Annotated in this window: 49 protein-coding genes (2 of these 49 only partly in view); 21 read left to right on the forward strand and 28 right to left on the reverse strand. The window is 59.3% G+C overall.

Annotated elements, in window-relative coordinates; all coding sequences use genetic code 11:
* A protein-coding gene (locus FY550_RS12680; RefSeq protein ID WP_149054566.1) for a type I phosphomannose isomerase catalytic subunit crosses the window boundary here: on the forward strand, positions 1–376 show its final stretch. It extends 689 nt beyond the left edge of the window; the window shows 376 of its 1,065 coding nt (coding positions 690–1,065); the start codon falls outside the window, past its left edge; it ends in the stop codon at positions 374–376.
* A 47-nt stretch (positions 377–423) separates the two neighbouring features.
* Here FY550_RS12680 and FY550_RS12685 read toward each other — a convergent pair whose 3' ends face one another.
* Entirely contained in the window at positions 424–1,194 is a 771-nt protein-coding gene (locus FY550_RS12685; protein ID WP_149054567.1) for an EAL domain-containing protein, read from the reverse strand.
* 159 nt (positions 1,195–1,353) lie between these two features.
* Between FY550_RS12685 and FY550_RS12690 the strand changes: the two genes are divergently transcribed.
* The 4 genes from FY550_RS12690 to FY550_RS12705 all read left to right on the forward strand — a co-directional run bounded on the left by FY550_RS12690 (position 1,354) and on the right by FY550_RS12705 (position 5,387).
* Positions 1,354–2,313, forward strand: a complete 960-nt coding sequence (locus FY550_RS12690) for a D-2-hydroxyacid dehydrogenase family protein (RefSeq protein ID WP_070978571.1) — start codon at positions 1,354–1,356, stop codon at positions 2,311–2,313.
* A gap of 68 nt (positions 2,314–2,381) precedes the next feature.
* Entirely contained in the window at positions 2,382–3,344 is a 963-nt protein-coding gene (gene argC, locus FY550_RS12695; RefSeq protein WP_070978835.1) for an N-acetyl-gamma-glutamyl-phosphate reductase, read from the forward strand.
* A 131-nt stretch (positions 3,345–3,475) separates the two neighbouring features.
* A complete protein-coding gene (gene zwf / locus FY550_RS12700; protein ID WP_070978567.1) occupies positions 3,476–5,065 on the forward strand; it encodes a glucose-6-phosphate dehydrogenase in 1,590 nt (529 codons plus the stop codon).
* Positions 5,066–5,096: 31 nt separating this feature from the next.
* A complete protein-coding gene (locus FY550_RS12705) occupies positions 5,097–5,387 on the forward strand; it encodes a chorismate mutase (protein WP_233350328.1) in 291 nt (96 codons plus the stop codon).
* A gap of 115 nt (positions 5,388–5,502) precedes the next feature.
* On the opposite strand, the gene FY550_RS12710 is transcribed toward FY550_RS12705, so the two are convergent.
* The 11 genes from FY550_RS12710 to FY550_RS12760 all read right to left on the reverse strand — a co-directional run bounded on the left by FY550_RS12710 (position 5,503) and on the right by FY550_RS12760 (position 16,659).
* Positions 5,503–6,393: an NAD-dependent epimerase/dehydratase family protein gene (locus FY550_RS12710; RefSeq protein ID WP_070978559.1), complete on the reverse strand. Its 891-nt coding sequence runs from the start codon at positions 6,391–6,393 to the stop codon at positions 5,503–5,505.
* A gap of 83 nt (positions 6,394–6,476) precedes the next feature.
* Entirely contained in the window at positions 6,477–7,424 is a 948-nt protein-coding gene (locus FY550_RS12715; protein WP_149054568.1) for a cyclodeaminase, read from the reverse strand.
* A gap of 27 nt (positions 7,425–7,451) precedes the next feature.
* The gene (gene eutB / locus FY550_RS12720; protein ID WP_070978556.1) at positions 7,452–8,435 is read right to left on the reverse strand and encodes a hydroxyectoine utilization dehydratase EutB; all 984 of its coding nucleotides are present in this window, start codon (positions 8,433–8,435) and stop codon (positions 7,452–7,454) included.
* 127 nt (positions 8,436–8,562) lie between these two features.
* Positions 8,563–10,029 (reverse strand): NAD-dependent succinate-semialdehyde dehydrogenase, encoded by a 1,467-nt coding sequence (locus FY550_RS12725; RefSeq protein WP_070978554.1) that lies wholly within the window; start codon positions 10,027–10,029, stop codon positions 8,563–8,565.
* 271 nt (positions 10,030–10,300) lie between these two features.
* Positions 10,301–11,266, reverse strand: a complete 966-nt coding sequence (locus tag FY550_RS12730; protein WP_233350209.1) for an ABC transporter substrate-binding protein — start codon at positions 11,264–11,266, stop codon at positions 10,301–10,303.
* 66 nt (positions 11,267–11,332) lie between these two features.
* Positions 11,333–12,013, reverse strand: coding sequence for an ABC transporter permease (locus tag FY550_RS12735; RefSeq protein ID WP_070978552.1), 681 nt, complete (start codon positions 12,011–12,013; stop codon positions 11,333–11,335).
* Entirely contained in the window at positions 12,010–12,648 is a 639-nt protein-coding gene (locus tag FY550_RS12740; protein WP_070978548.1) for an ABC transporter permease, read from the reverse strand. The genes FY550_RS12735 and FY550_RS12740 overlap by 4 nt, the downstream gene beginning before the upstream one ends.
* Entirely contained in the window at positions 12,645–13,799 is a 1,155-nt protein-coding gene (locus tag FY550_RS12745) for an ATP-binding cassette domain-containing protein (RefSeq protein ID WP_199287810.1), read from the reverse strand. Before FY550_RS12745 ends, FY550_RS12740 begins: the two co-directional genes overlap by 4 nt.
* 145 nt (positions 13,800–13,944) lie before the next feature.
* Positions 13,945–14,487, reverse strand: coding sequence for a cupin domain-containing protein (locus FY550_RS12750; protein ID WP_084388108.1), 543 nt, complete (start codon positions 14,485–14,487; stop codon positions 13,945–13,947).
* 69 nt (positions 14,488–14,556) lie between these two features.
* Positions 14,557–15,273, reverse strand: coding sequence for a gamma-glutamylcyclotransferase (locus FY550_RS12755; RefSeq protein WP_084388107.1), 717 nt, complete (start codon positions 15,271–15,273; stop codon positions 14,557–14,559).
* 78 nt (positions 15,274–15,351) lie between these two features.
* Positions 15,352–16,659 carry a solute carrier family 23 protein gene (locus FY550_RS12760; protein WP_149054569.1) on the reverse strand — a complete coding sequence of 436 codons (1,308 nt, stop codon included), beginning with the start codon at positions 16,657–16,659 and terminating at the stop codon, positions 15,352–15,354.
* Between the two features lie 160 nt (positions 16,660–16,819).
* Between FY550_RS12760 and FY550_RS12765 the strand changes: the two genes are divergently transcribed.
* Entirely contained in the window at positions 16,820–18,004 is a 1,185-nt protein-coding gene (locus tag FY550_RS12765) for an NAD(P)/FAD-dependent oxidoreductase (protein ID WP_149054570.1), read from the forward strand.
* 46 nt (positions 18,005–18,050) lie between these two features.
* On the opposite strand, the gene FY550_RS12770 is transcribed toward FY550_RS12765, so the two are convergent.
* From FY550_RS12770 to pilM, 13 genes are all read right to left on the reverse strand, one after another.
* Positions 18,051–18,803 (reverse strand): PEP-CTERM/exosortase system-associated acyltransferase, encoded by a 753-nt coding sequence (locus FY550_RS12770; protein WP_149054571.1) that lies wholly within the window; start codon positions 18,801–18,803, stop codon positions 18,051–18,053.
* Positions 18,804–18,829: 26 nt separating this feature from the next.
* A complete protein-coding gene (locus FY550_RS12775; RefSeq protein WP_149054572.1) occupies positions 18,830–21,679 on the reverse strand; it encodes a bifunctional diguanylate cyclase/phosphodiesterase in 2,850 nt (949 codons plus the stop codon).
* Positions 21,680–21,693: 14 nt separating this feature from the next.
* Positions 21,694–22,890, reverse strand: coding sequence for a hypothetical protein (locus FY550_RS12780; protein ID WP_233350210.1), 1,197 nt, complete (start codon positions 22,888–22,890; stop codon positions 21,694–21,696).
* Positions 22,883–23,320, reverse strand: coding sequence for a type 2 periplasmic-binding domain-containing protein (locus FY550_RS12785; protein ID WP_199287811.1), 438 nt, complete (start codon positions 23,318–23,320; stop codon positions 22,883–22,885). Before FY550_RS12785 ends, FY550_RS12780 begins: the two co-directional genes overlap by 8 nt.
* 338 nt (positions 23,321–23,658) lie before the next feature.
* A complete protein-coding gene (locus FY550_RS12790; protein ID WP_070978541.1) occupies positions 23,659–25,077 on the reverse strand; it encodes an FAD-dependent oxidoreductase in 1,419 nt (472 codons plus the stop codon).
* 33 nt (positions 25,078–25,110) lie between these two features.
* Positions 25,111–29,565, reverse strand: coding sequence for a glutamate synthase large subunit (gltB, locus tag FY550_RS12795; protein WP_070978538.1), 4,455 nt, complete (start codon positions 29,563–29,565; stop codon positions 25,111–25,113).
* A gap of 509 nt (positions 29,566–30,074) precedes the next feature.
* The gene (gene aroB, locus FY550_RS12800) at positions 30,075–31,157 is read right to left on the reverse strand and encodes a 3-dehydroquinate synthase (RefSeq protein WP_070978531.1); all 1,083 of its coding nucleotides are present in this window, start codon (positions 31,155–31,157) and stop codon (positions 30,075–30,077) included.
* 33 nt (positions 31,158–31,190) lie between these two features.
* Positions 31,191–31,733: a shikimate kinase AroK gene (gene aroK / locus FY550_RS12805; RefSeq protein WP_070978528.1), complete on the reverse strand. Its 543-nt coding sequence runs from the start codon at positions 31,731–31,733 to the stop codon at positions 31,191–31,193.
* Positions 31,733–33,838 carry a type IV pilus secretin family protein gene (gene pilQ / locus FY550_RS12810; RefSeq protein WP_149054573.1) on the reverse strand — a complete coding sequence of 702 codons (2,106 nt, stop codon included), beginning with the start codon at positions 33,836–33,838 and terminating at the stop codon, positions 31,733–31,735. Before pilQ ends, aroK begins: the two co-directional genes overlap by 1 nt.
* A 20-nt stretch (positions 33,839–33,858) precedes the next feature.
* Positions 33,859–34,404, reverse strand: a complete 546-nt coding sequence (locus FY550_RS12815; RefSeq protein ID WP_070978524.1) for a pilus assembly protein PilP — start codon at positions 34,402–34,404, stop codon at positions 33,859–33,861.
* Positions 34,401–35,075 (reverse strand): type IV pilus inner membrane component PilO, encoded by a 675-nt coding sequence (locus FY550_RS12820; protein WP_149054574.1) that lies wholly within the window; start codon positions 35,073–35,075, stop codon positions 34,401–34,403. Before FY550_RS12820 ends, FY550_RS12815 begins: the two co-directional genes overlap by 4 nt.
* The gene (locus FY550_RS12825) at positions 35,072–35,674 is read right to left on the reverse strand and encodes a PilN domain-containing protein (RefSeq protein ID WP_139148697.1); all 603 of its coding nucleotides are present in this window, start codon (positions 35,672–35,674) and stop codon (positions 35,072–35,074) included. The genes FY550_RS12820 and FY550_RS12825 overlap by 4 nt, the downstream gene beginning before the upstream one ends.
* 17 nt (positions 35,675–35,691) lie before the next feature.
* A complete protein-coding gene (pilM, locus tag FY550_RS12830; RefSeq protein WP_070978522.1) occupies positions 35,692–36,732 on the reverse strand; it encodes a type IV pilus assembly protein PilM in 1,041 nt (346 codons plus the stop codon).
* Between the two features lie 232 nt (positions 36,733–36,964).
* Here pilM and FY550_RS12835 point away from each other — a divergent pair, with 232 nt between their 5' ends.
* Positions 36,965–39,493: a penicillin-binding protein 1A gene (locus tag FY550_RS12835; RefSeq protein ID WP_070978520.1), complete on the forward strand. Its 2,529-nt coding sequence runs from the start codon at positions 36,965–36,967 to the stop codon at positions 39,491–39,493.
* A gap of 83 nt (positions 39,494–39,576) precedes the next feature.
* A complete protein-coding gene (locus FY550_RS12840) occupies positions 39,577–40,383 on the forward strand; it encodes a DUF481 domain-containing protein (protein WP_084388104.1) in 807 nt (268 codons plus the stop codon).
* Between the two features lie 58 nt (positions 40,384–40,441).
* On the opposite strand, the gene FY550_RS12845 is transcribed toward FY550_RS12840, so the two are convergent.
* Both FY550_RS12845 and FY550_RS12850 read right to left on the reverse strand, forming a co-directional pair.
* Positions 40,442–41,860, reverse strand: a complete 1,419-nt coding sequence (locus FY550_RS12845; RefSeq protein ID WP_070978518.1) for a heavy metal sensor histidine kinase — start codon at positions 41,858–41,860, stop codon at positions 40,442–40,444.
* Positions 41,845–42,528, reverse strand: a complete 684-nt coding sequence (locus tag FY550_RS12850) for a heavy metal response regulator transcription factor (RefSeq protein ID WP_070978815.1) — start codon at positions 42,526–42,528, stop codon at positions 41,845–41,847. The genes FY550_RS12845 and FY550_RS12850 overlap by 16 nt, the downstream gene beginning before the upstream one ends.
* 144 nt (positions 42,529–42,672) lie before the next feature.
* Here FY550_RS12850 and FY550_RS12855 point away from each other — a divergent pair, with 144 nt between their 5' ends.
* The 4 genes from FY550_RS12855 (at position 42,673) to FY550_RS12870 (ending at position 45,661) form a co-directional block, all read left to right on the forward strand.
* Positions 42,673–43,296, forward strand: coding sequence for a hypothetical protein (locus tag FY550_RS12855; protein ID WP_149054575.1), 624 nt, complete (start codon positions 42,673–42,675; stop codon positions 43,294–43,296).
* A gap of 56 nt (positions 43,297–43,352) precedes the next feature.
* Positions 43,353–44,003: a cytochrome b/b6 domain-containing protein gene (locus FY550_RS12860; protein ID WP_139148696.1), complete on the forward strand. Its 651-nt coding sequence runs from the start codon at positions 43,353–43,355 to the stop codon at positions 44,001–44,003.
* On the forward strand, positions 43,990–44,763 hold the full coding sequence (locus FY550_RS12865; protein WP_149054576.1) for a molybdopterin-dependent oxidoreductase: 774 nt from the start codon (positions 43,990–43,992) through the stop codon (positions 44,761–44,763). Before FY550_RS12860 ends, FY550_RS12865 begins: the two co-directional genes overlap by 14 nt.
* A gap of 502 nt (positions 44,764–45,265) precedes the next feature.
* Positions 45,266–45,661 carry a hypothetical protein gene (locus tag FY550_RS12870; RefSeq protein ID WP_070978512.1) on the forward strand — a complete coding sequence of 132 codons (396 nt, stop codon included), beginning with the start codon at positions 45,266–45,268 and terminating at the stop codon, positions 45,659–45,661.
* A 69-nt stretch (positions 45,662–45,730) separates the two neighbouring features.
* Here the strand turns inward: FY550_RS12870 and FY550_RS12875 are convergent, their stop codons facing one another.
* The gene (locus FY550_RS12875) at positions 45,731–47,011 is read right to left on the reverse strand and encodes a malic enzyme-like NAD(P)-binding protein (RefSeq protein WP_070978510.1); all 1,281 of its coding nucleotides are present in this window, start codon (positions 47,009–47,011) and stop codon (positions 45,731–45,733) included.
* Positions 47,012–47,358: 347 nt separating this feature from the next.
* Here FY550_RS12875 and FY550_RS12880 point away from each other — a divergent pair, with 347 nt between their 5' ends.
* From FY550_RS12880 to ubiB, 9 genes are all read left to right on the forward strand, one after another.
* Positions 47,359–49,614, forward strand: coding sequence for a primosomal protein N' (locus FY550_RS12880; protein WP_233350211.1), 2,256 nt, complete (start codon positions 47,359–47,361; stop codon positions 49,612–49,614).
* Between the two features lie 162 nt (positions 49,615–49,776).
* A complete protein-coding gene (gene argS, locus FY550_RS12885; protein ID WP_149054577.1) occupies positions 49,777–51,462 on the forward strand; it encodes an arginine--tRNA ligase in 1,686 nt (561 codons plus the stop codon).
* Positions 51,463–52,203: an SPOR domain-containing protein gene (locus tag FY550_RS12890; RefSeq protein WP_070978508.1), complete on the forward strand. Its 741-nt coding sequence runs from the start codon at positions 51,463–51,465 to the stop codon at positions 52,201–52,203.
* A 192-nt stretch (positions 52,204–52,395) separates the two neighbouring features.
* Positions 52,396–52,917 (forward strand): ATP-dependent protease subunit HslV, encoded by a 522-nt coding sequence (gene hslV, locus FY550_RS12895; RefSeq protein ID WP_070978505.1) that lies wholly within the window; start codon positions 52,396–52,398, stop codon positions 52,915–52,917.
* A 2-nt stretch (positions 52,918–52,919) separates the two neighbouring features.
* Entirely contained in the window at positions 52,920–54,299 is a 1,380-nt protein-coding gene (gene hslU / locus FY550_RS12900; protein ID WP_070978502.1) for an ATP-dependent protease ATPase subunit HslU, read from the forward strand.
* A gap of 132 nt (positions 54,300–54,431) precedes the next feature.
* Positions 54,432–54,827 (forward strand): gamma-butyrobetaine hydroxylase-like domain-containing protein, encoded by a 396-nt coding sequence (locus FY550_RS12905; protein ID WP_070978500.1) that lies wholly within the window; start codon positions 54,432–54,434, stop codon positions 54,825–54,827.
* A 116-nt stretch (positions 54,828–54,943) separates the two neighbouring features.
* Positions 54,944–55,690, forward strand: a complete 747-nt coding sequence (gene ubiE, locus FY550_RS12910) for a bifunctional demethylmenaquinone methyltransferase/2-methoxy-6-polyprenyl-1,4-benzoquinol methylase UbiE (protein ID WP_070978498.1) — start codon at positions 54,944–54,946, stop codon at positions 55,688–55,690.
* A 166-nt stretch (positions 55,691–55,856) separates the two neighbouring features.
* Positions 55,857–56,495, forward strand: coding sequence for a ubiquinone biosynthesis accessory factor UbiJ (locus FY550_RS12915; RefSeq protein ID WP_149054578.1), 639 nt, complete (start codon positions 55,857–55,859; stop codon positions 56,493–56,495).
* Positions 56,496–56,497: 2 nt separating this feature from the next.
* A protein-coding gene (gene ubiB, locus FY550_RS12920; RefSeq protein ID WP_070978808.1) for a ubiquinone biosynthesis regulatory protein kinase UbiB crosses the window boundary here: on the forward strand, positions 56,498–57,671 show its 5' portion. 452 nt of this gene lie beyond the right edge of the window; the window shows 1,174 of its 1,626 coding nt (coding positions 1–1,174); the start codon lies at positions 56,498–56,500; its stop codon lies beyond the right edge, outside the window.

The raw sequence follows: 57,671 nt of genomic DNA on the forward strand, positions 1-57,671 counted from the left end.
GCAGAGTCAACCGCACCCGGGGCTGGTCATTCATGACGGTGAGCATATCGAGCGCCGGTTCTGCTGCGCCGGTCCATGGTTCGCCATGGAGCGTATCGTATTCACCCGGGGTTATCGCCGTTCATTCGATCGGGCAGTGCTGCTCAGCAACCCGGATGCGCCGATCACCGTGCGCTGGGCCAACGGAGAGACGCAATTGCCACGCGCCGAAAGCCTGCTGCTCCCGGCAGCCCTCGGGGAGATCGAACTGGTCGGCAAGGGCGATGTCCTGATGCATTATGAACCCGACCTGGAACACGACGTTGTCGCGCCACTCATGGCTGCCGGTTACAGCCAGCATGAGATCGAACAGTTGGGTGATATCGGGGTCCGCTGATACCGGCAAAGCGACTGATGTCTCTGGGGCCATGCGCTACCGTCGAGTCAGCCTGCCAATAGCGTAAAGCGCTCGGCAGGGCACTCGGCGAGCGCATTCAGTGCCGGCCGGGCAAAGAAATACCCCTGTTGGCGCGTGACGCCATGATCACGCAACCAGCGCGCCTCCTCGACCACTTCAATGCCCTCGGCGATCAGGCCGATACCCAGTTCACCGGCCAGTGCAATGGTGTTGCGCACCAGCGCCTGGCGCCGCGAATCACGATGGATGCCACGAATCAGCTGAAGATCGAGTTTGAGGGTGTCCGGCGTCAATTCGACCAGCAGATCGAGATTGGCATGACCGCTGCCAAAATCATCCAGCGACGTATGAAAGCCCATCTCCCGATAGGCCTCGACGATATGGCGGAGATGACCGCGATCACGAATACGTTCCGTCTCGGTGATCTCGAAGTTGAGCCGATCAACATGCCAGTTCAGTCGGTTGGCGGTGTCCAGAGTATTCCGGATACAGGCCGTCGGCTCATAAACCGCATTGGGCAGGAAGTTGATCGACAGGTTGACCGACATTCCAAGATCGCTGGCAAGCTCGATGGCACGTACCCGGCAGGCCTGATCGAAGCGGTAGAGCAGTCGATCATCCACCCGGGACAGAATGCTCAATGCCGACTCCCCACGGGGGCCACGCACCAGTGCCTCGTGCGTGACAATACGTTTTTCCTGCACATCCACGATGGGTTGAAAAGCCATGGTAAAGGCAAAGGGTAATTCGGTATCACATCGCTTACAGTGACCGGCGACCCGGGCACAATTGGCCATTGCGTCCACTCCAGTACAGATCCCTTGATCCGGTATGGACCAATATACCGGCACAGCGCCGGCGTCTATCTTCGAATTAACGGCTAACTGCCCTCAAACGTTAGGTCAAACAGCCCTGCCCTCACCGTTCGTGCGTCTTCCATGACAAGGAGAAAAGTCATGTCCCTGCGCTGCGCCATTCTCGATGACTATCAGCGAACTGCCCGCTCCCGGGCCAACTGGCAGGCGCTCGAAGATCGCATCGATATCACGGTTTTCAGCGATCATCTGGCACAGGACAGCGCCGTCATCGCGCGACTGAGGCCCTTCGACATTCTGGTTATCATGCGTGAGCGGACCCCCCTCACTGCCGAGCGGCTGGCAGGACTGCCGAATCTACGGCTGATCGTGACTTCAGGGATGCGCAATGCCGGGATCGATCTCGTGGCCGCTCGCCAACTCGGCATCACGGTCTGTGGCACCGGGGGCGACAGTCGCCCGCCGACCGAGCTGAGCTGGGCCCTGATCCTCGGCCTGGCACGCCATCTGACCACCGAACACACCGCCATGCGCACCAACGGGCCCTGGCAACAAACGGTCGGCATGACCCTCGCCGGACGTACCCTCGGACTGGTAGGGCTGGGCAATATCGGCGCTCGCATGGCGCGCATCGCACAGGCCTTCGAGATGCCTGTCATGGCCTGGAGCGAACATCTCACCCGGGAGCGCTGCCATGAATTCAATGTCACGCTCGCTTCATCGCTGAGTGAACTGCTCGAACGCAGCGATATCGTCTCGCTCCATCTCAAACTGAGTGATCGCACCCGCGGTCTGCTCGGTTCCGACGAGATCGCCCGAATGAAACCTTCGGCGTTGCTGATCAACACTTCGCGCGCCGCAATCGTCGATCAGCAGGCGATGATTCGAGCACTGGAGCACGGCACCATTGCCGGCGCCGGGCTGGATGTGTTCGAGCAGGAGCCACTGCCTGACGATCATATCCTGCGGAGGCTATCCAATGTTCTGACCACCCCTCATCTTGGCTATGTCGCTGATACCAACTACACCACCTACTTTCGTGAAGCGGTCGAGGATATAGAAGCCTTTCTGGCCGGTACGCCGATTCGCGAACTCGCCTGATGCCATGGCATCCATCGGGCGATGGCGTCACAATGAGTCCGATGAGTTTTATCGCAAGCGAGGCAAGCATGGCATTTCAGGTCTATGTGGATGGACAGGAAGGCACCACCGGTCTCAGGCTGATCGACTATCTGACCGGTCGCGATGATATCGAACTGCTGCGCATCGACAGTGAGCGCCGTCGCGACCGCGACGAACGAGCCCGCTTGCTCAACAATGCCGATATCGCCTTTCTCTGTCTGCCGGATGATGCCTCGCGCGAGGCCGCAAGCCTGGTCGAGAACCCCGACACCTGCATCATTGATGCCAGTACCGCCTTTCGCACGGACCCGGAGTGGGTCTATGGTCTGCCGGAGCTGGTTCCCGAGCAGCGCGAACGTCTTCGCACCGGCAAGCGCATTGCCAATGTCGGCTGCCACGCCAGCGCCTTTATCATGCTGGTGCGTCCGCTGGTCGACGCCGGCATACTGCCACCGGATTATCCGCTTTCGGCCTTTTCACTGACCGGCTACAGCGGTGGTGGCAAGCGCATGATCGCCGAATACGAATCAGGCGGCAGCAGCGAGCAGCTCGCCGCACCTCGCCCCTATGCCCTGAATCTGGCACACAAGCATCTGCCGGAGATGCGGCTTCACGGGGGCCTGACGCGCGATCCGGTCTTCAACCCGGTGGTCGGCCCTTTCCTGAAAGGACTCGCTGTCACCATCCCGCTGCATGTCGCCGAGTTGGCCCCAGGCACGAATGCCACCACGCTCCACGCCATCTACCGCGACCGTTACGGCGACGAACCGTTCATGCGTGTCATGGCGCTGGATGACGATGAGCACAACCTCGATCGCGGCTTCTTCGACGTCCAGGGGTGTAACGATACCAATCGGGCTGATCTGTTTGTCTTCGGCGGTGCCGAACGGCTCAATCTCACCCTGCGCATGGATAACCTTGGCAAGGGCGCTGCTGGCGCTGCCGTGCAGAACATGAACATCCATCTCGGCCTTGACGAGACGACCGGCCTGACCCGCACCACGACCTGACCATCCGGCCATTGCCGCCCTGCGTCCCCGCCGGGCGGCACCGATTTCCTCGTCATCTGCGCAAAGTGCATTACGCTGTGGTCAGAAGCGGTGAAAACACCGATATTCATTGCGACCACAAGGCGAGCGTCATGGCACAGGATGAAACCCGGGATTACGCATCCGCTCCGGCGGCCGACAACACCACCATGTTTTTGTTCGGCGCCAGCGGCGATCTGGCCAAGCGGCTGCTGATTCCCTCCCTGTACAACCTCGATCGGGAAGGATTGCTCGACCCGAACATGGAAATCGTCGGCGTTGATATCAGCGAAGGCGACGATGACAGTTTTCGTGACAGTCTGACCGACTTTATTGCCGAAAAGGCGGCCGACAAACATGCCGAGGGCGGCGGCAATGGACTGGACGAGACGCATTGGCGCGAGTTCTCGCAACGGTTGCACTACATGCAGGGTGATTTCACCGAGGACGAGACCTTCCAGCGGATCGAGGAGTACATCGGACAGCGTGAGGGCAAGAACGCGCTGTTCTATCTGGCCACGGCCCCCCGCTTCTTTGCTGAAATCGCGGAAAATCTGGGGCAGGCCGGATTGCTGAAGGAGAGCAGTGATAGCTATCGGCGGGTCGTGGTCGAGAAGCCCTTCGGTCGTGATCTGGAATCGGCTCGCGAGCTCAATGCCCGTCTGCTCTCCGTGATGCAGGAAGAGCAGATCTATCGTATTGATCATTTTCTGGGCAAGGAGACCGTCCAGAACATCTTGGTGGCTCGCTTCGCCAACGTGCTGTTCGAACCCTTCTGGAACAATCACTATATCGATCATATCCAGATCACGGCCGCCGAGACAGTCGGTGTCGAACAGCGGGCTGCCTTCTATGACAAGAACGGCGCCCTGCGCGACATGGTGCCCAATCATCTCTTCCAACTGCTGGCCATGGTCGCCATCGAGCCCCCGGCCTCCTTCAGTGCCGACGCCCTGCGCAGCGAAAAGGCCAAGGTGCTGGGCGCTATCCGACCGTGGTCAAAGGAGGATGCCCGGGACAATTCGGTACGCGGTCAATACCGGGCCGGCAATATCAAGGGTGAATCGGTTCCCGGCTACCGTGAAGAGCCCGGTGTGGACGAGAACAGCAATACCGAAACCTATGCCGGCATGAAAGTCATGGTCGACAACTGGCGCTGGGTCGGTGTGCCCTTCTATCTGCGTACCGGCAAGCGCATGAGCGCCCGTGATACCGAAATCACCATCTGCTTCAAGCCGGCGCCTTACGCCCAGTTCCGCAACACTGACAATACCAATGTCGATCAGCTCGGCTCCAATTACCTGGTGATCCAGATCCAGCCCAACGAAGGGCTCTGGTTCGACTTCCAGGCCAAGCGCCCCGGGCCGACACTGGATATGGATACCATCAAGATGGGCTTCGCCTACAAGGACTTCTACGACCTGCCGGCGACAACCGGCTATGAAACGCTGGTCTATGACTGTCTGACCGGCGACCAGATGCTGTTTCAGCGGGTCGACACCATCGAGAACGGCTGGCGTGCCGTACAGCCTTTCCTGGATGCCTGGGAAGAGGATGACAGCGTTGACGGCTACGCAGCCGGCGAGGATGGCCCCGAAAGTGCCCACGAGATGCTCCGGCGCGACGGCCGTGAATGGCACAAGGTTGGTGAAGTCACCGGCCCCGGCAAGGCGCCGATCCCCGGTGGACAGCGACGCAAGTGAATTTCTCGCCAGGAGAGCCGAATTGAGCGAAGTGCACCACTGCCAGTCTCTGGAAGAGGTACGCCAGCATATCAACCGTATCGACCATGAGATCGTCGCCCTGATCGCCGAGCGCGGCCAGTATGTCGATCAGGCAGCCGGCTTCAAGCGCGATGAGCAGGAAGTAAAAGCGCCTCAGCGCGTTGAGCATGTCATCGCAAGGGTGCGCACCATAGCTGGAGAACAGCAGGCTGACCCCGAAGTGGTTGAGAAGGTTTATCGAGCCATGATCTCGGCCTTCATTGAGGCCGAGATGCGTACCCACCAGGGCCACAACGACTGATTGCTTTCGTGATCAGGCAGAAAAACAGGGAGGGCGCGCCCTCCCTGTTTCGTCAACCCGAAAACCGGACACGTCAGCGGCCCTTCTGCAGAACCGCTTCTGCCGTGTACCAGGGTTATTGATCCAGCTCGTCCCGCCAGGAATGCTGTGGCACAAAACCAACCAGACGGCGCGCCTTCCCATTGCTGTAAAAGGTCTCGAACTCACCCATCTGGCGCTTGAGCGGCACCTCCGGGTAGAAACGCTCGATCACCTCGGCACTGGTCAGACCTACCGATAGATCGTCATTGGCCACGTTGAACACCTGATAGCCCAGTCCGTCCGTTTTCAGACAGCAATCGACCATCCGGCCCAGGTCGCGGGCATCGATATAGGCAAAAATGTTACGGCGGCGCAGGGCAGGATCATCCATGAACGCCGGAAACTTCTCGCGATACTCATGGGGTTCGATCACGTTGTTGATGCGCAGACCGTAGATATCGATACCCGAACGCGCCTGAAAGGAACGCGCGGTGACCTCGTTGACCACCTTGCTCATGGCGTAGCTGTCCTGCGGAACAGTGGGGTGGTCTTCATCCACCGGCAGATATTCCGGTTTTTTCTCACCGTCGGCAAAGCAGATCCCGTAGGTGGTTTCGCTGGAGGCGAAAATGACCTTGGGAATACCCAGTTTGGTAGCGGCATCCAGTACGTTGTAGGTGCTCAGTGTATTGATGCGCCAGGTCTCATTGTCCGGCCGGTGCAAAATGGCCGGTATGGCCGCGAAATGGACGATGGCATCGTAATGTGGCACGCCAGTGCCCGGTGTCAGCTCATCAAGGCTGGCGTAGGCCCGGCAGGCGTTGAAGACCTGACCTGCGTCGGTCAGATCGGTGGTCAGGTGCGCGATACCGGGCGTGTCGGACATCGCCCAGTCCAGATTGGTGACCCGGTGGCCCTGATCGCGAAGATAAGCGGTCGCATGACGGCCGGCCTTGCCGCTCCCACCCGTAAACAGAATGCGCATGAGGTGTCCCGATTGATGAAACGATCATGACACTCTAGCAAGGAACGAACTGACCCGCCGCCAGCACCAGGCCTCTCTGCGCCCTATGCCACCAGCTTTTTCAGTGCAAACCCGGCAATGGCGGTGTCCTGCACCCCGGTACCGGTCAGGTCGCAAACGGTGATCTGGTCAGATGAGGTACGCGGTCCCTGACCGGAGGCAATCACCCGGCCCAGCTCAAGCACCTCGAAAGGCGGGACATGGCCGGCGTATGCCTTGAGTTCGCCATTGTGCTCGCTCTGGGCGCGCGTATCGGCCACAAAGGTATCGGCCCGTTCCATCACTGAAGTATCCAGTTCGCGCTTCTCGGGGCTGTCAGACCCCATGGCGGTGACATGCACGCCTTTGGGCAGATGGGCGCCATCCAGTATCGGCCGTTTCGCCGGCGTCGTGGTCACGATGATATCGGCGTCACGGCAGGCTGCAGCGATATCGTCATGCACATTGACGCTCAGACCGTAGTCACGGCGCATGCGCTCGGCATAACCTTCTGCCTTGTCACGATCCCGAGCCCAGACATCAAGCGTGTCGATATCGCGCACCAGTTTGAGCGCTGCAATCTGCAACTCGGCCTGAACACCGGCCCCCAGTACAGTGGCACGACGACTGTCGCTTCTGGCGAGATGTTTCGCTGCAATGGCCCCCGCCAGTGCGGTACGCACATCGGTCAGATACCCCTCGTCGAACAGTACCGCCTCAACCAGCCCGGTCTTCGCCGAGAAAACGATCATCAACCCGTTGAGGCTGGGCAATCCAAGCTTCGGGTTATCGAAAAAACCGGGACTGACCTTGATGGCGAAACTGTCGTTACCACGAATATGAGCCGTTTTGACGTCGACTTCGCCGTTGGACTCCTCGATCGGCATCGACAGGATGGGCGGCTGAACCACGCTGCCCTCTCCGAGCGCCCGAAAACCGGCCTCGACCGCCGACAGCGCCTCGTGATCGAGCTGCACCACCGCGCTGATCTGTTCGCGATTGTAGAGTTCCACACTGCCTCCCTGCTGTTCGATAAACTGTCAGTCAGCGGCCATGTCGCGGGCACGCATGAAAGTATCGGCATCGATACCATTGCCGGAAACAATCAGCGCCACCCGCTGGCCGCGGATATCGAGACGATGCTCTTCCAGAGCAGCCACGCCGATTGCGGCCGCTCCCTCTACCAGCATCTTCTCCTGTTCGAAAAAGTGCACCATGGCCCGCGCGATAGCGGGCTCGGACACCTGGAAATGACGATCCATGACCTCGCGCACCAGTGCGAAGGTCACGCGATTCTCCAGACCAATGCCGCCTCCCAGCGAATCTGCCAGACTCTCCTGCTCTTCGACGGCCACCGGATGGCCGACCGCCAGGCTCTCGATCATTGCTGCCCCGGCCATCATGCTGATGCCATTGACCTGTACTGCCGGATTGATGCCCTTGACCGCACGGCCAATGCCCCCCAGCAGCCCCCCGCCGGAAAGACCGATCAGCACCTGATCCAGCTCGGGCAGATCCTCCATCAGCTCCAGGCCGATGGTACCCTGCCCGGCGGTAATCAGTGGGTCGTCGAACGGCTCGATCAGCGCCATGCCCTCCTCGTCCACCAGCCGGCGCGCCTCGACAAAAGCGTCGTCCTGTGAACGGCCGATGACTCGCGCTTCGGCCCCCAGCGCCTCGATCGCTGCCACCTTGTTGCGCGGTACCAGCTCGGAAACGCAGATAATCGCCCGTGCGCCCAACCGGGCAGCCGCCCAGGCCACAGCCCGACCATGATTGCCGGTCGAAGCGGTGGTGACGCCACGCTCAAGCTGAGCCGAGTCGAGTGCCGCAATGCAGTTGAGTGCACCACGCAGCTTGAAGGCACCAGTAGGCTGCAGCGTCTCGAGCTTGAGATAAACCTCGGCTTCGAAACGCGCCGACAGCGCATGAGAGCGAATCAATGGTGTTCTCGCTGCCTGCCCGGCGATTCGGGCACGAGCAAGATAGATATCGTGAAGGGTCACGGGCAGATTGCGGGACATGAGACTCCCTGAAGGCCTCGGGCAATGGCCGGTAAATATCGGATCAGAGGCTCACCGCAACCCCCCCTCATGGGGCTGCGGCAAGCATGCTTCATACCGGAAGAGGGTGCTGCGAGCGACAGGTCTCTCAGCTGCCACTGTAGCTTGGCATGTTCCCCAGGCAGTAGTACTTGGTATCAAGGTACTCCTCAAGGCCGGCATGCCCTCCTTCGCGGCCCAGGCCGGACTGCTTGACGCCACCAAAGGGGATCGGAGCGCCGGTCATCTTCATGGTATTGACGCTGACCATGCCGTAATCGAGTCCGCGCATCATCTTCCAGATTCGACGCACGTCGTTGCTGTAGACATAGGCCGCCAGGCCATATTCGGTATCATTGGCCGCGCGGATCACTTCATCATCGTCATCAAAAAGGCAAACGCCAGCCACCGGTGCAAAATTCTCCTCACGGAAGATACGCATGCTGGAGGTGACATCGGCCATCAGGGTCGGCATGAAGAAGTTCGCGCCGGGTGCCATGGACTGATCGCCGGCAATCAGTCGTCCCCCTTTCTCCAGCGCATCCTCGACCAGCTCGTTGGCCGTATCCACGGCACGCTTGTGAATCAGCGGGCCGATGTCGACCTCCATCATGCCGCTGCCCACCTTGAGCGCTTTCATATGGACCGCAAAGCGTTCGAGGAAACGATCATAAATGCGTCGATGAACGAAAATCCGGTTGGCAGCCAGGCAATCCTGTCCGGCAGTCTGAAACTTGGCGGCTACCGCATGGGCAGCTGCCTCGTCGATATCAACATCATCGCAGACAATGAAAGGCGCATTACCACCAAGCTCCAGCGAAGTCCGCTTGACGCTGGAAGCACTCTGGCGCAGCAATAGCTTGCCGACACGTGTCGACCCGGTCAGCGAGATCGAACGCACTCGAGTGTCGTTACAGAGAATCTCGGAGACGGTAGCGGGCTCGCCGGTGACCACATTGAAAATGCCGGCCGGAATGCCGGCCCGTTCAGCCAGCTCGGCCAGTGCCAGTGCCGTGAAAGGTGTCTCATTGGCCGGCTTGACGACGACCGGGCAACCGGCGGCCAGCGCAGCCCCCGCCTTGCGGGTAATCATCGCCAGCGGAAAGTTCCACGGCGTGAACATCACCGAAACGCCGACCGGCTCCTTGATCGTGCCCAGAGCCGCGTTGGGTATGTGGCTCGGGATGGTGGTGCCATAGGCGCGGCGCGCCTCCTCGGCAAACCACTGGATGAAGCTGGCGCCATAGTCGACCTCGCCCCGGGCGTCCCCCAGTGGCTTGCCCTGCTCAAGCGTCATCAGTTGCGCGAGATCTTCCTTGTGCTCATGTAACAGGCGGTACCATTCGTGCAGGCAATGCGCGCGCTCATTGACCGTCATCGAGCGCCAGCCGGCAAACGCTTCCTCCGCAGCCGTCACGGCATCGGTAATCTGCTCCGGTTCCAGCAGGGTACAGTGTCCGATCACCTCACCATTGGCGGGATCGAGTACCGGTTCATCGCTGCCCTGGCTGCCGGCAGTCCATTTGCCGCCTACATAGGCCAGTTGACGAAAAAGACGTGGATCGTTGAGCTGCATGATGGCTCTCCCGAATGCAGGTGTCCTGATAGCCGGAATGGTCTGCTGACAGGGTGGTGCATTGGCGCCGCAATTTCTTTTCGAACCTGGCAGCTCATGAATGCCATTTTTTTCCTGCAGCGTGGTGCACCCTGGCGTTTTTTTGGCACATGAGCGTGCAGGCCGGCCCATGGGTTGCAGGGCATGCCGGCCACCGTTCCTCTGATATGAAAACGGCGCTGTCCAGGCAGGACAGCGCCGTAAGGTAACCTCGATATCAGCCCATCAGAGGCTACTGATCATTGGCAGCTGCGTTGAAGTGATCATCAAACCACTGCTGCGCCACGCTGGCCGGATCCGCCTTGTCGACCTCGACCTGACGATTCATGGCCTGCAACTCTTCGGTTGTCAGCTTCGCAGAGACAGCATTGAGCGCATCACGCACAGTTGGATTGAGCGCATCACGCCGCGCGATCGGGACGATATTCTGGGCCGGCACCAGATTCTGATCATCCTCCAGAATGACCCAGTGATTCTGCACGATGGCACCCTGTGAGGAGAACATCCGTGCCACATCGATATCCCCGTCAGCGAGCGCGCCTCGTGTCAGCGGCCCACCGGCATCGAGCGAGCGAAAGTTGCCGAAGGTTACGTTGTAGACACGCTTGAGCCCGGGAACACCCGCATCACGGGTACGGGTTTCGGGGGGGCCTCCCAGGGTCAGCTCGCCCGCCACCGGAGCCAGATCGCCGATCGTCTGCAGGTTGTATTTCGAGGCCGTCTCACTGGTTACCACCAGCACGTCACGGTCCTGGGCCGGAGAGTACTTCAATGCCGTCAGTGACTCCGGCAGCACCTTGTCGAGTGCCGAACCGACTTCCTCGCTGCTTTTGGCATCACTGTACTCGCCTTTCTGATCGAGATAGGCCAGTACTGCGCCGGTATATTCCGGCAGCACATCAACTTCGCCATTCTGCAACGCCGGGAACACCACCTCGCGCGACCCCAGGTTGAGCCGGGTATTGACGTTTACACCGCGCTCACGCAGGACATCAGCATAAATATTGGCCAGCACCAGTTGCTCGGAAAAGTTGGTCGAGCCGATGGTTACGGTCTTATCACCACCGCTCTCTTTTGACTCGGAAGTCTGCTGCGAATCGTCATCGCCTCCCGAGCACCCTGCCAGTATCGACAGCATCAGTGTACCGATACCCAGTGCCAGAGAGTGTCGACCCTTTGCCATATGCCCTGTTCGCATTCTGCTTATCCCTTGCTCGTTATTCGGATCACAACCGTTTCGGGCCATTTTCATCGCCGAGATCGCTCAATGGTGACGTAAACCCCGAGCCGTGACCAGCCGCTGCAGACCGGCAAAGGCAAGCTCGGTGGCGATCGCCAGTATAGCCACCAGCACGGCACCCACCAGCACCTGCACCAGATCACGCACCGCCAGGCCATCAATCAGATAGCGGCCCAGACCGCCAAGTCCGACATAGGCCGCCAGAGTCGCCGTGGACATGACCTGGACTGCCGAGGTTCGCACACCCGCCATGATCAGTGGCATGGCAATCGGCAACTCGACCCGCCATAGCTGCTGCCAGTTCGTCATACCCACCGCCGTGGCCGCCTGTCGCACAGCCGGATCAACGTTGCGCATACCGACCAGGCTATTGGTCACCATGGGGGGAATCGCCAGTGCGACCAGCGCCACGATCACCGGGATTACACCGTAGCCGACCAGCAGAAAAACAAAGATGATGACCCCGAATGAAGGCACCGCTCGGCCGATATTGGCCAGGTTGATGGCCAGTAGCCCACCACGCCCACTGTGCCCCAACCCGATACCGATGGGCAGGGCAATGAGGGCGCCGGCCAGCGTCGAGACCAGCATGTAAAAGACATGTTCGAGAATGCGCTCGACAATGCCGTTACTGCCCTGCCAGTGCGCGGGATCACTCAGCCAGCCGATCAGCCCCTGCAGCAGTCCCACGAAAGAGTCGTTCATGTCGACCTCCCGCGCTGCCAGGGCGTCAGGCACCAGAGCAGACCGACCAGGGCAAGATCGACACACACTGCCAGCGCGACCGACAGCACGAAACCAACCACCAGCGGGGTCGTGAAGCTCAGCGTAAAGCCGGTGATAAAGAGCTGACCCAGCCCGCCCTGACCGATCAGGGCAGTGACCGTCACCAGACCAATGACCGTCACCGCCGCAATGCGGATACCGGCCACGATCACGGGCAGTGCGATCGGCAACTCCACCTGCAACAGTCGTCTTGCACGTGAATACCCCAGGGCCCGGGCCGCTTCACGCACGATCGGCGAAACGCCACGCAACCCTTCGACAATATTGCGAAACAGAATCAGCAGGGTATAGAGCGTCAGTCCGATCAACGACGTGGCCATCGACAGTCCGGTCAACGGCATCAGCAGGATGAACAGTGCCAGCGACGGGATCGAGAACATGACACCAGTGACGGCCAGCGAAGGCGTATAAAAACGCGGCCAGCGAATGGCCATCAGAGCCAGCGGGAAGGCAATCAGCAGGCCGAACAACAGCGAGAGCCCCAGCAGCTGCACATGCTGCGCCAGTGCCGCCAGGATATCGCCGGTATGTGAAGCGATCCAGTCCCAGTTCATGACAGCCGTCTCGTCAGCTGCACCTGGCTGATCACACCAAGGTAACGGCCTTCATCATCGACCACCGGCATGACATCACCCGGCGCACTGATCAGGGCATTGAGTGCACTGCGCAGATTGGTTCGCTCATGCAACTGATGACGCCAGAGCGTCAGTTCGAGCCGCTCGATGCGACTGGCCCCGTCCGCCTGCCGGAGTCGCTCCCAGTCAAGCCAGCCGATGGGACGGCGCTCGCCGTCGAGCACAACCACCCCACTGCTACCTGCCTGCTGTAAACGCGTTCGCGCCTCGGTCACGGTCATACTGCCGGCAACATGCACCCCGGGATCGATTTCATCGGCCTCCAGATACTGCAGGGCCAGACGTCGCAACTCACGATCGGCACCGATAAAATCGACCACGAAGTCATCGGCTGGCGCCGCCAGCAGCCGGCCAGGTGTATCAAACTGAGCGATGTATCCCCCCTGCTGAAAGATGGCGATCCGATCGCCAAGTTTCATGGCCTCATCGATATCGTGGGTCACCAGTACGATGGTCTTGCCCATGCGGGCCTGCAGACGCAACAACTCATCCTGTAGATGGGTCCGCACAATGGGATCGACTGCAGCAAAGGGTTCGTCCATCAGCAAAATGGGCGGATCAGCCGCCAACGCCCGAGCCAGCCCCACACGCTGCTGTTGCCCACCGGAGAGCTGATGGGGATAGCGTTTCATCAGGCTGGCATCGAGACCGACCAGCTCCACCAGCTCCTCTACCCGGGCCGTAATACGTGTCTTTGGCCATTTCAATAGCCGCGGGACGGTCGCGATGTTGTCGGCGATGGTATGGTGCGGAAAGAGTCCCGAGTGTTGCATCACATAGCCGATATGTCGGCGCAGCTGGGTGGCATCGCTCTCCATGACATCCTGATCGCCAATGCGGATGCATCCACTGGTGAGCGTTTCGAGCCGATTGATCATGCGCAGGGTGGTGGTCTTGCCACAACCTGAAGGGCCTACCAGTACAGTCAGTTCGCCGGCGGGGAGTGTCAGGTTCAGTGCCTCGACGGCAACGGTACCATCCGGGTAATGCTTGGCGACCGAATCAAAGACAATGGCGTGGCTGTCCTGCGCGGCATGGTGATTACGCTGGCGAGCGTCGGCAGTCGTCAACGAACAATCCTCTACGGGTCAGGTGAGACGCAGCCGGCTCGTAACCGACTGCCGCTTCGCAGTTCAGGACCGGTAGCCTGACCGGCCTGATTCCACAAGCCTGGCGGAAGCCGGGCGCGGAAACAATCCTCATCGCACCTGCTGTTCAGTGCCAGTAATGTACCAGCCCATCATCGGGCCCCATCAGGGGATCACTCAGGGGCCGTCCAACACGATCGATACGCTGCCGAGCCGCTGTAATATCAGCCTCACCACTGCGACACAGGTCCCAGTCCTGCTGGCCGGGCGGATAACCTGCAGTCAGGGTAAAATCGTCACTCGCTTCAAGCCGACAATGCCCCACTCCGGCCGGCAGCACCACGACTTCACCGGCGCTGACGGTCACTCGCTCGCCGGACTCACCACCCAGCATCAGCATGGCCGACCCCTGGAAGATACCCAGCACCTCATGAGAGAGACTGTGGTAGTGATGAAAGGCGAACACCCCACCCCGCCACTGAGCCGGCCAGTCATTGGCGTTGAACAGCGCTTCCAGCTGCAGCGCCAGTGCCTCGCCGGCATCGGGAGACCACGCCGGCCGATAAAGCAGTACCGGCAGCCGATTGTTGGGCGTACGACCGTCATCGTCGAATGTCAGGATGGCAGGTGACTGTTCCTGCCAGGGCGTCGCATCACTCCTGGCCGCCATGACATGCTCCCCTTGTTTTGCTTGCGCTGCTTCAGAGCATAGCAGGCGAGTGCGAAGCAACCCGGGCTGCTAACGACCGGTATCGCCCCGCAGGGCATGCACGGCGTACTGGATACTCTCGAGATAGTCATCCTCGATGCCAAGATCCCGCAGATGGGCCACGGTATTGTCGAGATACTCCTGGCAGCTGCCCAGCACTCCCTTGCCGGTGCTCAGACGGTGGACGATATCGTGATCCTCGAGCCCCTCGATATAACGGTCATGCTCGGCGTTGGCGACAAAGGCAATACCGGGGAAGCTTCTCTCGGCACTGGTCAGGGTCACCCAACGCGGCTCGTAGGCGCCGGTCAGCATTTCACGACGCCAGACCAGCAGTAGTTCGGACTCCAGATCGCGCTCGGCTACCCGCAAAGCGACTCCCTCACTGACACCGCCAGGCACCAGCGACAGCATCAGGCCGGGGGCTTCGGGCGAGCCGCGCCCTTGCTCCATGCTCAGACAGAAGTCGCGATGGTACCCCTCCAGACGCACGGTATGACGCTCAGCCACCTCGATACAGGGATTCCATACCAGCGAGCCGTAAGCAAACAGGTGAATCCCATCAATGTGCTCACTGCCCGGCGGCCGATCACTCAGCAGTGTCGCGATGGATGAGCGAAACTCATCATTGGTCAGCAGCGGCACCTCGGGATGCGAGTCTTCGAAATGCGAGCGGATAAGATCCTGCTCGAGCGCTGCTCGGGTCATGGCCACGGACTGATTGGCCCGAGAGAAATCCTCACTCATATTGACGAATATCCTGTTGCGAAGCGCGATCGCGCACCCGACCGGCACAGGACCCCTCAAAGGGCAGAGCCTGGCCTCCTAGGTACCAGTGGACGACAATTGACGGCCACGTCGCAACAGGGCATGCAGAATGAGTGCAGCAAACGTGGCGGTTCCGATGCCATCCAGCGTGAAGTCACCCAGATCGAGCGAAAAGTTGCCAGCACCCAGCACCAGGGTGACAGCAACCACGATCAGATTGGTGTTATCGCTCAGATCGACATCGTTCTGCACCCAGATACGTGCGCCGGCTGCGGCAATCAGGCCGAACACGACAATCGAGGTACCGCCAAGCACCGGACCGGGAATGGTCTGAATCAGAGCGCCGAACTTGGGCGAAAAGCCCAGTATCAGGGCCATGACCGCCGCAATCACGAAAATCAGCGTGGAGAAGACACGAGTCACTGCCATCACGCCGATATTTTCGGCATAGGTCGTGACCCCGGTACCACCGACGCTACCCGACACAATGGTCGCAATACCGTCTCCCAGAAAGGCGCGTCCGATCCAGGGATCCAGATGGCGGCCACTCATGGCACTGACCGCCTTGACGTGGCCCAGGTTCTCGGCCACCAGAATGACAGCCACCGGGGCAATCAACACTATCGCATGTGGGCTGAATTCGGGCGCTGTAAAGGCCGGCACCCCAATCCAGGCGGCCTGCGCCACCCCGGAGAAGTCGATCGGCGCCCCGAGTCCAAGGCCGTTGGCCAGCAGCATATAGATCAGATAAGCCGCCAATAGTCCGATCAGGATCAGCAGGCGTTGCAGCAGGCCACGTGTCAGCACGGCCGCGCCACCGATGCAGAGCACAGTCAGCAGCGCCATCCAGCTGTCAAACCCCGATTGCGACACACTCTTGACCGCTACCGGTGCCAGGTTGAGCCCGATCATGGTCACGATGGCCCCGGTCACGACCGGTGGCATCAATGCCTCGATCCAGCGTGTTCCCACGACCATGACCACCACTCCGATCAGCGCATAGACCACGCCGCAGGCAATGATACCGCCCAGCGCCAGTGCAATATCGGCATTGATACCCGAACCGCCATAGCCGGTAGCAGCAATCACGACACCAATGAAGGCAAAGCTCGATCCCAGATAGCTGGGAATGCGACCACCGGTAATGACGAAGAACAACAGCGTGCCGACCCCGGACATGAAGATGGCCAGATTGGCGTCGAATCCCATCAGCAGAGGCGCCAGCACTGTCGACCCGAACATGGCCACCACATGCTGTGCCCCCATGGCCAGCATCTGCCCGGCAGGCAGTCGTTCATCCGGGGCGATGACTTCTCCCGGCGCATTGTTCTTTTTCTGCCACCGGGGGAACCAGGACTCGGCCATGTCACTCTCCATACAACGCTGCTTTCGGGTCGCGCGCATTCTACGCCCATCGCACCCGAGTGTTCACGCACCCGGCTCTGTCAGCTCATCATTTTCTTCTACCCTGAGACCATCAATCTTCAATCTGCAGCTGAAATCTGCATCAGACAGGGAGGCATCAATGCGTCATGATTACGATTATCTGATCGTGGGGGCCGGCATGGTCTCGGCCAATGCCACGCGAAGCATCCGGGAACGGGACTCGCAGGGAAGTATCGGTATCGTCGGTAGTGAGCCGAATGGACCAGTCACTCGCCCTGCCCTTTCCAAAAAGCTCTGGACCGACCCGGAGTTCGGCTTCGATAACATCTGGATGAAGCCCGAAGAAAGCGGTGCCACCCTGCACACCGACACCCGAATCGTCTCACTGGATCGCGACAATCAAACCGTGACCGCCGAAAACGGTGATGTTTTCGGCTATGGCCAACTATTGCTTGCCACCGGCGGTGAGCCGAAACAACTTGACCTGGCTCCGAGCGAACGCGTGCTCTATTTCCGCACTGTCGAGGATTACCGTCAGTTGCGTGAGCTGGCAGGCCATCAGCGCCATATTGCCGTAGTGGGGGGCAGCTTCATTGGTACAGAACTGGCCGCAGCGCTCAATCTGAACGACACCCGAGTCACTCTGATTCATCCCGAACAGGTGTTGGGAGGTGACATCTTTCCCCCCGATCTGGCCGAACACTTTGAAAGCATGTATCACACGCATGGCGTCACCCTGATGGGTAACTGCAGGGTGACCTCCGGCCATCAGCAGGGTGAAACAGTCACGCTGACCCTCGATGACGGCAACACCGTAACAGCCGATGTCGTTGCCATCGGCCTGGGCATCGAGCCCGCCTGCGATATCGCCGTATCCGCAGGATTGACCGTGGATGACGGCATCGTGGTCGATGAGATGCTGCGCACCAGCGACCCGCACATCCTTGCCGCCGGCGATGTAGCCTCTTATCCGGACAATCTGCTGGGTCGCCAGCGCGCCGAACACGTCGATAATGCCAACATGATGGGTCAGCAGGCCGGTGCCATCATGGCGGGTAGCGAGGCCCCTTATACACACACACCCTATTTTTATTCGAATGTCTTCGAACTGGGCTATCAGGCCATCGGCACGCTCGACAGTTCGCTGGACACCATCGAAGACTGGCAGGAACCGCAGCAAAAGGGTGTGGTGTACTATCTCGAGAATGAGGTGGTGAAAGGGGTTCTGCTGGTTAATCTCAAGGAGCGACTGGACGCTGCCCGGGAGGTGATCAAGGAGCGCCGTCCGAGCAGTCGCGATGCATTGATTGGATGCATTCGCTGAACAGAATGAATGCCGGCAGATACGGAAATCTTCCGGCATTCACAGGCTAATGGCTTTCGGCCTGTATCGCCTGTTGTCTCAGGTACTGTTCATGCAATTCATGGTTGATCTGTCGATATAGCGTGTGCAGACCCGGTTGCATTTTCCTGACACCCTGGTGCTGATCCAGGTAATAGGCAGCGCGACGACCACAAATTTCGAACATATCGCTGACCCGTTGGAAGACCAGCCCCGAACGAGCCAATAAGCGCGGAAATTTGGGCTCCATGAAAGCCAGAATATGCTGTCGCCCTGCAAGACCGACCATGGCCAACCCTGCCAGGAACAGACTCTCCCCCACCAACACACTCTCCTTGCGAGAGCAGGGTATTTCCTCATGGGATATTGAGCCGCGTAAATCCTGTAGTCTGAAACGTCTGGGTATTGCCAATCGCGATACCTCACACAACTGATCACGCGAGATAACACCGAGTTTCGAAAGAGAGTTTTTCAGACTCTCACCACAGTAATGCTCTATGGGAAGCCGAGCTTCATTATCCTGATCCTGCTTTAGGCTGCCAGGCAAGACCAGTCTGACGCAGCCTACTACCGTGCCTGATGCGATATGCTCGACATAGCACTGATCCGCGACTTCATCAAAGTGATCCATCTCGAGCTGGCGCACTCGATCTTCCGAGAGCGAGTAGTTCAGTTCCTGATTGAACACCTCATATCTCAGCGCGAAAATCCGATTTCTTTCCTCCGCGGTAGATGCCAGCCTGAACCTGTACTCCTGCGTAAATTTCTCGATTTCATCCATATCATTCCCTGCCTTGCGGAGTGATTTCAGCTGTTGTTATTGCCCGACCCGATATGCTTTTCGAGTAATGTTGTGGCATGTTCCGGGCGCCCCAGATAATAGCCCTGAACATAATCGATACCGTAGGATTCGAGAATGGGTAGCAGGGCTTCCCGATCCACGAATTCGGCAATTGTAAGCTTGCCGAACCCCCGGGCAATGTCGGCGATGGCCTTGACGATCAACTGGTTCTCTTCGCTCTCGGGTAACGTTTGTATGAAGGAACCATCGATCTTGATGTAATCGGCTGGCAACTGCTCCAGATAATGGAAACTGCTGAAACCAACCCCGAAGTCATCGAGAGCAATCTCACAGCCCAGCCGCCGAATACCTTCCAGCACGCCCCGAGCGGTCGCAAAATCGGTCACGGCAGCGGTTTCGGTGACCTCGATGATCAAGCGTTTCGGATCGGCACCGCTGGCGTCGAGTTCACCTACCAGGAAATCCTTCAGCCCCGCATCATGCAACGATTGGCCGGAAAGATTGACCGCCAGACTGATACCCTCGGTGGTGATCCGACACAGTAGTTGCAGGGTATGACGCAGCACCCAACGATCCAGGGCCACGATCTGGCCGCTGCGCTCGGCAACGGGTATGAAGCTCCCCGGAGAGATCAGGGTTCCATTTTCTTCCCTGAGTCGCACCAGTGTTTCGTAGTGCAGGATACTGCCATCGGCAAGATGCACGATGGGCTGCAGCATCAGCTCGAAGCGATCCTCAAGCAGCGCACTGCGCAACCGCTCGACCCAGTAAACCCGTTCCTGCAGCTCATTGCGCTCATGCTGTACCGTTGACAGCAGATGCCATCGCTGTGAGCGATCTTCCTTGGCCTTGTACATGGCGAAGTCTGCATTGGCCATCAGCTCATTCGGACTATCCCCATGCAATGGATAAAGCGCAATGCCAATACTGGCCATGGCTCTGTGATGACGCTCCTCAACAGTCAGCACAATCTGATCCAGCGCCTGGACAAGCATTTTGGCTATATCGCGAGCCAGTTCAGCATCGGCTTGCTCCAGCAGGATGGCAAACTCATCACCGCCCAGCCGGGCAATGATCCCTTTTTGTCCGACTTCATCCGCGATGGCCTGAGCCACCAGTCGCAATAAGCGATCGCCCGCCTGATGCCCCCCCAGCTCATTGACTTCCTTGAACCGGTCCAGATCGAGATAAAGTACGGCCCCCCATGCTCCCGGGATAATCGATCGGGCCATCGCCTCTTCGAAGAAACGCCGGTTATAGAGCTCGGTCAACGGGTCACGATGAGCCAGCCAGGTCAGTCGCTGTTCGGCCAGCTTGCGTTCGGTGATATCCAGGCCAACGGATATCAATTCCGGTTCACCACCAGACTGCGCACCGAGAGGGGTGTGATACCAGACAATGGTGCGCGGTTCTCCATCGGCCGCATACATGACCCCCTCCTGCTGTCCACCCTGATCGAACAGGTGAGAGGAATGTTTCAGCTCAGGCATCATGATCTTCGTGAAGCGTTGCTGAAGCAGCTCGGATTCTGTCAGCCCGGTCATCATGCAGCAGTATCGATTGACCAGTGTGATGCGATCGTGACGGTCGTGGGTCACGATCAGTACCTGGGCGGTATCGAGCAGGTTACTGACGAAGTCTCGCTCGAATGCCAGCTCTCTCACGCGTAGCTCGAGTTGCTGACCCCGCGATTGTACCTCGCCCTCCAGAGTTTCCAGTTGTCGGGTCAGATCAAGAGTCGTGCCGGCCAGCACATCGATTTCATCGTGAAATTTTCGCCTCGAGAGAGAGATATGCTGACGTACCACGTCAAAATTCCCCTGTGCCAGGCGAGGCAGCGTTCGGCTCAACTGACGCAACCGAGCCATGGGTTTCCAGAGAATAAACAACAGCAGTATTTCCGCTGCCAGCCAGCCGGTCAGTGCGATCAGCAGGGCCGTGCCCGTGGTGCGATGAATGCGTATAAGCTGGTCGGTAATATCGGAGATCAGCAAAAAATGCGTGCCATGGTCAGGCCCGCTACCTACCATACGATCAGCCAGGGAAACGGCTGTCAGCTCATAGTGGTGTCCTTCGAAAGCCAGCCGCTGCGCGTGATCCCATTGTGTCATGCTCGCCAGTTGCCGCGATGCAGCCCTGAGTATCGGTAGCGCCTGCTGTTCATGAGTCACGGCCAGAAGTGAACTCTGCCAACCGGCCAGAAAACGAGGATTCTTCAGGTCCGAAGAGAGCTGGTTGCTTTGCTGAACCAGCAAGGCAATCTCGCTACCGGTACTGAGCTGGATGTAGCGGGTGACCTCTGCCAGCGATCGCGACACCATCACCACGCCGACATTACGCCCGTCCTCCAACACCGGCACGGCAGCATACTGACGACACTCCTGCCGGCAGGACAGCATGATTTTCGGGCGCTCGGCCTTCATGACAGCGCGAACCCATTGCGGGCCGGGTCGCAGCGCCTGCTGTAACTGCCCATGATGGGCCAGGCGCTGGCCCTGGCTGTCGAAAACCACAATGTCATCAATGCCGGCATCCAGCTGGAGCGTCGGCCATTGTGGCGTCAGCGCCTGATCAGCCGTTCTGGCGTCGTCTTTACTCAACGCATCACGCAGCGCCCTGGAAGACGCCACCACACTGGCCAGCTGCTTGAGCACATCCGCCGAGCGCTGCATCGCCAGCTCGATTTCCTGCTGCTGACGCTCATGCAGCATCTGCCGGGAGTGATGAAACTGCTCGGTAAGACTGCTGTTGCTGTTCCATGTAATCAGCAGGGCCAGCCCCAGCAGCACCAGACTGGTCAGGGCCAGGGCCCGCCATTTCAGACTCAGTCGCCGGGGATTGCCAAAACGGGCCATGTCGTTATTGCGGCTCAGAACAGGAAGGAAGTTTGCAGCAAAAGCATTTGCCAGTGGCGCCGGGTTTCGTCGGAGTCAGGGTTATCCTGAGGGGGCAACCAACCCGTTCCATCGACATGATGCCACTCCGCTTCGATCAGCCAGCCGGAACTGATACGCCATTGCAGCCCGGTAGTGATGTCTCGTGCAAATCGGGAATAGGCAGGTCCCAGACCGTCAGCCTCATAGGCACGACCGGAAGGATCGTCCCGATCACTGGTCAGGGAGTCATAGCGCAATAGCCACTGCCAGTTCTCAAGGAAACGATAGGTATACTGAAGATACCAGCTTTCTCCTATCGCCTCTTTATTCAGCGAGGCACTATGGAAACCGTCCAACCTTGTTTTACGTATGGCGTACTCTGCAGTGAGACTCCAGGATTCCGCGTTATACTGGAGTGAAAAAATCCAGGGCTGAAAGGTGAAATCTCCTTCACCGGCCTGTCTGTTCCTTAAATCGGCATCCATTTGACCGCCACTGACTGCCGCAATAACCCTTCCGCCGCCATACTCATAACGCAACTGACCAATGACCGTCTTATTGCCGGTCAGATCAGAACGCTCGTCCTGAACAGTCAGAACACTCTCGACATCGTCATTCAACCGTGGCCTGCCAATACCCACCTGAAAACGTAGTGTTCCCAGCCCCAGTCGCTCCTCGTCATAGAGGGTGACACCATCCGTTGCGAGACCAACGGAACGCGTCCGATCAAAATAGATGGATTGCGGAAGCAGAATACCAGGGCGTGTCGAGGGGATATCACGTGTCTGATTATAAAAACCGAAAGGATTCTTGAATCGTCCCACCTGGAGCCCCATGGTGCGATGCTGATCAGTCAATAACTGATAATCCAGCACGCCATAATCGAGCTCGGGGTCAGTGATACTGCTATTTCGACCGGCTTTCCTTGCCAGCACCTGCGCGGCCAGCAACATGTTCTGAGTGGGACGAGTCGATGCATTGAGCCCCAGCTCGGTATATTGCAGGCTGCCACCCTGCTCGCTACTGGGCCCGAAAAAGTCATTATGATCGCTGACAATCAGAGCCTGACTCATGAAACCATGCATCTGAAAGGTATCGGTGAGCTCTCCGGCCATGACTGCAGGTGCCAGCCCTGCCATCAGCGTGCCGGACAGTCCGACGCCAAAAATGCTACTTGCCAGGTTATTCAACGGTAAGCACCCGAACCCGATCACTTAAAGCCGACCGATCAACATAACCGATCCCCCCGGGTGTTGACGCCACCCTGTCTACCATGGCGGCCTCACTGGAGACCTCGTTCGGCGCCTGACCGGTGCCGGAAAAAACTACCCGATCCCAGGCCAGCCGCAGTTGATGCGGATAAACGTTGAGTATCTCCTTGGCAAAACGTTCATGAATGGCATTGTTATCCGGCAGGACAAAAACGTGCGCCGATTGACCATTGGGAAAGGCACGCTGTCGCATGGCGAAAATGGCGCGGGCCGTCTCATGGTTCAGGCTGGCCAGTTCGACATCAGGATTGGTAATAATCACAACCGATGAGGGTTCACTGGCCAGCGTCACCGGTATCTGCAATAACAGGGCTATCAGCACTGTCAGAGCGATCAGGCTCCGAGACATTATCCGGAGCCTCCTGTTGTCGCGTTTGTCATTCACCCTTCCTCGTCCCGGTAGCAGCAAGCCTGCCCCATGACGGGATGTCGCCGAATGGGCATTGTCGATAGCTGCTCATAAGCAACCATATTGACAGCCATCCCATCCCGCGAAGACGGGAAAAGGCCCACTTTACCCTCTTGATTCCATTGTTGATGATGCATCAACTCTAATTGAGACCGGTGAAACACATCGAACTGCCAGGCCTCGTATATTGTTCAGCCCCGAAGCGTCGGGATAATCGCCTGTAACCGGGCAAGAAAAAGCCCCGATAATCATCGGGGCTCCTCTTATACAAAAGGAAATTACACGCCAAGATAGTCGAGAATGCCTTCCGCTGCACTACGTCCTTCGAAGACAGCTGTCACGACCAGGTCAGAGCCGCGCACCATATCGCCGCCGGCAAACACCTTTTCATTGGATGTCTGGAAAGCAAAGCTACCATGCTCAGGAGCCATGATCCGACCACGTTCATCTGCCTCGATACGATGGGTATCAAGCCAGGCAATCTCACTGGGCTGGAAGCCAAAGGCGATGATCACGGCATCACACTCGATGATCTCTTCGGAATCGGGCACCACTTCAGCACGCTGACGGCCCGCCTCATCGGGCTCACCCATGCGGGTACGCACCAGCTTGACGCCTTCAACCCGTTCTTCACCAAGAATAGCCACCGGCTGGCGATTGAAGAGAAACTCCACCCCTTCCTCGCGAGCGTTTTTCACCTCCCGCTTCGAGCCGGGCATGTTGGCCTCGTCACGACGATAGGCACAGGTCACCTCATCGGCGCCCTGACGCAGCGCGGTACGATTGCAGTCCATGGCAGTATCGCCGCCGCCCAGTACGACCACCCGCTGTCCTTCCAGCGAGGTGAAATCCGAAGGTGATGCCGTAAAACCAAGATTATGATTGACGTTGGCAATCAGATAGTCGAGAGCCTTGTGGACGCCGTCAAGCTGCTCGCCGGGAAAGCCGCCTTCCATGTACTTGTAGGTCCCCATCCCCATGAAGACGGCATCATGTCCTTCCAGCAATTCCTCGAAGGAGAGGTCGCGACCGATATCCATCCCCAGGCGGAATTCGACGCCCATCTCCTCGAGCACGCTGCGCCGCCGTTTCATGACATTCTTTTCGAGCTTGAACTCGGGAATGCCGAAGGTCAGCAGGCCGCCGATTTCCGGATACCGATCATAGACCACCGGACGCACGCCGTTGCGTACCAGTACATCAGCGCATGCCAGTCCCGCGGGGCCTGCGCCGATTACCGCCACACGCTTGTCGGTCCATTCGACACCGGTCATGTCCGGCCGCCAGCCCATGGCAAAGGCGGTATCCGTGATGTACTTCTCGATCGAACCGATGGTGACCGCTCCGAAGCCATCGTTGAGAGTACAGTCACCCTCGCAGAGACGGTCCTGCGGACATACGCGACCGCACACTTCAGGCAGCGAATTGGTGCGATGGGACAGCTCGGCAGCCTCGAGAATATTCCCCTCGGTCACCAGTTTGAGCCAATTGGGAATGTAATTGTGAACCGGGCACTTCCACTCACAGTACGGATTGCCGCAATGCAGACAGCGATGTGCCTGACTGGCCGCTTCGCTGGGACGATACTCGGCATAGATCTCGGCAAATTCGCGCACCCGCAGATGCGCTTCCTTCTTTTCCGGATCGCGACGTCCGACATCGATGAACTGGAAGTCGTTGGAGAGTTGCTGTGCCATTGATGATACTCCTCACTCAGGCCGGCGACGGCCTTATTCCGGCTGACGCCGTGACTGGGCCAGCAGCCCGTTGAGACTTGCGGCCTTGGGCTTGACCAACCAGAAGTGACGCACATAGTCGGAAAAATCGCTGAGCAGTTCCTGCCCCCATGCCGAATATGTCTGCGCCACATAGTCCTGCAGGATTTCGCGCAGATAGCGACGGTAGGCTTCCATGTGTTCCGTACTGACACGATGGATCTCGACCAGCTCATGGTTGTAGCGGTCGACGAAGTCACGCTCCAGATCGAGTACGAAGGCAAATCCACCGGTCATGCCGGCACCGAAGTTGAATCCGGTCCGCCCCAGCACTGTCACTACACCGCCTGTCATGTATTCGCAGCAGTGATCACCTGCGCCTTCGATAACAGCATGACAACCGGAATTGCGCACGGCGAATCGCTCACCCGCCTGACCGGCAGCGTACAGCTGGCCGCCCGTGGCGCCATAGAGACAGGTGTTGCCGATGATCGCCGTATGCTGGCTCTCGAAGCGACTGGACCTGGGAGGCGTAATGACCAGCCGGCCACCGTTCATGCCCTTGCCGACATAATCATTGGCATCTCCCTCGAGATACATGTGAAGCCCTCGAGCGTTCCACACGCCAAAACTCTGCCCGGCCACACCCTTCAAGCGCAGGGTGATCGGTGTCTCCTCAAGGCCGGTCTCGCCATAACGCTTGGCGATGGCTCCGGAAAGCGTGGCCCCGATCGAACGATCGCAGTTGGTCACCGTGAACGAGAACTCTCCGCCCTTGCCCGTTTCCAGTGCTGACCCGACCGCTGACAGAATTTCCTGGTTCTTCGCTCCCGGATCGTGCGGCTCGTTACGGTGGACCTGGCAGAACTGCGGAGCATCCGCCGGCACCCAGTCGTTGTTCAGAAGCGACTGGAACTCGAGCTGGCGCTGGGCACTGGTCTCGCCTTCGATCTTCTCCAGAAGATCGACCCGGCCGATGAGATCGGTCAGCTGGCGAACGCCCAGCATGGCCATGATTTCGCGAACTTCCTCGGCGATGAAGCGGAAATAGTTCTTGACCATATCCACGGTGCCACGGAAATGCTCATCACGCAGCGCCTGATGCTGGGTGGCCACGCCGGTCGCACAATTGTTGAGGTGGCAGATACGCAGGTATTTGCAGCCCAGCGCAACCATCGGTGCCGTCCCGAAGCCAAAACTTTCGGCGCCCAGGATGGCCGCCTTGACCACATCGAGACCGGTCTTGAGTCCACCATCGGTCTGCAGCCGGATCTTGTCCCGCATACCATTGATGCGTAGTGCCTGATGGACTTCGGGTAGCCCCAATTCCCAGGGCGAGCCAGCGTGCTTGATCGAAGTCAACGGGCTGGCCGCAGTGCCGCCGTCATAGCCGGACACCGTAATCAGATCCGCATAGGCCTTGGCTACACCGGTGGCGATGGTACCAATGCCGGGCTCGGAAACCAGCTTGACCGAGACCTGAGCTTCAGGATTGACCTGCTTGAGATCAAAGATCAGCTGTGCCAGATCCTCGATCGAATAAATATCATGGTGTGGTGGCGGTGAAATCAGGGTCACCCCGGGGACGGCGTAGCGCAGCCGGGCAATCAGCTCATTGACCTTACCGCCGGGCAGCTGGCCGCCCTCCCCGGGCTTGGCCCCCTGCGCGACCTTGATCTGCAGTACCTCGGCATTGACCAGATAGGCAGGCGTGACACCAAATCGTCCGGAAGCGATCTGCTTGATCTTTGAACTCTTGATGGTGCCGTAGCGTGCTGGATCCTCGCCACCCTCGCCGGAGTTCGATCGTCCTCCGGTTTCGTTCATTGCCTGTGCCAGCGCCTCATGGGCCTCCGGTGACAAAGCGCCGAGGCTCATGCCGGCGCTGTCGAAACGTGGCAGCAGTGACGCCACCGGTTCAACTTCATCAAGCGCTACCGGTTCATGGCCTTCCCGGAGCTTCAACAGATCGCGCAGCGTTGCTACCGGGCGTTCATTGACCAGGCGGGCAAACTTCTTCCATTTGCCGTAATCGCTCTCCTGTACCGCTTCCTGCAACAACTTGATCACATCCGGGTTATAGGCGTGATATTCGTGATTGTGCACATAGCGATAAAGCCCCCCCTGGCGAGGCGGTTTGCGGCGAATCCAGGCATCACGGGCCAACAGCTCCTGTGCCATCTGCAGCTCACTGAAGCCGGCCCCCTCGATACGTGAGGCCATATCGGGAAAGCACATATCCCGAACTTCGGAAGAGAGGCCTACAGCCTCGAACAGCTGCGAACCGCGATAGGAAGCTATATGTGAAATCCCCATCTTGGAGAGGATCTTGTAAAGCCCCTTCTGCAGGCCACGCCGATAGTTTTCCCGGCCTTCGGCAGGGTCACCGGTCAGTTCGCCCGTACGATACATGTCCGCCATGACCTGATAGGCGAGCCAGGGATAGATGGCCGTGGCCCCCACGCCAAACAGTACCGCCATCTGATGGGCGTCGCGCGCCCAGGCAGTTTCCACCACCAGGTTGACTCGGGGTCGCAACGCGAGGCGCCCAAGGTGGTGATGAACCGCGCCGACGGCCAGGGCCGGATGGATCGGCAATTGGCCACGCTCAAGCCCGGCATCGCTGAGCACCAGTACCACACTGCCATGATGGGCAGCGTGCTCGGCGCGGCGACAGAGCTCGTGCAGCGCCTGACGCAACGAGACACTCTCGCCGTTGTAGTTCAGCGACAGCGTCTCGCTGGCAAAGGCGGGGTCTTCCTGGGTGGTCAGCGCAGTGAACTTGCGCGGTGACAGCACCGGCGTGGTCAGGATCAACCGATGAGCGTGCTCGGGCGTTGCTCTGAAGACATTGAGCTCAGCGCCCATACAGGTCTCCAGTGACATCACGATGGCTTCGCGCAATGGATCGATCGGCGGATTGGTCACCTGAGCGAACTTCTGGCGGAAGAAATCGGTTAGTGCCCGAGGCTGACGGGACAGCACTGCCATGGGCGTGTCATCTCCCATCGAGCCGACGGCTTCCTGGCCGCTCTCGGCCAGCGGTCGCAGTACCTGGTCGCGCTCCTCATTGGTGACGAGGAACATTTTCTCCTGTACCGCCAGGGTCTCGGCATCCATCGGCTGAAAGCGAGCCAGCTCGGTCAGCGCCGATTCAAGATACTGGGCGTTGTCCTTCAGCCAGCGCTTGTAGGGATAAGCCGATTTGAGCCGATCATCGACGTCACTGGTATGCAGCACCTCCCCGGTGTGGGTATCCACTGAAAGAATCTGACCGGGGCCGACACGCCCTTTCGCCACCACCGACTCCGGGGCGTAGTCCCACACACCGATCTCGGAGGAGAGTGTGATGTAACCATTATCGGTGATGACCCAACGCGCCGGGCGCAGGCCGTTGCGATCAAGCATGCACACGGCATGCCGACCATCGGTCAGCACGATGCCGGCCGGGCCATCCCAGGCCTCCATGTGCATCGAGTTGTATTCGTAGAAGGCACGCAGATCGGCATCCATGGTTTCAACGTTCTGCCATGCCGGTGGCACCATCATGCGCACCGCCCGGTAAAGCTCCATGCCGCCGGTCAGCAGTACCTCGAGCATGTTATCCATGCTCGAGGAGTCGGAACCGGTAGTATTGACGATCTCATCGAGCTGCTCGATGTCGCTCAGATGTTCGCTGGCGAAGTTCGCCCGTCGGGCATTGGCCCAGCTACGGTTGGCTTCGATGGTGTTGATCTCACCGTTATGCGCCAGAAAACGGAAAGGCTGGGCCAACGGCCAGCGCGGTGCCGTGTTGGTAGAGAAGCGCTGATGGAAAACACAGATTGAGGTCTTCAGTCGCTCATCGCCGAGATCATCGTAAAAGGTCGGCAAATCGGCGGGCATCATCAGGCCCTTGTAGGAAACGACCTTCGAGGAGAGAGAACAGACGTAGAACTCCTCGTCTTCCCGAAGCTGCTGCTCGGCCAGCCGACGCCCCATGAACAGATCGACATTGAACGACAGATCATCGCCGCGCTCTTCTGCAGGCTCGACAAAGATCTGGCGAATGCGCGGCATGCACTCCCGAGCAATCGGCCCACACACCTCCGGGTTGACTGGCACGTCACGCCAGCCGCGCACGGCGAGGCCACGCTCGGTGAGCTGTGTCTCCAGTACCTGTCGCCCCTGACGTTCACGTGCGTCATCGTCGGCAAAAAACACCACACCTACGGCGAAATTATTGCCCAGCTCCGCATCCAGCGCTTCACGCGCGGCGGCGCGCATGAACGCTTCAGGCATGGCAAACAGCAGGCCACAGCCATCGCCGGTCTTGCCATCGGAATTGATACCGCCACGGTGTGTCATGCAGGTCAGGGATTCGATCGCGGTCGACAGCAGATCGAAGCTTGCCTGTCCTTCCATGTGGGCGATCAGGCCAAAGCCACAGTTGTCACGGAATTCTCCGGGGTGGTGGAGACCTCTGGTCATGGACGTGCCTCTAACAGGAATGTGTCTACACCGACGCCGCTCGGTCAAACCGAAGGGGATTGTCGTCGTTTATAAAAAGGGCTATATTTTTCGGTTATTTTTGTTATGGCCGCGTCATACGGGTCGCGATGACGGGGATGGAAGAGCAATCGAGCATATCGATCAGACCTGCCCGGCGCAAATCCCTGTTGTTGATTCCCCGGATCAAAACCATCGCAAAATCGCGATATTAGCTTCGAAGCAGTTGAAATCACGCATATTCTCAACGAGCTGGAGAATAAACCAATATACGTTTGGCGAGCATCCAGCAAGCTGTACTGAACACTTTCCCCCATACCGATTTTGCATAGCCCATGCCGTTTTATCAGCAGAGCACCGGGTCACCGCTGTCTGGCAGGGCACACGACAGGCTAACGCAGGACGTATGAAGGAAGGGCCGAACAGTAGCGTGCCCGCTTCATCCGACAGGGTGAAACGGGCACGAGAAAGCAGGCTGTCAAAGGGAAGAGTCAGGCGCGGGGGAAATTATCGATCAGCTCGATAACGGTGGCAGGATCAACATCATCGTTGATGCAGGCCTGGCCAAGGGCGCTGAGCAGGACAAGCCGCAGGCGCTCATCCAGCATCTTCTTGTCGAGACGCATCAGCTCCAGAAATCGCGCGCTGTTCATTTCCCGGGGCGCATGCAACGGCAATCCTGCCTGCCCGATAACATCGCGCACCCGATGCAGCGCCTGTTCATCAAGATCACCGAAATGATGAGAGAGCGTGGCAGCCATGACCATGCCTGCCCCCACGGCTTCACCATGCAACCAGTTGCCATATCCCATGGCCGCCTCGATGGCATGACCAAAGGTATGGCCAAGATTGAGATGAGCGCGGATCCCCTGCTCGGTTTCGTCAAGGACTACCACTTCCGCCTTGATCTCGCAGCTACGCCGAATGGCATACGTCAACGCCTCATCATCCAGCGCACGCAGACCCGCCATGTTCGATTCCAGCCAGCCAAGGAAAGCCTCATCGCGGATCAGACCATACTTGATGACTTCGGCCAGACCGGCTGAAAGCTCCCGATCAGGCAGAGTCGCCAGTACCGAAGTATCGTTGATGACAACCTTTGGCTGCCAGAAGGCACCGATCATGTTCTTGCCGCGCGGATGGTTGACGCCGGTCTTGCCACCGACCGAAGAATCCACCTGGGACAGCAGCGTGGTCGGCACCTGAATGAAAGCAACCCCACGCTGATAACAGGCTGCTGCAAAGCCGGTCATGTCACCGATGACCCCCCCGCCCAGCGCAATCAGCGTACAGCGCCGGTTGAAACCGTGGGCCAACAGCGCATCCCAGATACGCTCTACCGATGCCAGTGTCTTGGTCGCCTCGCCATCCGGCAGGATAACTTCGGCGACAGTGTAATCGGTCAATCCCGCTTTCAGCCGTTCAAGATAGTGAGGTGCCACGGCTTCGTTGGTCACGATCATGACCTGACGACCAGCGATGTGCGGCGTCAACAGGTCGCTACGCGCCAGCAACCCCGGGCCGATGTGAATGGGATAATGACGCTCGGGCAGTTTGACACTCAGCGTTTGCATGCAAGCTTTCCTGTAGGAAACCGGGATAAGTCTTCAGGCGTCCTGTTCGAGCGGGTTCTGCAGACGCCTGACACGTCGCTTGATCTCACGTACCACGGCTCGGGGGCTGCGTCGATCGGTGGTCACCACCAGGTCCGCAGTGGAGAGATAGAGGGGCTCCCGCTCGGCCATCAGCTGACGCAATCGCTCACGCCGATCGGTTCCCTGCAGCAGGGGTCGATTACGATCGCGAGCCGTGCGCCTGATCTGCTGATCAAGTGTGGTCGACAAATATACCACCACGCCCCGCTCACGCAGATACTGTCGGCTGGTGGCATTGGTAACAGCACCGCCACCGGTCGCCAGTACGATCTCGTCGAGTGACGTCAGGCGATCAATCACATCGGCTTCCCGAATACGAAAGCCGCCCTCCCCCTCGACATCAAATATCCATGGAATCCCGCAGCCACAGCGGCTCTCGATCTCATGATCGCTGTCGTAAAACGGACGACGCAGTTCGGCCGCCAGCAGGCGGCCGATGGTACTTTTGCCGGTCCCCATCGGACCGATCAGAAAAATATTGGGCAGGGCCTGCATCAATTCACCGCCGGTGTATCCTCGATGATCTTCGGGGTAATAAACACCAGCAACTCTACCTTTTCATTGGAGCGTTCGGAATAGCGAAACAGTCGACCAATGCCGGGCAGGTCCCCCAGGAAGGGGGTTTTGGACAGATTATTGAGCTGCTCGGTCGAGAGGATACCGCCGAGCACCACGGTCTCGCCATTGCTGACCAGCACCCGGGTCTGGATCTGGTTGGTATCGATGGCCGGCTGTCCGCTGTACTGAGTATTGGAAACATCATCATTGTTGACGGTCAGATCCATGATGATGCGATCATCCGGCGTAATCTGTGGCGTCACCTCAAGGGACAGGACCGCCTCCTTGAACTCGATCGATGAGCCGGTCAGCGTATCGCCCTGATTCTCCTGGTAGGGGATCTCCTGCCCCTGCTTGATCAACGCGGTATGTCGATTGGCAGTAATCACCTTGGGCTGGGAGATGGTTTGACTCTTGCCCTCGGACTCCAACGCATTGAGTTCGAGCCCAAGTAGCACATCACCGGTCAGATAGCCGATCCCGAAATTCGTGGTGGGGGTGGCGTTATCGCCATAATCCACAGCCAGCCCCCCGTAGGCACGGCCGGTGCCGGTAGAGTTATCCACCACGCTGACACCATCTTCGCCGAGCTGATTACGGGAAGACACGCCCCAGCGTACGCCGATGCGGTTGGCCACCCGATCGCGGGCAATCACGATCCGTGCTTCGATCTGCACCTGGCGGACCGGCACATCAAGCTGATCGACCGTGTTTCTGATCTGTTCGATATTCTCACGCGTATCCTGCACCAGCAGGGTGTTGGTGCGCGGATCGACCGAAATGCGACCCCGTGACGAAAGCAGTCCCAGTCCATTATCACCGCGCAGCAGGGTGGCCATATCAGCCGCATCGGCATAGCGCATTTGCAGATACTGCGTGGTCAGAGCGGCGTTGTCGCTGACACTGCGATCGGCATCCGCCACTCGTTTGGCCATTTCGGCCAGATCGCCACCGGGGGCCACCAGCAGCACATTACCGCGCCGCTGACTGGCCAGACCATGGGTGCGCAGGATCAGATCAAGTGCCTGATCCCAGGGGACATCGCTGAGGTTGAGTGTTACCTCACCTGTCACACCATCGCTTACCACCAGATTGAGCCCGACCTCCTCGGCCAGAATCGAGAGGACAGCCCGCACTGCGATATGCTGAAAGTTCAGCGAGACACGCTTGCCTTCGAACGGAAAACGCTGATCGCGCTGTCGAGCGACCGATGAGTCGGGCGCCGAGACGGTAATGGCAATATCCTCCCCCTGCTGACTCGCCACCGCGGCCGCCCCTGGCGCGATAGCCAGAGTCAACCGGGTCCCCTCGGCCACACGCTCGGGGGTAACGCGTGAAACGGGCGTGGCAAAGTCACTGACATCCAGTATCTGACGCCAGGCCGGCGGTAGCATCACATCGGGCAACATGATCTCAACCCGATCATTATGCGTTTCGAGCCGTGGGGTCACATTGCCACGGTCAAGATGCACCCGCAGCTCGCCGGCGCCCTCCGGGAGCTTGCGAAAATCGAAACCGGTCACGGCCGGAGGGCCGACAGGGCCGGAAGATTGATCGGTGTCCGGCAGGCGACGGGGTAACTTGCCGCCGGCAGTCGTCGCCACTTCAGACGTATTGATCCGATCCAGAAATGATCGCTGTGAGGCAGTCGACATATCGCGCTCACCCAACAACAGACGAAGGCGATTGCCCTGCCGCTCAATCTGCCAATCGAGCGGCTGGTTCAGGGCCACGACCACTCGGAGTCGTTGCGCGTCATTCAGCGCGGTGATACTGCTCACTCCGCCACGCCCTACGCTGACCTGACGCTCACTCATGTGACTCACACTGTCCGGAAAATCCACAACCAGCCGGGCCGGGTTATCCGTCAGCCATGCCCGCTGCTCGGGTGGCGGCGCATCGAAGTCGAGAGCAACCAGCACCCTGCCATCGGGCAGCAACCGAGTGTCGATGCCGGTCAGCGCTGCTGCCTCGACACGTCCAGCCAGCAGGCTCAGCGCTACGAGCAGCAACAGCAGTATGGGGGAGCGTCCTGCATGCATGATAATCATCCTGTCGGGCTTCATGGCTGTCGCCCGGAAGCGGCTTGGGTCAGGGTCAGCTGATGCTGTTGGGTCGCGAATCCTCCCCGGCCATCGGGTAACAGCTCGACGAGGGTCAATCGCCCCTCCTCGATGGCGGTGACGCGACCGTCGTGCTCACCCAGATGCTCGCCGACACGCAGACGCACCACTTCGCCCTCGGGTGTCTGAATCAGCGCCAGGGTGCGGCTATTGATGGTGAGGGTACCGGCCAGACGCAACGACTCCAGCGCGAAGCGCTCCAGCGGGTCGCGAGGACGCTGCGGATCAGGATATGGGGTATCGTCGGAACCGCTCGAACGAGCCAGTTGCGCCCAGGGCGTAAAGGGATCACGACGACTGCCCGAATCGTAGGTGACAGGTCGATAAACCGGTTGTTCGGGCAGTGCTTCGACGTGCCCGGTCGGCCGCTCTCGCAATGCCTGAAGACGCGCGTCCAGAGCATCGATATCGGGACGCTGACACCCCGCGAGCAGCACCCCCAGCATCACGATGCCGGCCCAGATCCATCCAGTGCCGGTTTTCATGACGCCCCTTTTGCGTCGGCCTGGCGGGCAGGAGGCTCGGCATAACGGTAGGTTTTCGCCTGTACCGATAGTTGCAGTATGTCTGTGCCCCTGGCAGCTTCGGCCGGTTTAAGCGTGAAGTCATGCAGTGTAACGATACGGGACAGCCCCGCCACGCCCGCAACAAATGCCCCCAGATGGTGATAATCTCCGCGAACCTGAATGGCCAGTGGCTGCTCGATATAGAAATCATGCTGTACGACCGGCTCGAGTTTCAGCAGATCGATATCCAGTTGTTCGCGGCGAGCCAGTTCACTGATGCCATCGAGCAGTGATGGCACTTCGGCTTCGGTAGGCAGCATGGCTATCAATTGATTCATGCGCCGGTCCAGCGTCCCCATCTGTGCCTCGAGCAGCGGCAGGTTGGCTGCCTGCCACGCCCGCGTACCATATTCATCCAGTAGCGTTGTTTCTTCTGAACGAGCGCTGGCCAGCGCCTCCTGACGCGGTGCCACCAGATACCACTGAACGATGCCAATGCCGACGGCAATCATCAAAACGCAACACAGCAGCTGTAGCAGCTTCGGCCAGTTACCGGCCTCGGCCGGATCCAGAGCATGCCAGTCCACTTCGCGAAAGCGCCGCCATTCGGTATGCCAGTCGAACCGGCCTCGCAGGGCCCTGATATTCATGATGAGGCCCCACTGGCCTGCCGGGGCTGATCGCCCTCATCTTCTCCCCTGACAGGCAGGGTCAGATTGAAGCGACGCGTTTGTGGTGCGTCTTCATCGGCGCGTATATCACGCAGCTGCGGCTCTCCAAAGATGCGGTTACCCGCCAGACGGCGCATCTGATCGGATACCTGGCGATTGCTGCGCGCCACCCCGCTGATTTCCAGGCGCGCGTCCTGACGCACCACTCGATCGAAATACACGCCTTCCGCCAGAGCGTCGGTCAGAGCGTTATAGATCATTACCGTGCGCGGGCGACTGAACTCGAGTGTGCGTATCAGCGCAATCCGTTCCTGCAATTGTTCACGGCGCGCCTGAAGCGACTGTACCGAAGCAATATCCTCCTGCAGCTGTGTCATGCGGTTACGGATATGAGTCAGTCGCGTCTGTTCGTTATCCAGCTGATAGCCCACCAGCATGGCTCGCCCCCAACCAATACCGGCACCCAACAGACCACAGGCCAGAATGATGCTCAGGAACAGACGGTTACGACGCTCACGCTGACGCGCTCGCCAGGGCAGCAGATTGATACTGATCCCCAGCAGCTCACGGCCTCTCACATCCGGTCCATGTTGGCTCACAGTGCCACCCGCATGGCCAGGCCATAGGCAGTCAGCATGGCAGGCGCGTCACGAGTCAGTGCCACGCGGTCCATGCTGCGGTTGAGCGGCATACCGTCGAAGGGGTTGGCCCCCACCACTTCCAGGCGACTCTCGAAAGCCAGTTGCTCACGCAGGCCCGGCAAGAGACTGGATCCGCCTCCAAGCACAATCCGATCAATTTCCCGCGCACCGGCCGTGGTGTAATAGAGACGCAGCAGGCGCATGATCTGTTGCACCAGGCCATCACGAAACGGCTTGAGCAACTTCGCTTCGTAGTCGGGCAGGTCACCACGCTTCTTGGCCAGCCCTGCCTCTTCGAAGGTCAGGCTGTATTGCTGGCGAATCTCGTCGGTCAGTTGACGACCGCCGATCACGCTATCGCGTGAGTGCACGATGCGACCATCATGCACGATATGAAAGGCGGTCATGGTGGCGCCGATGTCGACCACGGCACAGCAGTTGCTGTCATCGGAACTCAGTTGCAGCATCAGCTGCCGGCAGGCACGCTCCATGGCGAAGGATTCGACATCCACAGCCATGGGTTTCAATCCGACCTGCTCCAGGGCATCGGTCAGCAGCTGTGTATCCGAGCGTCGACAGGCCACCAGCAATACATTCTCCTGGTCGTCGTGACGTGCACTGACGCCGAGCCGATGGAAGTCGAAGGCCACCTCGTTGAACGGAAAGGGAATGTGTTTGTCGGACTCCAGAGCGATTCGATTTTCGATATCTTCATCGCTCATGTCGCGTGGGAGCGAGAGCACCTTGGTGATGGCCGCACTGGTCGGGATGGCGACGGCCGCACGTCGGGTGCGGGGCTTCGCCTGCTCCATTGCCCGGCCAAGCGCCCTGACTACCGACTCCATGTCACGGATACGTCGCTCAATGACAGCGCCTTCTGCCAATGGCTGGACCGACCAGGAGTCGATGCGAAAATGACCGCCCTGATGAGTCAGCTCCAGGAGCTTGACCGTCGCCGACGTGATATCGACCCCCAGCAAACTACTTGTCGACATCTTCCATGTCCGCACACTCAACTCTCCTGTATGGCTCCGTTGCTTCACGGATCGCGTTTGCCGAATCGCGCTGTATACGACATGGCGATACTGGACACAGCCCCGGCTCAAAGGAAATACTCCTCCCTTTTATGCTGGTCCCCTCAGTGTCGGCTACTTATAATGCCCGACTCGTGAACGACCCCATCCAGCGCGGCAACAGCGCCCGCCCATTCGACGGATCGCGTGTTACATGACGTTCATCAAGCGCCTTGTGTTTCATATCTTCTGGTTTCTGGTGTCATTAACGGCAGGCATTGTCATGGCTGTAGCCGGCGCCGCCATCTACTTTGGTCCCGGCTTACCGGATGTTCATCAGCTGCAGCACTATCAGCTCTCCATGCCGCTTCGGGTCTACACGGCCGATCACAAGCTGATCGGCGAGTTCGGTGCCCAGCGCCGCAAGCTGGTCAAGGGGCAGGACATACCGCCACAGATGGCGCACGCCCTGATGGCGGCCGAAGATGCCAACTTCTACGATCATATCGGCGTATCGCCCAAGGGGCTGGCACGTGCGGCCCTGGAGCTGGCCTCCAGCGGCCATATCCAGTCCGGGGGCAGTACCATCACCATGCAGGTAGCGCGCAACTACCTGCTGACACTGGATCAGACCTTCACACGCAAGATCCGTGAAATCCTGCTGTCGTTGCAGATGGAACAGATCCTCGACAAGCAGCAGATCCTCGAGCTTTACGTCAACAAGATCTATCTCGGTCAGGGTGCCTACGGCATCGGTGCGGCAGCCGAAACCTATTTCGACAAACCGGTCGCGCAGCTCAGTCTGCCGCAGATGGCCACCATTGCCGGTCTGCCCAAGGCGCCCTCGAGTCTCAATCCGATCGCCAACCCCGAACGCTCACTGATTCGGCGCAACTGGGTCCTGCTGCGCATGCATCAGCTGGGCTATATCGATAATGAGACCTATCATCAGGCCGTTCAGGCACCGATCGGCGTTCAGCATCATCACAGCGCACCGGAGGTCCAGGCCCCCTGGGTGGCGGAAATGGCACGCCAGTTCGCCGTGGAAAGATTCGGTGACGATGCCTATACCGGCAACTATCGCGTCATCACGACCATTAACAGCAAGCTGCAGCAGGACGCCCGACAGGCACTGGTTCAGGGGCTGATCGAATACGACACCCGCCATGGCTGGCGAGGCGCCGAGAAACAGGATATTCCCCCGGGACTGGCTGAGGCTCAGGACAAGGCCAGTCACAAGGGGCTGGAGGAAGAACTCTCCGAGTCGCCGGAAGTGGCGCAAACTGCCCGCCAGGCTGCGGAGCGCAGCAAGGCCACTGTCAGCGGTATCGAAGGCGACGTCAGCAACTGGGTACAGGTGCTGGATCGCACCCCACAGCTTGGCCCCCTGCAGCCGGCCATCGTGGTCGATGCTCAGGGCAAGCAAATGCAGGTGCTGCTCAAGAACGATCAGGTAGTGACCATCGACTGGAACGGGCTGAAATGGGCCCGTGCCTGGAAGAGCCCCAAATGGCGTGGGCCGGCTCCCGATTCGGCTGGCGATATTGCCCAGCGCGGCGACATGGTACGCGTCATGAAGGAGAGTAACGGTGACTGGCGGCTGTCGCAGATTCCCGAGGCCGAAGGGGCCATCGTAGTGCTGGACCCACAGACCGGCGCGTTGCGGGCACTGCAGGGCGGCTTCAGCTTCCAGCGCAGCCAGTACAATCGAGCCACCCAGGCGCAGCGTCAGCCGGGTTCCAACTTCAAGCCGTTCATCTATCTGGCGGCACTGGAAAACGGCATGACACCGGCCACCATCATCAATGATGCACCGATCGTGCAGGAAGGCGTCGGCAATCAGGAAGACTGGCGCCCCGAGAACGCCGAGCGCAGCTTCGGCGGCCCTACCCGTCTTCGCGTGGGGCTCTATCGCTCGCTCAACCTGGTGACCATCCGTATTCTGCGTTCGGTCGGTCTGGACCATACTCTGGACTTTCTGCAGCGCATGGGCTTCGATCGGGATCGTTTGCCACATGGCCTGTCACTCGCGCTCGGCAGTGCCAACCTGACGCCGCTGGAGGTCGCCCGGGGCTACGCTGAAATTGCCAATGGCGGCTTCCGGGTCAAGCCCTGGTTCATTTCGGAAGTGCACAAGGGTGACAGCGACGACAACCTGCTCCATACCCCTAATCCGCCCGCGGCCTGCCGCAGCTGCGATCCGATGGATTCAACCGTGACCATTGATGGCAATACCTATCCGGTTGCCGAGCGCATTGCCAGTCCGGAATCGGTTTATCTGCTGCACAGCATCATGCGTGATGTCATCGAAAAGGGTACCGGCCATGCCGCCCGTGCCCTGCATCGCAGTGACATCGTCGGCAAGACCGGCACCACCAATGATCAGCGTGATGCCTGGTTCTCCGGCTTCAACGATTCTCTGGTCGCAACTGTCTGGGTCGGCAAGGATTCGAACAAGACCATTGCCGAGTATGGTTCCCAGGCAGCGCTACCGATCTGGATGAAGTTCATGGGCCCGGCGCTCAAGGGCACCCCCGAAGAGGAACCGCCACGCCCGGATGATATCGTCTCGGTACGCATCGATCCGGATACGGGTAAACGCTTGCACGATAGCGACAGTGGGGGCATCACCGAAATCTTCCGCAAGGACAATCTGCCGCCCTATCAGGAACGGTCGGTTCAGCCCGAGCTGGAAGACGAAAGTGGCTCTCAGGGCACCGGCAGCTATGATGCCATCTTCTGATCGCTGCTGATGATACCGATGCTCATGATACTGTCCACGCCCCGTCACCCTCGGGTGACGGGCTCACGACACCATTACGCGACATGAACGATTTTCTTCATCCCGGCAAGCGACTGCCACTGGTGGCCGCTTTGCTCTCAGCACTGTTGCTGGTTGTCTGGGGCTTCGGTCCAGGATCTCATCATGCCTACGCCGAATCCGGGGCCGAGTCCCTGTTTTATGCGCCACCCCCCGCCTCTGACCAGAACAATGGTTTCAGTGGTCATGCCGAACTCGGCTATACCGCGCTGAGTGGTAATACCAATACCGAAACCCTGCTGGCCAAGGGCAGACTCTCCTGGTATACCGAGCAATGGACACATACCTTCCGGATGGAAACCAAAAGCGTGAGGGACAGCGGCAATACGAGTGCCGAACAGTACCTGGTCGGCCAGCGTGAACGCTACAACCTGTCCGCATCGAACTATCTGTTTGAACTGGCCAGATGGGAGAAGGAGCGCTTTTCCGGCTATGACAATCAGTTCACGACCATTGTCGGCTATGGTCGCCAACTGCTCGATACCGAGCACCAGCAGTTCTCGATCGAAGGAGGCCCGGGCTATCGCTTCGATGACTTCGAAGGCGGTGGCAGCAAGCACAATGCGGTCGGCTACGGGGCCTTCGATTACGATTTCCAGCTGACCGATACGGCTACCTTTACCCAGCAGGCCTCGGTCGAGGCTGCTTCGGACAACATTACCGCTCGCTCCTATACCGCCATTTCCGTTGCACTCAATTCCAGCCTGTCACTGCGCGTTTCCCACGAACTCAAAAGCAACTCCAATCCGCCAGACGAAGCCGAGTCCCATACCGACCGCACCACCGCAGCGTCCATCGTTTACAACTTCTAAGCCGCAGTTGGTGGCTGCCCGATAGCCTGCAGCCTCTCCCTCCGGCAACGCGCAATGCTCATGTCGATGACGCTACCGGGCCGTTATCCCTTTGACCTGAGGGGAAACAGAGCATGACCTGCAGACCGTCCGGATGCCGCGCCTCGGCTCGGACGTGGCCCCCATGAAGTTTCATGATGGCGGCGACGATGGCCAGACCAAGACCATTGGAATCTCCTCCACTCTGACGTGAGGCATCGCCCCGATAGAAGCGATCAAACAGCCGCTCGACCTGGGCGGGTTGCAGTCGATGGAGACTGCGATTTTCAACAATCAGGCAACAGTAGCGACGCTCTTTTTCAATACGGATAATGATGTCGCTGGCCGGGCTACCATGGTGCACGGCATTGGCCACCAGATTACTCAGGGCTCGACGCAGCAGCATTGGATCGGCCCGGATATCTCCTTCGACCCTGACCTGAAAGCAGAGTGAGCGCTCTTCGGCGAGATTTTCAAAATACTCCACTACCCGTCTGACTTCTTCCTCGAGTGACAGGCAACGAATCTCGATCACTTCCCGGGCATCGTCAGCACGCGCCAGAAACAGAATGTTCTCGACCAGTCGTGAGATACGCTCAAGCTCGGCCAGATTCGTGACCAGCAGGCTCTGATACTCCTCGACCGACCGGGAGTGGCTCAGCGCCACCTGGTGATGTCCCATCAGCGCATTGACGGGTGTGCGTATCTCATGCGCCAGATCGGCAGAAAACTGGGTCAGGCGCTCATAGCCATCCTCCAGCCGATCCAGCATCCCATTCACCGATTGCGTCAGTCGATCCAGCTCGGCCGGCGTATGTTCAAGCCCCAACCGCTGGGTCAGGGTCGTGGGGCGGATGTCGGCAGCCTGCCGGGCGAGTCGTCTCAATGGGCGCAAGCCCCGCTGCAGCGCCATGTATCCGAACAGCGCCGTCGCCAGGAAGGCCGATAGCACTGCCTCCAGAATCCAGCGACGATAACTCGCCAGCAGGGCCATCTCCTTGTTGAGCAGGTGCCCGATGATCAGTTTGACCGGCTCCCCATCGATACTGACGCGAGCGGCCGCCACTCGCAGAGGCGTCCCATCCGCAGTTCGGCCGGTGCGCAGATCCGAACGGCTCGGTGTACGTCCCTCCGCAATGACATCCAGCTCGGGGATCGACGCCTGGCGCGGATTGATATCAATCAATGGCGCATGGCCGGGACGCTGCAAAAGAAACACATCCTGCTCGTCTCCCAGCATGTTCTGAAACAGCTGCGGCCGGGAACGCAGGTCTTCGAGCCCCAGATCGGTATGCAACAGATTGCGATAACGGATCATTCGGGTCAGCACTCCGTTATCGGCACGCATCAGAATATCGGCTTTCACCGAATGGTAGAGAAATAACCCGGTGGCCCCGACGACAATCAGTGCGATCAGGGCGAAGACCAGTGTCATGCGCAGAATCAGGGAACGTCGCACGTGCGAACCTCGCAGACATAACCGATACCTCGCACGGTATGGATCAGTCTTACCGGCCAGTCATGATCGATCTTGGCGCGCAACCGCTTGACCGCGACATCAACAACATTGGTATCGCTGTCAAAATTCATGTCCCATACCTCAGAGGCGATCAGTGCCCGCGAGAGCACTTCTCCCTCACGACGCAGGAACAGATGCAGCAGTGCGAATTCCTTGTTGGTCAGGGGGATATTGTGCTGCTGCCGGGTCACGCGGCGACGCAGGACATCCATCTCCAGATCGGCCAGATGAAAATGCTCGACTTCGCGTACCACCCCACGACGCAGGATGGTGCGAATACGCAGCAATAATTCGGTAAAGGAGAAGGGTTTGACCAGATAATCATCGGCCCCGAGTTCCAGACCCCGGATACGATCATCAAGCCGATCCCGGGCCGTCAGAAACAATACCGGGACATCCTGCTTGCCGCGCAACACTTCCAGAACCTGCCAGCCATCAATGCCCGGCAGCATGACGTCGAGCACGATCAGGTCGTAATGGTGCTCGAGTGCCATATGCAGGGCATCGACGCCGTTATCGGCTTGATCCACCACATAGCCGGATTCTCCCAGCCCCTTGCTCAGATAGGCACCGGTACTGGCGTCATCTTCGACGATCAGCAGTTTCATGATGACCTCCCCCACTCCTGAAGCTGCCATTGTAGCGACTCCCGAGCCACTGACGGATGACAATTCTGTCATCTGCAAGTCAGCTTCCCGTGCCTGCCGGCGAGCCACAATCGAAGGTGTCCACTCACCCAGGAGAGTTCCTTCATGGTCAATCGTCTTGCCAGTGCCACACTCGGCCTGCTGCTGCTCGGCGGTATCAGCCTGGCGCATGCCGATGCACAAAAGGTCGTCCATCCCATGCGTGGCACCATCAATCAGGTCAGTGCCAAGGCACTCGATATCACTACGGCGCGTGGTGACAAGCACCTGCATGTTCAGCTCACCGACCAGACGAAAGTGGCGGTAGTTACCAACGCTGATTTCAAGGACATCAAACCCGACAGCTATATCGGCTCTGCCGCTATTCCTCAGCCGGATGGCACGCTCAAGGCACTGGAAGTGCATGTCTTTGCGCCCAGCATGAAAGGCACCGGGGAAGGGCATTACGGCTGGGAGAACGCCGATGGATCGATGGGCACCATGACCAATGGTTCGGTCGGCAGCTTCGTCAAATCCAGTGGCCGCACCCTGGTGGTTGACTACAACGGCCAGCAGAAAAAGCTGACCGTTCCCGAGAATGTGCCCATTGTTTCACTGGCCCCGGGAAGCCACAGCGATCTGAAAGCTGGCGAGAAACTGGTGTTGTTCCCCACTGCTGACAGTCAGAACGATGATCTTGTGGCTGATCGCATTTCAGTCGGTCGCGATGGTGTCGCGCCGCCAATGTAATGCGCCCGTGACGGCACCCCGACAAACGGGGTGCCCGGGCTCCCGGAGACAATGACATGAACAATCCGATGTCATTCCCCGGCTATCGGCGGATTCATGCCGGGCCGGTACGCATGACCCATTGGCTCAATGCCGGCTGCATGCTGGGCATGTTCATGAGCGGCTGGGGTATTTACAACGCGTCGCCCCTGTTCGGTTTCACCTTTTCGCACAGCCTGACCCTGGGTGGCTGGCTGGGGGGGAATATCGCCTGGCATCTGGCGATCATGTGGGTGTTGGTCATCAACGGACTGGGTTACATCACCTGGGGGGTACTGAGCCGGCATTTTCGACATGATCTGCTGCCACTCTCACCGCGAGCGGTGATTACCGATCTGCGCGCGGCCCTGACCTTTCGACTGGCCCACCGTCTCGGTCACTACAACGCGGTGCAGAAGCTGCTCTACCTGGGGGTTATCGCACTGTGCGTACTGGTGGTGCTGTCAGGGCTGGCCATCTGGAAGCCGGTACAGTTCCACCCACTGACCGCCCTGCTGGGCGGTTTCGATACGGCGCGTTACGTGCACTTTTTTGCCATGGCCGGCATCGGCCTGTTCATTGCCATCCATCTGGTACTGGTGGCACTGGTCCCCCGCACCCTGTGGCCCATGATCAGCGGCCGCGCGCGCAGCCGTCAGCACGAGGATGATCACCATGAACCATCGTGATTCACGCCGCTCACCGCCATCGCTGGAACCGGCGCAGCAGCGACAGCTGGTCGATGTCCAACGGCGTCTGCTGCTGCGTGGTTCCCTGTCACTGGGCGCGCTGGCAATGCTTTCGGGCTGCAACCTGCAGGATGGCGATAGCGTCGATCGTGTGCTGTGGTCGATGTCTCGCTTCAATGATCGGGTTCAGGCGTGGTTGTTCAGCGGCCAGCGGCTGGCCCCGACCTTCGCTGCCAGCGAGCTCACCGAACCGTTTCCCTTCAATGCCTTTTACCCGCAGTACAACGTGCCGATCGTCGGGGCATCGGACTATCGACTCGAAGTCTCCGGCATGGTGCAGGAGCGCAGGCCCTGGACACTGGACGCCCTACGCGCCCTGCCCCAGCGCGCCCAGATTACCCGACACATCTGCATTGAAGGCTGGAGCGCCATCGGGCAGTGGCGGGGGGTGCCACTGGGCGACTTCCTGAAACGGATCGGTGCCGATACCAGCGCGCGCTACGTCGGCTTTCAGTGCGCCGATCGCTACTACACCAGTATCGACATGGCATCGGCACTTCATCCGCAAACCCTGCTGGCCCTTGAAACAGGGCGCAACCTCGAAGCCCTGCCGGATGAATATGGCTTTCCACTGCGATTGCGCATTCCTACCAAACTCGGTTTCAAGAGTGCCAAGCATGTCACGGCCATCACTGTGACCAATACCTATCCCGGCGGTTACTGGGAAGATCAGGGCTATAACTGGTTCAGCGGCGTCTGACGCCGCTTCCCTTTTGTCATTGTCAGAACATCTCAGCGCCGGATTTAAAATCCGGCATTCGGAGATTTTACGAGATCAATTCAACCAGTAATTGATTCGTAACAACATTCCTGATTTATCCCCGAACATGCACCCGTTACTCTTTATAAAACCTGGATAGCACTGAAAGAGATGGGAGTGATGGATTTCCTGAACATTCCGTTTCTGTCTGCATGCAGATATGTTTGAAAACTTCCCGACTCACTTTGGCGATCCATACCCCACCTGCCCTGAAGCCAAACCACCATGGATCATCGGTATATACAAAAAACCAGGAATGCCTTTTATTTGCCCTCCAATAATGCCGAAAAAAAACCCATATAAAGTGACCGCAATGTCATCTCACGCACCCGAAATTATCATCAAACCGGTCACTACCAAACCTTATAATGGGAAGCACAACAGCAGAAATAATGACCCTGCCAAAGATCAGTTTCCGTCAACATTTAAAAGGAGTCTTGAAATGACATTCCTGTCCTTGCGCGGTTTCGCCATTGCTACCTTGCTGAGTGCACTTACTCCCATTGCCGTACAGGCTTCGTCCGGTTATCCGGGCACTGGCGAGAGCGACGCCATGACAGAATTACGCGCTCGAATGATTGAGCCCATTCATGGCCAACCCATGCCTATCCCGATGCCCCGGGCATCAAGTGCCGAACTTGCCGAACCGGGACAAAGTGATGCACTGGCCACTACCCAGGCAGCACTGGATCAGCCGCTGGCACTACCCAATCAATCGCTTGCCATGACCAGCTGGCAGGGCACCCCCCAATTTGCCATTAGCGGCGGAGAGAGTGCGGCCATGAGACAGCAACGACTTGATCGTAGCCTCACACCCGAATTTCGCTATCGTCACTGAGGCGGTCCGGTCTCACCTGAAGAATAAAGCCCCTCGAGACGAGGGGCTTTCCGAGGTATCGATCGCGTCTCAGTGGTTTGTACCACCGTAGATGTCATCGACGCCTTGCAGGGGATAGTGCTCGGGATAGCCTCGGGTCGCCACGTTTGAGTCGATGGCCGCCTGTGCCACGGCACTGGACACCCGGCCCAGCAGGCGCGAGTCGACCGGGGTGGGGATAATATAACCTCGCCCGAACTCGAGACTGTCGAGCTCATAGGCTTCCAGCACCTCCCGGGTCACCGGCTCGCGGGCAATATTCCGGAGTGCGTGAACTGCCGCGATCTTCATCGCTTCGGTAATGTCGCTGGCGCGCACGTCCAGCGCACCCCGGAAGATGAACGGAAAACCGAGCACATTGTTGACCTGATTGGGGTAATCCGAACGCCCGGTCGCCATGATGACGTCATCACGTGCCGCGTGCGCCTCATCGGGGTGAATTTCGGGATCGGGATTGGAACAGGCAAACACGATCGGGTTGGCGCCCATGCGCTTGAGCTGTTCGGTGCTCAACAGATTCGGCCCGGACAGACCAATGAAAACATCGGCGCCTTCAATGGCGTCATCGAGCGTACGATGCTCGGTTTCGGTGGCAAACTGCGCCTTGTACGGATTGAGATCGCTGCGCCCGGAATGAATCACGCCCTTGCTGTCGAGCATATCGATCTGCTCGTTGCGCGCGCCCATTTCAATCAGCAGCTTCATGCAGGCGATCGCGGCAGAACCGGCCCCCAGGCAAACAATATGCGCTGATTCAAGTGACTTGCCCGCGATTTCCAGCGCATTGAGCAACCCGGCGGCGGTAACAATCGCCGTACCATGCTGATCATCATGAAATACAGGAATACTGCAGCGCTGCTTGAGGGCATTCTCGATCTCGAAGCACTCCGGCGCCTTGATATCCTCGAGATTGATGCCCCCCCAGCTGTCGGCGATATGCGTAACGGTATCGATAAAGGCCTGCGGCTCGGCCACATCAACTTCGATATCGACGGCATTGATCCCGGCAAATCGTTTGAACAGTACGCCCTTGCCTTCCATAACGGGCTTGCTGGCCAGCGCCCCCAGATTACCCAGCCCCAGAATGGCGCTGCCATTGGAGATGACAGCCACCAGATTGCCCTTGCCGGTATAGCGGTAGGCATTTTCGGGATCGCGGGCAATTTCCCGTACCGGTTCGGCCACACCGGGACTATAGGCAAGAGCCAGATGCTTCTGGCTGTGCGTCGGCTTGGTCAGTTCGACCGAGAGTTTTCCGGGAATAGGCCTGGCGTGATAATCCAGCGCTTCCTGCCTGCGTGAATCTGACATGGGTATCAGGCACTCCTGATCAGAGATAATCCGATCAGCCTATAGAAAACCCACCCCTCCCACAACAATCGCAAGTACCTGTCATGAAAGGGTTTCATTTAAACCTTTACAGATATTCGGCGAACCTTATGGCTAACCTTTTCACCATAAATCAGGGCTTATTGACCTGCCATTTTCTTTTTTCCAACGTCCTGAAGACCAGGTCGAATCAACGCAGTTGTCCCTGATTCATCAGCCCATTGACATCACGAGCTTGCCAGTCGCTGCCCCGACGCCGAAGATGGGCACCCAATGGCGTCACCGCCTTGCCTCTTTTCATCCCTTGCGGCAGCTGCAGGAGAATTGCCTTGCCTCTTGACCGTGCCCCATCGGATAGCTCGACGACCCATCCGGCCATTCTGGTCGTGGCTGTCCCGACCCCGCTACGGCGCTGCTTCGATTACCTGCCCGGCCACGAGCGTCCCGAAAACGGCTGGTGCAGTGGCGTGCGCGTCCGGGTATCACTGGGGCGCCGTCAGGTCGTGGGCGTAGTGGTCGATTTTCGCATGGACAGCGACGTTGAGCGCCATCGCCTCAAACCCATCGAGGCCCTGCTCGATCAGACGCCGTTACCGGCAGACTGGCTCTGGTTGTGCCGATTTACTGCCCGCTATTACCAGCATTCGCTGGGCGATACGCTGGCCAATGCCATGCCGGTACTGCTGCGCCAGGGACGTCCGCTCGAAGCACGCACCCGCACCCGCTGGTTCGTCACCGAGCGGGGACACACGACCCCCCCCGAACAACTCGGCCGCGCTCGCCGCCAGGCGGAACTGCTCGCTGTGCTCCAGCAGCATCGGCAGGGGCTGGTTGCCTCGGCCATCACCGCCCAGGGGTTCGATCAGGCTCAGCTGCGCGGTCTGCGCGAGAAAGGGTTGATCGATGGCAAAAGCGAGTGGCTGGCCGCTCCCGACAGCCGCCATGGTCCTGTGCTGGCCGAGCCGGCACTGACCCTTAACCGGGAGCAGAGCGATGCCCTGTCCGCCCTGCATGAGGGTCTGGATCGTTTTCATCCGGTGCTGCTACACGGCGTAACGGGTAGCGGCAAGACCGAAGTCTATCTGCAGCTGATCGAAGCCGTGCTTGAGCGGGGCCGTCAGGCCCTGATTCTGGTCCCGGAGATCGCCCTGACACCTCAGACACTGGAACGCTTTCGCCGTCGCTTCAGCGTCGCCGTGGTCACCCTCCACTCCGGCCTCAATGACAGCGAGCGGCTGGACGCCTGGGAGGCTGCCCGCGCCGGCCGGGCACGCATCATCATCGGCACCCGTTCTGCCATTTTCACACCGCTGGCAACGCCCGGGGTCATCATCATCGACGAGGAGCACGACAACTCATTCAAGCAGCATGAAGGGTTGCGCTATCACGCTCGCGACCTGGCTGTGGTTCGCGCCCAGCATCATGGTATTCCGATCGTCATGGGGACCGCCACGCCGGCGCTGGAAACCCTGCATCATGCCCAGCGCGGTGACTATCGCCATCTGCGTCTGACCCGGCGCGCCGGCAATGCCCAGCCCGCCATGATGCAGCTCGTCGATCTGCGCGGACGCCCATTGCGAGGAGGACTTGGCCCGCAGGCCATCAAGGCGATCGGCGAACAGCTCGATGCCGGACGACAGGTGCTGGTCTTCATCAACCGCCGAGGCTTTGCCCCCACACTGAGCTGTCATGAGTGCGGCTGGATCAGTGAATGCCGCCACTGCGATGCTCGCCTGACGCTGCATCGCCAGCCGCATCAACTGATCTGCCACCATTGCGACAGCCGGATGGCTGTTCCGGACGCCTGCCCGAGCTGTGGCAGTGCCGATCTGCGCCCACAGGGCGCTGGCACCGAGCGCACCGAGGAAACGCTGGCCGAGGCTTTCCCCGACACCCCGGTATTGCGCGTCGATCGCGATACCACTCGTCGTCGCGATGCACTTGAGCAGACACTGGCTCGGGTCCGCCGTGGCGAGTCCTGTCTGCTGGTAGGTACTCAAATGCTGGCCAAGGGACATCACTTCCCGCACGTGACCCTGGTGGTCGTGGTCAACGCCGATGGTGGGCTCTACAGCGCCGATTTCCGTGCCATGGAGCACAGCGCAGCCCTGCTGACCCAGGTGGCCGGCCGAGCCGGGCGTGCCAGTCACCCGGGTCGGGTACTGATTCAGACACATCATCCGGATGACCCGGGGCTGCAGCTGCTGATCGAACAGGGATTCGATGCTCTGGCAACTCAACTGCTTGAAGAGCGCCGCATCGCTCGACTGCCACCCTATCGTTACATGGTCCTGATTCGGGCCGAGGGGCAGAATGCCGAGACACTGCAAAGCGTACTGAGTGAAGGGACCGAGGCACTGCGAGGCTGGTTGCAGGAGCAATCAATGACAGTCGAGTGCCTGGGCCCGGTACCGGCACCAATGGAACGTCGTCAGACGCGCTGGCATGCCCAGGTCATGCTGACCGCCGAGCGCCGCAGCGCGCTGCACCGTGCTACAGCCTGGCTCGATGAGTGGCTGAGCCGCCACCCCGACAGCCGCCGGCTGCGTTACTCGATCGATGTCGATCCTCAGGAAATGGCCTGACGACCGGGCGCCGATTTTGACACCGGGGCTGGTTGAACGATAATGGCGGGCCCACATCGGCCCCGGTCTGCTTTGAACGGACGCTCCCGGGTCGATCATCGAATACATGCATGACTGTCCCCGCCCCGCGTGGGCCCGAGCCGCCATCGGAATGCCAGATCAATGAAAGAGACCATTACCGCACTGCTGGAGACCGCGCTCGAGGCGCTCAAGGCTGACGGCACCCTGCCCGACGATATCCAGCCCGCCATCCGCATCGATGCCACACGGGATCGTGAACACGGCGACTATGCCACCAATCTGGCAATGACCCTGGCCAAAAGCGCCGGCATGAAACCGCGCGAACTGGCCGAGCGTCTGGCGGCTGCACTGCCCACCAGCCCGGTATTGCGCGACATCGAGATTGCCGGCCCCGGTTTTATCAATTTTTTCGTCGACACCGGATCGGCGGCCGAGATATTGATGACCATCCTCGAAAACGGCGACGCCTATGGCCGCAGCAATGTCGGCGAGGGAGCTTTGGTGCAGGTCGAATTCGTCTCCGCCAATCCGACCGGCCCTCTGCATGTCGGCCACGGACGTGGCGCGGCCATCGGTGACAGCCTGTCCCGACTGCTTGAAGCTACCGGCCACCGGGTCACGCGCGAGTTCTACTACAACGATGCCGGCGCTCAGATCGACAACCTGACGCTATCGGTAGCTGCTCGGGTGCGTGGTATCGAGCCCGGCGACCCGAGCTGGCCGGCGGATGGTTATCGAGGCGACTACATCCGCGATGTGGCCGAGAGCTATCTGCGTGGAGAAACAGTGACTGCCGATGACCGCCAGGTCACCGCCCGGGCTGATCCCGAGGATCATGAAGCCATTCGCGAGTTTGCCGTGGCTTATCTGCGCCATGAGCAGGATCTTGATCTGCGCGCGTTTGGCGTAAGCTTTGATGTCTACTTCCTCGAATCCTCGCTCTATCGCGACGGCAAGGTCGAAGCGACCGCCAACCGTTTGATCGAGGGTGGTCACACCTATGAAGCCGATGGTGCCCTGTGGCTGCGTACCACTGCTTTCGGTGACGACAAGGATCGGGTGATGCGCAAGCGGGAAGGCGGCTATACCTATTTCCTGCCGGATGTCGCCTACCATCTCGACAAGTGGCAGCGAGGCTTCACCACGGTCATCAATGAACAGGGGGCCGATCACCACTCTACCGTGACTCGGGTACGCGCCGGCCTGCAGGCACTGAATGTCGGCATTCCCGAAGGCTATCCCGATTACGTGCTGCATCAGATGGTTCTGGTCACCCGTTCCGGCGAGGAGGTCAAACTCTCCAAGCGGGCCGGCAGCTATGTCACCCTGCGCGACCTGATCGAGGAAGTCGGACGGGATGCCACTCGTTATTTCCTGGTTGCTCGCCCGGCCACCTCGCAGATGACCTTCGATATTGACCTGGCGCGTTCGCAATCCAACGATAATCCGGTTTACTACGCCCAGTACGCTCATGCCCGCATGTGCAGTGTCATGGCACGTGCCGAACGTGATGGCCATCCCTTTGACGCCGACCTGGCCCGCACCAGCCTCGGTTATCTGGAAGAGCCGCGCGAGCGCGAGCTGATCACTCGCCTGCAACTGTGGCCGGAAACGGTCGCTCGCGCTGCGCTGGCCCGTGAACCACACCAGATCGCAGTCTATCTGCAGGAATTGGCCGCAGAATTCCACAGCTGTTACAACGCGGTCAGGGTCATGGTTGACGATGACGCCCTGCGCAATGCCCGACTGGCGCTGGGCCTGGCCGTGCGTCAGGTCATGCGCAACGGACTTGAGCTACTGGGTGTCAGCGCCCCCGAGGAGATGTAAATGGCAGGCGGTCGCTCCAACTCCCGCAACAGCTCCGGCAACCAGCGCAGTAACAGCCGCGGAGGTGCTTCGAAGCGCAATAACACGCGCACTCAGAGCAGCGACGGCTTCCATGTCCCGGGCTGGCTATGGGGGATCGTCGGGCTGATTGCCGGCTTTGCCGCGGCACAGTATTTCCATGACTCGGCCCCCCGACCGCAGCAGGGTCAGGTGGCTGCGGTTGTGGCACGTCAATCCAGCAGTACCGGTAATGACTCGGGTTCAACCCAACAAGGGAAATCCGCTCAGGGTCAGCAGCAGGCCGATCAACAGAAGAAGATGCCGACCTTCGAGTTCTACACGCTGCTGCCTGAATCGGAAGTCGTGGCGCCCACGGTGGATGCCTACAAGTCGACGCCTCGCCCAGGCACCCAGGCTGCCGCCGATGAAAAGGCGCGCAAGATCATGCAGGGCAATGAGAAGTCCGATCAGGCCGACGCCAATGGTGGCAGCAAGGAAGCCTTGCCAAGCTATGTACTACAGGCAGCCTCGTTCCGAGACAATACGGATGCCGAAAAGATGGCCCGCAAACTCAAGGACCTCAGCCTAAAGGCTCGGGTCAGCGAGGTCACGACAGCCGATGGGACGCACTGGTATCGCGTGCAGGTTGGCCCTTACAAGGACACCCGGGAAATTTCCCGTGCCCGGGATCTGATGGAGACCCAGAAGATCGAACCGATGCTGATCCAGCTGCAGGGCTGATCGCTGGGGTCTCCGGGAGCGGGCATGGTAGCCCGCTCCCTCAGCCTTTACCTTCTCTTCTCATGGGTCATCATCACCCGGTGACTTGATTTCCTCACCGCGCGTCCGCATCTAATTTCCCCATCAGACAGTGGCGCCCGGCGTCGCAATCTTCCCCGGGGATACATTCCCCCGTCTACTGGAGACCCGTTCATGACCACGATCGTATCCGTGCGCCGTGGCGAGCAGGTAGCCCTGGCCGGCGATGGTCAGGTTTCGCTGGGCAATACGGTAATGAAGGGCAATGCCAGCAAGGTACGCCGCTTTCACCGCGGCCAGGTACTGGCCGGCTTCGCGGGTGGCACGGCAGATGCCTTTACCCTGTTTGAACGTTTCGAAGCTCAGCTCGAGAAGTACCAGGGGCATCTTGCCAAGGCTGCCGTCGAGCTCGCCAAGGAGTGGCGTACCGACCGCGCCCTGCGTCGACTGGAAGCGATGCTGGCCGTGGCTGATCGGCATTCATCACTGATCATCACCGGCACCGGCGATGTGCTCGAGCCGGAGTACGGCATCATCACTATCGGCTCCGGCGGACAGTACGCCAACGCCGCGGCCCGAGCCCTGCTGGACAACACCGAGCTGTCCGCGCGCGAGATCACCGAGAAGAGCCTCAACATCGCCGCTGACATCTGCGTCTACACCAATCACACCGTGACACTCGAGGCACTGGATTGATCATGACCCAGTCTGAGAATTCGCCATCAGCAACTACCGAGTCGACCACGCAGCAGTCGCAGATGACGCCGCGCGAGATCGTTCATGCCCTCGATCAGTATATCGTTGGCCAGGCCGACGCCAAGCGTGCCGTCGCCATTGCGCTGCGCAACCGCTGGCGGCGCATGCAGCTCGACGATGAACTGCGCCCCGAGGTCACCCCCAAGAATATCCTCATGATCGGCCCGACCGGGGTGGGCAAGACCGAGATCGCACGCCGTCTGGCCAAGCTTGCCGGCGCGCCCTTCGTCAAGGTCGAGGCGACCAAGTTCACCGAGGTCGGCTATGTCGGACGCGATGTAGAATCGATCATTCGCGATCTGGTCGAGATGGCGATGAAGATGGTGCGCGAGGATGCCAAAAAGGCCATGCAGCACAAGGCTGAAGAGGCCGCTGAAGAGCGTGTGCTCGACGCCCTGTTGCCACCGGCCCGTGGTAGCGAATATGACAGCGGCCGCAATCGCGATAGCTCGACCCGTCAGACCTTCCGCAAACAGCTGCGCGAGGGCAAACTCGACGATCGCGAGATCGATATCGAACTCACTCCCGCCAGCCAGGGCATGGACTTTCAGGCGCCGCCCGGCATGGAGGAAATGACCAGCCAGCTGCAGAACATGTTCTCCAGCTTTGGCAAGCAGAAGAGCGAAAGCCGGCGCATTACCGTCGCCGAAGCACTGCGGCTGGTACGCGATGAGGAAGCCGCCAAGCTGGTCAGCGAGGAAGAGATCAAGCAGCGGGCCATCGAAGCGGTCGAGCAGAACGGTATTGTCTTCGTCGATGAGATTGACAAGGTCGCCAAGCGCGCCGAATCGGGCAGTGGCGGAGATGTCTCCCGCGAAGGGGTACAGCGTGATCTGCTGCCGCTGATCGAGGGCTCAACGGTCTCCACCAAGCACGGCATGGTGCGTACCGATCATATCCTGTTCATCGCTTCCGGGGCTTTCCATCTTTCCAAACCCTCGGATCTGATCCCTGAGCTGCAGGGGCGCCTGCCGATCCGTGTCGAGCTTTCGGCGCTATCACCGAATGAATTCAAGCGCATCCTGACCGAACCCTCGGCATCGCTGACCCGACAGTACGAAGCGCTGCTGGCGACCGAGAATCTCTCCATCAGTTTCACCGATGACGGGATCGAGCGTATCGCCCAGACGGCCTGGCAGGTTAATGAGGGCACCGAAAATATCGGAGCACGCCGGTTGCATACGATGATGGAAAGGCTGCTGGAAAAGGCGCTCTACGAGGGTAGTGACATGCAGTCACCGCTGGTCATCGATGCCAGCTATGTGGATGAGCAGCTGGGCGAACTGGCGAAGGACGAAGATCTCTCGCGCTATATCCTGTAAGTCCCGACAGGCAGGTATACGCAACTGGCACCCGCCTGATTCAACGCGTATTCTGGATACGGCGCCCTCTCGCGGCGCCGTTTTCTCTTGTGCGACGGCGATCAGCTGTCAGCATGATTTCCCGGAGGTATCATGAGCACTCCGATTCCCGTGAATGTGCACTATCACAAACACGATCGTGATCTCGAGCTGAGCTACGATGTGGCCGGGGAGCGTCTTCATTTTCGTCTCTCCGCTGAACTGCTCCGGGTGTTCTCTCCTTCCGCAGAGGTCCGCGGCCACAGTCCCGAGCAGGCCGTATTGCAGACCGGCAAAAAGGATGTCGGGCTGATGAACATCGAACCGGTCGGCAATTACGCTCTGAAGCTTTATTTCGATGATGGCCATAATAGTGGCCTCTACAGCTGGGCGTATCTGTGGGAGATGTGTCAGCATCGCGAGCAGTGGTGGCAGGATTATCTGCGTCGTCTCGAAGAAGCAGGCGCTTCACGAGAGTCACTTGGTATTGCAGTGCGTCAGTTGCACTAGCCCCCGGGCAGCCACTGACCACCCCGGGACAATTTCCCGGTGCGACGCTACAATGCTTCGCTGCTGAATCATTGCCGACTTTCGGCACAGCGACAATCGAATCAGGGACACGGAACATGGACAGCAAGACTACGCATTTCGGCTATCAGGAAGTGCCCCTTGAGGAGAAGGCCGGCCGGGTCGCCGAAGTCTTCGATAGCGTTGCCGCTCGCTATGATCTGATGAACGACCTGATGTCGCTGGGCATTCATCGTCTCTGGAAGCGGGTAGCGCTTGAGCGCTCGGGCGTTCGGCGAGGTCATCAGGTGCTCGATATCGCCGGTGGCACCGGCGATCTTACCGAGCAGTTCGTGCGTCGGGTCGGTCCGAAGGGACGCGTCGTGCTGGCTGATATCAATGCCTCGATGCTAAAGGTCGGCCGTGATCGGCTGATCGACAAGGGCGCCGGTGCGCACGTGGAAGTGGTTCAGGCCAATGCCGAAGCGCTACCCTTCCCCGATAATACCTTTGACTGCATTACCATTGCCTTTGGCCTGCGTAATGTCACCGACAAGGCCCGGGCACTGGCTTCGATGACACGTGTGCTCAAACCGGGGGGACGCCTGCTGGTGCTGGAGTTTTCCAAACCCACCCATCCCGTCTTTGAGCGTATCTATGATCAGTACTCCTTCCATGTACTGCCGCGTCTGGGCAGTCTGATAGCCAACGATGCCGACTCATATCGTTATCTGGCAGAATCCATTCGCATGCATCCTGATCAGGACACGCTCAAGAGCATGATGGAAACGGCCGGGCTGGAACGTGTCGAGTACACCAACATGACCGGGGGTGTTGTCGCTCTGCATCGCGGTCTCAAGCTCTGAACCGCTGCATGCCGGCTCATCTGCCTGTCGGACATCGACAGTGCTTTTCCGATGTCCGGGGGAATGCCCCCGATGATACGAATTACCTCAGGTTGACGATTTTCATGGACAAGCAGCCCCTGATGCCGCAGACCGGCCTGAATGCCCGCACAGGGTCGTGGCGCTGATGTCACTGATCATGCCCCTGCTGCTCGCCAGCGCCGAACGCACGCTCAATCATCTGCTGGCGCGCGATCCCGCCGCCCCTTCACGCCTGGCCAGACTGGCCGGCAGGCGATTGTTGCTGCGTGTCACCGCCCCATCATTCGAAGTACTGATTACTTTCCACAATGGTGGATTGGCGCTGACCCGACTACCGGATGCCTCCCCGGGCGATGCCGATGCCTGCGTCGAGATCGATGCAGATACCCTGGGCGCTCTCATGGGCGGTGCATCCATCGATTCCTGTATGACCAACAATCGATTGATCGTCCATGGTGACCTGGGGCTGCTGGCGGCGACACGCGATCTGTTGATGGACCTGGATGTCGATTGGGAAGGTGCGCTGGCGGAATGGTTTGGCGATATGCCGGCCCATAGCCTTGCTACCGGCCTGCGACGCATCGGTCATTTCGGCGTGCGCTCGAGCCATTCGCTGGAGCAGGATCTGCGTGAGTATGTATTCGAGGAAGGACGCTGGCTGGCCGGACGCAATCAGCTCGACATTGCCCGTGAACATCTGACTGAACTGGAAATCGCCACCGACCGTCTCGAAGCACGTCTGGAACGTCTCAGCCGCCGACTGCGGGAGGGATCGCACTCTTGAATCTGCTGTGGCGCCTGATACGCATTGGCTGGGTTATTACCCGTTATCGTCTGGATACGCTGGTGCCACTTGACCGGCTACCGGGTTATGGCCGGTGGTTGATGAAAATCGCGCCGATTCGGCTGTTCCCCACACGTCAGCGTAGCGACGGTGAACGACTGCGACTGGCGCTGGAAAACCTCGGGCCAATCTTCGTCAAATTCGGTCAGATGCTGTCGACCCGTCGTGATCTGATGCCGCCGGATATCGCCGTCGAGCTCAAGCGTCTGCAGGATCAGGTCCCTCCCTTCTCCAGCGACCAGGCGCGCCGAAGTGTCGAAGAAGCGCTTGGCGCCTCCGTTGACGAAAGCTTTGCCCATTTCGATACCGACCCTCTGGCCTCGGCATCGATCGCTCAGGTCCACGCCGCCCAGCTTCATTCCGGGGAGCAGGTGGTGGTCAAGATCATTCGTCCGGGCATCGATGGCGTAATGCGCAGCGATATTGCCCTGCTGTACACCTTCGCAAGACTGTTGCTGAAGGTATGGCCCGATGCCCGACGACTACGCCCGGTGGAAGTAGTCAAGGACTACGAGGCGACCCTGTTCGACGAACTCGATCTGCAGAAGGAGGCCGCCAACACTTCGCAGCTCAAGCGCAATTTCCAGCACTCCCCGCTTTTGTATGTCCCGGCGATCCATTGGCCTTTGACCCGCCGCAGCGTGATGGTCCAGGAGCGTATCACCGGTATCCCGGTCGCCGATATCGATGCGCTGATCGAACGTGGCGTCGACCTGCGCGTGCTGGCAGAGCGTGGTGTGGAGATCTTTTTTACCCAGGTCTTCCGCGACAATTTCTTCCATGCCGACATGCATCCGGGCAACATCTTCGTCAACGCCGATAACCCCCGCGATCCCAGCTACGTGGCCATCGACTGCGGGATTGTCGGCAGCCTGACCCGTGAAGATCAGGATTATCTGGCGCGTAACATCATTGCCTTCTTCCGCCAGGATTATTACGAAGTGGCGATGCTGCATATCGAATCCGGTTGGGTCGGAGAAGGCACGCGCGCCAATGAATTTGCAGCTGCCATTCGCTCGGTCTGCGAGCCGATTCTGGAAAAACCGCTCAAGGACATTTCCTTCGGCCAGGTGTTGATGGGGCTGTTTCAGACAGCGCGTCGTTTCAACATGGAGG

The sequence above is a fragment of the Kushneria phosphatilytica genome, assembly GCF_008247605.1.
GTDB classification, from domain to species: Bacteria; Pseudomonadota; Gammaproteobacteria; order Pseudomonadales; family Halomonadaceae; genus Kushneria; species Kushneria phosphatilytica.

What these genes read in the sequence shown, in the direction of transcription:
- FY550_RS12685 (WP_149054567.1), bottom strand. Translation starts at nt 1,194, where the DNA reads ATGGCCAATTGTGCCCGGGTCGCCGGTCACTGTAAGCGATGTGATACC.
- FY550_RS12690 (WP_070978571.1), top strand. Translation starts at nt 1,354, where the DNA reads ATGTCCCTGCGCTGCGCCATTCTCGATGACTATCAGCGAACTGCCCGC.
- argC (WP_070978835.1), top strand. Translation starts at nt 2,382, where the DNA reads ATGGCATTTCAGGTCTATGTGGATGGACAGGAAGGCACCACCGGTCTC.
- zwf (WP_070978567.1), top strand. Translation starts at nt 3,476, where the DNA reads ATGGCACAGGATGAAACCCGGGATTACGCATCCGCTCCGGCGGCCGAC.
- FY550_RS12710 (WP_070978559.1), bottom strand. Translation starts at nt 6,393, where the DNA reads ATGCGCATTCTGTTTACGGGTGGGAGCGGCAAGGCCGGCCGTCATGCG.
- eutB (WP_070978556.1), bottom strand. Translation starts at nt 8,435, where the DNA reads ATGTCCCGCAATCTGCCCGTGACCCTTCACGATATCTATCTTGCTCGT.
- FY550_RS12725 (WP_070978554.1), bottom strand. Translation starts at nt 10,029, where the DNA reads ATGCAGCTCAACGATCCACGTCTTTTTCGTCAACTGGCCTATGTAGGC.
- FY550_RS12730 (WP_233350209.1), bottom strand. Translation starts at nt 11,266, where the DNA reads ATGCGAACAGGGCATATGGCAAAGGGTCGACACTCTCTGGCACTGGGT.
- FY550_RS12735 (WP_070978552.1), bottom strand. Translation starts at nt 12,013, where the DNA reads ATGAACGACTCTTTCGTGGGACTGCTGCAGGGGCTGATCGGCTGGCTG.
- FY550_RS12740 (WP_070978548.1), bottom strand. Translation starts at nt 12,648, where the DNA reads ATGAACTGGGACTGGATCGCTTCACATACCGGCGATATCCTGGCGGCA.
- FY550_RS12750 (WP_084388108.1), bottom strand. Translation starts at nt 14,487, where the DNA reads ATGGCGGCCAGGAGTGATGCGACGCCCTGGCAGGAACAGTCACCTGCC.
- FY550_RS12755 (WP_084388107.1), bottom strand. Translation starts at nt 15,273, where the DNA reads ATGAGTGAGGATTTCTCTCGGGCCAATCAGTCCGTGGCCATGACCCGA.
- FY550_RS12760 (WP_149054569.1), bottom strand. Translation starts at nt 16,659, where the DNA reads ATGGCCGAGTCCTGGTTCCCCCGGTGGCAGAAAAAGAACAATGCGCCG.
- FY550_RS12765 (WP_149054570.1), top strand. Translation starts at nt 16,820, where the DNA reads ATGCGTCATGATTACGATTATCTGATCGTGGGGGCCGGCATGGTCTCG.
- FY550_RS12770 (WP_149054571.1), bottom strand. Translation starts at nt 18,803, where the DNA reads ATGGATGAAATCGAGAAATTTACGCAGGAGTACAGGTTCAGGCTGGCA.
- FY550_RS12775 (WP_149054572.1), bottom strand. Translation starts at nt 21,679, where the DNA reads ATGGCCCGTTTTGGCAATCCCCGGCGACTGAGTCTGAAATGGCGGGCC.
- FY550_RS12785 (WP_199287811.1), bottom strand. Translation starts at nt 23,320, where the DNA reads ATGTCTCGGAGCCTGATCGCTCTGACAGTGCTGATAGCCCTGTTATTG.
- FY550_RS12790 (WP_070978541.1), bottom strand. Translation starts at nt 25,077, where the DNA reads ATGGCACAGCAACTCTCCAACGACTTCCAGTTCATCGATGTCGGACGT.
- gltB (WP_070978538.1), bottom strand. Translation starts at nt 29,565, where the DNA reads ATGACCAGAGGTCTCCACCACCCCGGAGAATTCCGTGACAACTGTGGC.
- aroB (WP_070978531.1), bottom strand. Translation starts at nt 31,157, where the DNA reads ATGCAAACGCTGAGTGTCAAACTGCCCGAGCGTCATTATCCCATTCAC.
- aroK (WP_070978528.1), bottom strand. Translation starts at nt 31,733, where the DNA reads ATGCAGGCCCTGCCCAATATTTTTCTGATCGGTCCGATGGGGACCGGC.
- pilQ (WP_149054573.1), bottom strand. Translation starts at nt 33,838, where the DNA reads ATGCATGCAGGACGCTCCCCCATACTGCTGTTGCTGCTCGTAGCGCTG.
- FY550_RS12815 (WP_070978524.1), bottom strand. Translation starts at nt 34,404, where the DNA reads ATGAAAACCGGCACTGGATGGATCTGGGCCGGCATCGTGATGCTGGGG.
- FY550_RS12820 (WP_149054574.1), bottom strand. Translation starts at nt 35,075, where the DNA reads ATGAATATCAGGGCCCTGCGAGGCCGGTTCGACTGGCATACCGAATGG.
- pilM (WP_070978522.1), bottom strand. Translation starts at nt 36,732, where the DNA reads ATGTCGACAAGTAGTTTGCTGGGGGTCGATATCACGTCGGCGACGGTC.
- FY550_RS12835 (WP_070978520.1), top strand. Translation starts at nt 36,965, where the DNA reads ATGACGTTCATCAAGCGCCTTGTGTTTCATATCTTCTGGTTTCTGGTG.
- FY550_RS12840 (WP_084388104.1), top strand. Translation starts at nt 39,577, where the DNA reads ATGAACGATTTTCTTCATCCCGGCAAGCGACTGCCACTGGTGGCCGCT.
- FY550_RS12850 (WP_070978815.1), bottom strand. Translation starts at nt 42,528, where the DNA reads ATGAAACTGCTGATCGTCGAAGATGACGCCAGTACCGGTGCCTATCTG.
- FY550_RS12855 (WP_149054575.1), top strand. Translation starts at nt 42,673, where the DNA reads ATGGTCAATCGTCTTGCCAGTGCCACACTCGGCCTGCTGCTGCTCGGC.
- FY550_RS12860 (WP_139148696.1), top strand. Translation starts at nt 43,353, where the DNA reads ATGAACAATCCGATGTCATTCCCCGGCTATCGGCGGATTCATGCCGGG.
- FY550_RS12865 (WP_149054576.1), top strand. Translation starts at nt 43,990, where the DNA reads ATGAACCATCGTGATTCACGCCGCTCACCGCCATCGCTGGAACCGGCG.
- FY550_RS12870 (WP_070978512.1), top strand. Translation starts at nt 45,266, where the DNA reads ATGACATTCCTGTCCTTGCGCGGTTTCGCCATTGCTACCTTGCTGAGT.
- FY550_RS12875 (WP_070978510.1), bottom strand. Translation starts at nt 47,011, where the DNA reads ATGTCAGATTCACGCAGGCAGGAAGCGCTGGATTATCACGCCAGGCCT.
- argS (WP_149054577.1), top strand. Translation starts at nt 49,777, where the DNA reads ATGAAAGAGACCATTACCGCACTGCTGGAGACCGCGCTCGAGGCGCTC.
- FY550_RS12890 (WP_070978508.1), top strand. Translation starts at nt 51,463, where the DNA reads ATGGCAGGCGGTCGCTCCAACTCCCGCAACAGCTCCGGCAACCAGCGC.
- hslV (WP_070978505.1), top strand. Translation starts at nt 52,396, where the DNA reads ATGACCACGATCGTATCCGTGCGCCGTGGCGAGCAGGTAGCCCTGGCC.
- hslU (WP_070978502.1), top strand. Translation starts at nt 52,920, where the DNA reads ATGACCCAGTCTGAGAATTCGCCATCAGCAACTACCGAGTCGACCACG.
- FY550_RS12905 (WP_070978500.1), top strand. Translation starts at nt 54,432, where the DNA reads ATGAGCACTCCGATTCCCGTGAATGTGCACTATCACAAACACGATCGT.
- ubiE (WP_070978498.1), top strand. Translation starts at nt 54,944, where the DNA reads ATGGACAGCAAGACTACGCATTTCGGCTATCAGGAAGTGCCCCTTGAG.
- FY550_RS12915 (WP_149054578.1), top strand. Translation starts at nt 55,857, where the DNA reads ATGTCACTGATCATGCCCCTGCTGCTCGCCAGCGCCGAACGCACGCTC.